The sequence below is a fragment of the Microbispora sp. CL1-1 genome (assembly GCF_012034195.1).
Lineage (GTDB): Bacteria > Actinomycetota > Actinomycetes > Streptosporangiales > Streptosporangiaceae > Microbispora.
On record NZ_JAATEK010000057.1, the window covers coordinates 1 to 44,334 of the forward strand.

Annotated in this window: 39 protein-coding genes and 2 tRNA genes; 18 read left to right on the plus strand and 23 right to left on the minus strand. The window is 70.3% G+C overall.

Annotated features, from left to right (window positions below):
- The first annotated feature begins 943 nt into the window (after positions 1 to 943).
- The 3 genes from HCK04_RS41615 (at position 944) to HCK04_RS41625 (ending at position 6,073) form a co-directional block, all read left to right on the plus strand.
- Positions 944 to 2,260 (plus strand): hypothetical protein, encoded by a 1,317-nt coding sequence (locus HCK04_RS41615; protein ID WP_205831170.1) that lies wholly within the window; start codon positions 944 to 946, stop codon positions 2,258 to 2,260.
- A 546-nt stretch (positions 2,261 to 2,806) separates the two neighbouring features.
- Positions 2,807 to 4,129, plus strand: coding sequence for a hypothetical protein (locus HCK04_RS41620; RefSeq protein ID WP_205831171.1), 1,323 nt, complete (start codon positions 2,807 to 2,809; stop codon positions 4,127 to 4,129).
- A 489-nt stretch (positions 4,130 to 4,618) separates the two neighbouring features.
- The gene (locus HCK04_RS41625) at positions 4,619 to 6,073 is read left to right on the plus strand and encodes a hypothetical protein (RefSeq protein ID WP_205831172.1); all 1,455 of its coding nucleotides are present in this window, start codon (positions 4,619 to 4,621) and stop codon (positions 6,071 to 6,073) included.
- Between the two features lie 139 nt (positions 6,074 to 6,212).
- Here HCK04_RS41625 and HCK04_RS36985 read toward each other — a convergent pair whose 3' ends face one another.
- The 3 genes from HCK04_RS36985 to HCK04_RS41630 all read right to left on the minus strand — a co-directional run bounded on the left by HCK04_RS36985 (position 6,213) and on the right by HCK04_RS41630 (position 10,579).
- On the minus strand, positions 6,213 to 8,021 hold the full coding sequence (locus HCK04_RS36985) for an ABC-F family ATP-binding cassette domain-containing protein (protein WP_142651989.1): 1,809 nt from the start codon (positions 8,019 to 8,021) through the stop codon (positions 6,213 to 6,215).
- A 12-nt stretch (positions 8,022 to 8,033) separates the two neighbouring features.
- The gene (locus HCK04_RS36990; RefSeq protein ID WP_142651990.1) at positions 8,034 to 8,960 is read right to left on the minus strand and encodes a 4-(cytidine 5'-diphospho)-2-C-methyl-D-erythritol kinase; all 927 of its coding nucleotides are present in this window, start codon (positions 8,958 to 8,960) and stop codon (positions 8,034 to 8,036) included.
- Between the two features lie 161 nt (positions 8,961 to 9,121).
- Entirely contained in the window at positions 9,122 to 10,579 is a 1,458-nt protein-coding gene (locus tag HCK04_RS41630; RefSeq protein ID WP_205831173.1) for a hypothetical protein, read from the minus strand.
- A gap of 301 nt (positions 10,580 to 10,880) precedes the next feature.
- Here HCK04_RS41630 and HCK04_RS37005 point away from each other — a divergent pair, with 301 nt between their 5' ends.
- Positions 10,881 to 11,447 (plus strand): hypothetical protein, encoded by a 567-nt coding sequence (locus HCK04_RS37005; RefSeq protein WP_142651991.1) that lies wholly within the window; start codon positions 10,881 to 10,883, stop codon positions 11,445 to 11,447.
- Positions 11,448 to 11,464: 17 nt separating this feature from the next.
- Here the strand turns inward: HCK04_RS37005 and rsmA are convergent, their stop codons facing one another.
- The 4 genes from rsmA to HCK04_RS37025 all read right to left on the minus strand — a co-directional run bounded on the left by rsmA (position 11,465) and on the right by HCK04_RS37025 (position 16,221).
- A complete protein-coding gene (gene rsmA, locus HCK04_RS37010) occupies positions 11,465 to 12,319 on the minus strand; it encodes a 16S rRNA (adenine(1518)-N(6)/adenine(1519)-N(6))-dimethyltransferase RsmA (protein WP_142651992.1) in 855 nt (284 codons plus the stop codon).
- Between the two features lie 19 nt (positions 12,320 to 12,338).
- The gene (locus tag HCK04_RS37015) at positions 12,339 to 13,196 is read right to left on the minus strand and encodes a TatD family hydrolase (RefSeq protein ID WP_142651993.1); all 858 of its coding nucleotides are present in this window, start codon (positions 13,194 to 13,196) and stop codon (positions 12,339 to 12,341) included.
- A 2-nt stretch (positions 13,197 to 13,198) separates the two neighbouring features.
- Complete coding sequence (gene metG, locus HCK04_RS37020; RefSeq protein ID WP_142651994.1) at positions 13,199 to 14,785, minus strand: methionine--tRNA ligase; 1,587 nt, start codon at positions 14,783 to 14,785, stop codon at positions 13,199 to 13,201.
- Between the two features lie 194 nt (positions 14,786 to 14,979).
- Positions 14,980 to 16,221: a glycosyltransferase gene (locus HCK04_RS37025; RefSeq protein WP_221890027.1), complete on the minus strand. Its 1,242-nt coding sequence runs from the start codon at positions 16,219 to 16,221 to the stop codon at positions 14,980 to 14,982.
- 386 nt (positions 16,222 to 16,607) lie between these two features.
- Between HCK04_RS37025 and HCK04_RS37030 the strand changes: the two genes are divergently transcribed.
- Positions 16,608 to 18,158, plus strand: a complete 1,551-nt coding sequence (locus HCK04_RS37030) for a hypothetical protein (RefSeq protein WP_205831174.1) — start codon at positions 16,608 to 16,610, stop codon at positions 18,156 to 18,158.
- Between the two features lie 205 nt (positions 18,159 to 18,363).
- Here the strand turns inward: HCK04_RS37030 and rsmI are convergent, their stop codons facing one another.
- Positions 18,364 to 19,185, minus strand: a complete 822-nt coding sequence (gene rsmI, locus HCK04_RS37035) for a 16S rRNA (cytidine(1402)-2'-O)-methyltransferase (RefSeq protein ID WP_142651995.1) — start codon at positions 19,183 to 19,185, stop codon at positions 18,364 to 18,366.
- A 207-nt stretch (positions 19,186 to 19,392) separates the two neighbouring features.
- Here rsmI and HCK04_RS37040 point away from each other — a divergent pair, with 207 nt between their 5' ends.
- Both HCK04_RS37040 and HCK04_RS37045 read left to right on the plus strand, forming a co-directional pair.
- Positions 19,393 to 20,898, plus strand: coding sequence for a phospholipid carrier-dependent glycosyltransferase (locus tag HCK04_RS37040; protein WP_205831177.1), 1,506 nt, complete (start codon positions 19,393 to 19,395; stop codon positions 20,896 to 20,898).
- Between the two features lie 116 nt (positions 20,899 to 21,014).
- Positions 21,015 to 22,523, plus strand: a complete 1,509-nt coding sequence (locus HCK04_RS37045) for a hypothetical protein (protein WP_142651997.1) — start codon at positions 21,015 to 21,017, stop codon at positions 22,521 to 22,523.
- A gap of 110 nt (positions 22,524 to 22,633) precedes the next feature.
- Here HCK04_RS37045 and HCK04_RS37050 read toward each other — a convergent pair whose 3' ends face one another.
- Complete coding sequence (locus tag HCK04_RS37050; protein ID WP_142651998.1) at positions 22,634 to 23,458, minus strand: cellulose binding domain-containing protein; 825 nt, start codon at positions 23,456 to 23,458, stop codon at positions 22,634 to 22,636.
- Positions 23,459 to 23,773: 315 nt separating this feature from the next.
- Between HCK04_RS37050 and HCK04_RS37055 the strand changes: the two genes are divergently transcribed.
- Together HCK04_RS37055 and HCK04_RS37060 are read left to right on the plus strand one after the other, a co-directional pair.
- Positions 23,774 to 24,382, plus strand: coding sequence for a WYL domain-containing protein (locus HCK04_RS37055; protein ID WP_260617539.1), 609 nt, complete (start codon positions 23,774 to 23,776; stop codon positions 24,380 to 24,382).
- Positions 24,383 to 24,386: 4 nt separating this feature from the next.
- Complete coding sequence (locus HCK04_RS37060) at positions 24,387 to 25,307, plus strand: amidohydrolase family protein (RefSeq protein WP_142652000.1); 921 nt, start codon at positions 24,387 to 24,389, stop codon at positions 25,305 to 25,307.
- A 1-nt stretch (position 25,308) separates the two neighbouring features.
- On the opposite strand, the gene HCK04_RS37065 is transcribed toward HCK04_RS37060, so the two are convergent.
- The gene (locus tag HCK04_RS37065) at positions 25,309 to 25,995 is read right to left on the minus strand and encodes a TetR/AcrR family transcriptional regulator (RefSeq protein ID WP_240972170.1); all 687 of its coding nucleotides are present in this window, start codon (positions 25,993 to 25,995) and stop codon (positions 25,309 to 25,311) included.
- Positions 25,996 to 26,040: 45 nt separating this feature from the next.
- Positions 26,041 to 27,486: a HAMP domain-containing sensor histidine kinase gene (locus HCK04_RS37070; protein WP_142652001.1), complete on the minus strand. Its 1,446-nt coding sequence runs from the start codon at positions 27,484 to 27,486 to the stop codon at positions 26,041 to 26,043.
- A 314-nt stretch (positions 27,487 to 27,800) separates the two neighbouring features.
- On the opposite strand from HCK04_RS37070, the gene HCK04_RS37075 reads away from it, so the two are divergent.
- Complete coding sequence (locus tag HCK04_RS37075; RefSeq protein WP_168066569.1) at positions 27,801 to 28,592, plus strand: patatin-like phospholipase family protein; 792 nt, start codon at positions 27,801 to 27,803, stop codon at positions 28,590 to 28,592.
- Here the strand turns inward: HCK04_RS37075 and HCK04_RS37080 are convergent.
- Positions 28,579 to 29,103, minus strand: a complete 525-nt coding sequence (locus HCK04_RS37080) for a DUF3995 domain-containing protein (protein WP_142652003.1) — start codon at positions 29,101 to 29,103, stop codon at positions 28,579 to 28,581. The genes HCK04_RS37075 and HCK04_RS37080 overlap by 14 nt on opposite strands.
- Before the next feature lie 78 nt (positions 29,104 to 29,181).
- Between HCK04_RS37080 and HCK04_RS37085 the strand changes: the two genes are divergently transcribed.
- Both HCK04_RS37085 and HCK04_RS37090 read left to right on the plus strand, forming a co-directional pair.
- Positions 29,182 to 29,652: a hypothetical protein gene (locus tag HCK04_RS37085; RefSeq protein ID WP_205831175.1), complete on the plus strand. Its 471-nt coding sequence runs from the start codon at positions 29,182 to 29,184 to the stop codon at positions 29,650 to 29,652.
- Positions 29,649 to 30,149 carry a sigma-70 family RNA polymerase sigma factor gene (locus HCK04_RS37090; protein WP_142652005.1) on the plus strand — a complete coding sequence of 167 codons (501 nt, stop codon included), beginning with the start codon at positions 29,649 to 29,651 and terminating at the stop codon, positions 30,147 to 30,149. Before HCK04_RS37085 ends, HCK04_RS37090 begins: the two co-directional genes overlap by 4 nt.
- 118 nt (positions 30,150 to 30,267) lie before the next feature.
- On the opposite strand, the gene HCK04_RS37095 is transcribed toward HCK04_RS37090, so the two are convergent.
- The 7 genes from HCK04_RS37095 to galU form a co-directional block, all read right to left on the minus strand.
- Positions 30,268 to 30,344: transfer RNA gene (locus HCK04_RS37095), tRNA-Ala, on the minus strand.
- A gap of 50 nt (positions 30,345 to 30,394) precedes the next feature.
- Complete coding sequence (locus HCK04_RS37100) at positions 30,395 to 31,093, minus strand: hypothetical protein (protein WP_142652006.1); 699 nt, start codon at positions 31,091 to 31,093, stop codon at positions 30,395 to 30,397.
- A gap of 376 nt (positions 31,094 to 31,469) precedes the next feature.
- The gene (locus tag HCK04_RS37105) at positions 31,470 to 32,111 is read right to left on the minus strand and encodes a GNAT family protein (RefSeq protein ID WP_142652007.1); all 642 of its coding nucleotides are present in this window, start codon (positions 32,109 to 32,111) and stop codon (positions 31,470 to 31,472) included.
- A 67-nt stretch (positions 32,112 to 32,178) separates the two neighbouring features.
- Positions 32,179 to 32,655: a MogA/MoaB family molybdenum cofactor biosynthesis protein gene (locus HCK04_RS37110; RefSeq protein WP_142652008.1), complete on the minus strand. Its 477-nt coding sequence runs from the start codon at positions 32,653 to 32,655 to the stop codon at positions 32,179 to 32,181.
- Between the two features lie 3 nt (positions 32,656 to 32,658).
- Complete coding sequence (gene moaC / locus HCK04_RS37115) at positions 32,659 to 33,150, minus strand: cyclic pyranopterin monophosphate synthase MoaC (RefSeq protein ID WP_142652010.1); 492 nt, start codon at positions 33,148 to 33,150, stop codon at positions 32,659 to 32,661.
- Positions 33,147 to 34,331: a gephyrin-like molybdotransferase Glp gene (gene glp, locus HCK04_RS37120; RefSeq protein WP_142652012.1), complete on the minus strand. Its 1,185-nt coding sequence runs from the start codon at positions 34,329 to 34,331 to the stop codon at positions 33,147 to 33,149. Before glp ends, moaC begins: the two co-directional genes overlap by 4 nt.
- A gap of 4 nt (positions 34,332 to 34,335) precedes the next feature.
- Positions 34,336 to 35,241: a UTP--glucose-1-phosphate uridylyltransferase GalU gene (galU, locus tag HCK04_RS37125; protein WP_142652014.1), complete on the minus strand. Its 906-nt coding sequence runs from the start codon at positions 35,239 to 35,241 to the stop codon at positions 34,336 to 34,338.
- 33 nt (positions 35,242 to 35,274) lie between these two features.
- On the opposite strand from galU, the gene HCK04_RS37130 reads away from it, so the two are divergent.
- From HCK04_RS37130 to HCK04_RS37150, 5 genes are all read left to right on the plus strand, one after another.
- Positions 35,275 to 35,841 carry a 5-formyltetrahydrofolate cyclo-ligase gene (locus tag HCK04_RS37130; protein ID WP_142652033.1) on the plus strand — a complete coding sequence of 189 codons (567 nt, stop codon included), beginning with the start codon at positions 35,275 to 35,277 and terminating at the stop codon, positions 35,839 to 35,841.
- Between the two features lie 51 nt (positions 35,842 to 35,892).
- Positions 35,893 to 37,380: a potassium/proton antiporter gene (locus tag HCK04_RS37135; RefSeq protein WP_312845792.1), complete on the plus strand. Its 1,488-nt coding sequence runs from the start codon at positions 35,893 to 35,895 to the stop codon at positions 37,378 to 37,380.
- Between the two features lie 409 nt (positions 37,381 to 37,789).
- Positions 37,790 to 38,131, plus strand: a complete 342-nt coding sequence (locus HCK04_RS37140; RefSeq protein ID WP_142652017.1) for an FmdB family zinc ribbon protein — start codon at positions 37,790 to 37,792, stop codon at positions 38,129 to 38,131.
- Positions 38,132 to 38,193: 62 nt separating this feature from the next.
- Positions 38,194 to 39,000 carry an S-methyl-5'-thioadenosine phosphorylase gene (locus HCK04_RS37145; RefSeq protein WP_142652019.1) on the plus strand — a complete coding sequence of 269 codons (807 nt, stop codon included), beginning with the start codon at positions 38,194 to 38,196 and terminating at the stop codon, positions 38,998 to 39,000.
- A gap of 214 nt (positions 39,001 to 39,214) precedes the next feature.
- Positions 39,215 to 40,006: an SAF domain-containing protein gene (locus tag HCK04_RS37150; protein ID WP_142652021.1), complete on the plus strand. Its 792-nt coding sequence runs from the start codon at positions 39,215 to 39,217 to the stop codon at positions 40,004 to 40,006.
- A gap of 232 nt (positions 40,007 to 40,238) precedes the next feature.
- On the opposite strand, the gene HCK04_RS37155 is transcribed toward HCK04_RS37150, so the two are convergent.
- Positions 40,239 to 41,357 (minus strand): M15 family metallopeptidase, encoded by a 1,119-nt coding sequence (locus HCK04_RS37155; protein WP_142652023.1) that lies wholly within the window; start codon positions 41,355 to 41,357, stop codon positions 40,239 to 40,241.
- 130 nt (positions 41,358 to 41,487) lie between these two features.
- On the minus strand, positions 41,488 to 42,069 hold the full coding sequence (locus HCK04_RS37160; protein WP_142652025.1) for a hypothetical protein: 582 nt from the start codon (positions 42,067 to 42,069) through the stop codon (positions 41,488 to 41,490).
- A gap of 160 nt (positions 42,070 to 42,229) precedes the next feature.
- Here HCK04_RS37160 and HCK04_RS37165 point away from each other — a divergent pair.
- A tRNA-Arg gene (locus HCK04_RS37165) sits at positions 42,230 to 42,302 on the plus strand.
- A gap of 285 nt (positions 42,303 to 42,587) precedes the next feature.
- On the opposite strand, the gene HCK04_RS37170 is transcribed toward HCK04_RS37165, so the two are convergent.
- Positions 42,588 to 43,055 carry a hypothetical protein gene (locus HCK04_RS37170; RefSeq protein ID WP_142652027.1) on the minus strand — a complete coding sequence of 156 codons (468 nt, stop codon included), beginning with the start codon at positions 43,053 to 43,055 and terminating at the stop codon, positions 42,588 to 42,590.
- A gap of 157 nt (positions 43,056 to 43,212) precedes the next feature.
- Positions 43,213 to 44,334, minus strand: a 1,122-nt coding sequence (locus HCK04_RS37175) for a tyrosine-type recombinase/integrase (RefSeq protein WP_277351613.1), incomplete at its 5' end; no start/stop codon positions are given.

Consider the following 44,334-nt stretch of genomic DNA (forward strand, 5'->3'; position numbering starts at 1 on the left):
GAAAGGGCCCGGCCTCCAGCCGGGCCCTTTTCCATTGCCCGAAACCGACCACACCCGCGCTTCAAGCACGGCGGTCACACCATCCATCTCACGGCCGATCCCAGAGCCGCACTCAGGGCGAATCCCAGAACCGAGCCCAACGCCGAGCCCGGGCCGATTCCCGGAGTCGAGCCCATAGCCGATCTCAAGACGGATCCCCGCGCGGATTTCACGGCCGGTCTCTGAGCCGAGCCACAGGGCCGAGCTCACAAGGCCGAGCTTAGAGCCGATCCCGCAAGTCGATCTCAGAGCCGTCCGCTCCGGCCCGTCTCCTTCTCCTCGCCCTCGCCCGCCGTCTCGCCGCAGCGGGCATCCCACGCCCCGCCGGGCCCTTCGGTGAGCGCCTGGAGCACAGACGCCGCACTCCCTGCGCTCCGAGCGCCATCCGGATCCCCTGCGCCCACGATGCTCGCGATGCTCGTGCCCGGGCCGCCGGCCGCCGGATGAACGTGTGACGGGCCGGCTCGCCGTACACGCCGCAGATCGCTCCCAGACGGACGGGAACCACTCGGAACCCCTATCCCGCCAGATCGCCCACGGACCGCCGTTTGGGCCCTTATTGGGCACCCGGAACGGGCGGCTGAGCGCATGGACACGGTCCGCCGAGGGCCCTTTTGACGTAGTACCCCCTCTCTCGGTTTCATCCGATCAGTGTGATTTACATCACATAAGCCCCCATCTGAGAGCCGACACTCGGTACGGCAACAGACGTCCGACACCACTCGTGATCAGCGCAGATGCCGCACAGACCCCTCAACCACCCCGAAGTTCGCGGGTCCGGAGGGGATGGGCGGACGCGGTGGTTCCACTTACACCACACCAACTTCTCCTATAACTTTCTGACCGTTCCTTTACTGACGTATGGGGCGCAGGAGTCGCCTCACGACAGACCAGGGAGAGAAAGTTGAAGCGCACCCTCGCACTCGGTGGTGTCGCGGCCGGCCTGCTGGCCTCCGCCGCCATCGCCGCCCCGGCTCACGCCGACTCCATCCCGAGCGTGAACCTGGCCAACACCAACCTCGCCGCTCAGCAGGTCGCCCAGTACTGGTACGCCCAGGCCAAGGCCAACCTCGTCAACGCCACGCCGTACACGGTGGAGACCACGGTCGCCGCCAAGCACGTGACGACCGGCGGGGCTTCCGCTGACACCAAGGCCGGTGTCGTCGGCTCCAGCGGCGACCAGAAGGCTTCCACCGGCACGTCGAAGAACGTGAACCTGCCGAAGACCACCGGCAAGGTGTTCTTCACCGGCGCCGACGGCAAGCCGCACTGGTGCTCCGCGACCGCCCTGCAGTCGACCTACAAGAACGTTGTGGCGACCGCGGGTCACTGCGTCTACGACACCAAGTCGAACAAGACGACGCTGGACAACTGGGTCTTCGTCCCCGGCTACTACGAGGGCAAGACCCCCTGGGGCATCTACGTCGGTAAGACCGCTTACACGCACTACGACTACAGCGTGTACGAGGACGGCGACCGCGACTACGCGTTCGTCACGGTCTACAACGGCGTCATCCCCACCGAGAACGGCACCAGCGGCGGCGGCGTCTCGAAGTTCTTCAAGAACAAGAAGGACGCCGAGGACTACAAGGCCAAGCTCGCGGCCGACAAGACCACCGGTTGGTCGAAGCTCGCGGTCGTGCCGGTCTTCGGCAAGTCCGCCGGCAAGGACAACGACCACAGCTGGAAGAACGGCGACAACCGCGGTAACGACCGTGGCCGTGGCCACGACCAGGGCCCGGGCCGCAACATCATCGGCTACAAGGTCACCGGCGTGAAGCTGTCGATCGGCCTCAAGGACGTCGGCACCCTCGGTGCCAACGTCGGTGGTCAGGGCCTGGCCTACAACCAGAAGGTCGGCACGGCCGTCTTCGAGTTCGGTTACCCGAGCGGGTCGCACCCGGACGGCAACTACGCCTTCACCGGCAAGACCCAGAAGTGGGCCTACGGCAAGACCTTCAAGGCGAGCGCTCCCTCGATGAAGGCCGAGGAGCTCGTCGGCATCAAGTCCTCCTTCACCGGTGAGGGCGCCATCGGTTCGTCCTGGCTGTACCGCTACAGCAGCGCCAAGCGGCTCGGTTACCTCAACGGTGTGACCATCGCGGTCTCGGACACCGACGGCAACGGCCGGATCGACACCAGCGTTTCCCCGTACTTCGACGGTGAGACCCTGGGCGTCTACAAGGCCGCCGCCGCCAACTGGTCGGGCAAGATCGTCTGATCTTCCCCCGGTCAATGATGTGAGAAAAGGGCCCGGCCTCCAGCCGGGTCCTTTTTCTTACGCATTTCGCCGGACCGCCGAGAAGGCGCCGGGAAGAAGACTCCGTGAAGACACCACTGAAGACACCGGGAAGACGGTGAGAAGACGCCGGGGAAAACGAACGGCGTCGGCTATTAACCGTCCCCCTCGCCCTTCCCGGGACCGCCCGGCCACCGCCGCGACGGCGGCATCCGGTTCCGGCGCCGCCAGGTCCTCTCCCTCCGTACGGCCAGGGAGGAGTCCGTCCCGTCAGTGCCCGGACGCGGCCGGCCCGTACGACCTCACGACACCCGGGAAGCCCGCTCCCGCCACGGCGAATTTCACCGGGAAAGACCCCGCAGCGCCCGCGAGCAATGGCATTCACATTGAAGATCACGATCAAGATCACGAGGTGATACCCATTGCTTCACCTCTCTTACGCCCTCAGCTACCAATCCGGTAGTTTTTGCGCATCCTTTACTGACGCATGAGGCGAAGCCGCGCCTCACGACAGACCATGGAGAGCACTTGAAGCGCACCCTCGCGTTCGGCGGCGTCGCGGCCGGCCTGCTGGCCACCGCCCTCGTCGCCTCCCCCGCGCACGCCGACCACTTCAAGCCCAAGGCCAAGCCGCTGGCCGAGACCAACTTCGCCGCCAAGCAGGTCGCCGCCTTCTGGCTGGGCGAGAAGATGGCGAACCTGGTCAACGCCACGCCGTACGGCACGGAGACCAAGGTCGCCGCCAAGCACGTCTCGACGATGCCCAAGGGAACGGCCGACACGAAGCCCGGTGTCGTCTCGTCCAGCAGCGACAAGAAGGCCACGAGCACGTCGAAGAACGTCAACCTGCCCCGCACCACGGGCAAGGTGTTCTTCATCGGCTCGGACAACAAGCCGCACTGGTGCACCGCGACCGCCCTGCAGTCGCTGCACAAGAACCTGGTGGCCACGGCCGGTCACTGTGTCTACGACACGGTGAAGGACAAGGACCTGATGGACAAGTGGGTCTTCGTCCCGGGTTACTACAACGGCAAGACGCCGTACGGCATCTACGTCGGCAAGATCGCGTACACCCACTTCGACTTCACCACCTACGGTGACGGCGACTTCGACTACGCGTTCGTCGCGGTCTACAACGGTGTCGTCCCCACGGACGGCGGCACCAGCGGCGGCAAGTACGAGTCCCGGCTCTACCGGACCAAGTGGGACGCCTACAAGGCCAAGGACCAGCTGGCGAAGGACAAGACCACGGCTTACTCGAGCCTCAAGGTCGTGCCCGTCTACACGGACCAGAAGCCGGGCGTCAAGTCGGCGAGCCCCTCCCCGTCGCCCTCGCCGTCCGCCTCGGCTTCCCCCTCGTCCACGCAGAGCAAGAAGTACCTCGTGGGCTACAAGGTCGTCGGCCTGAAGCTGACGATCGGCCTCAAGGACGTCGGCAAGCTGGGCGACAACGTCGGCGGCCAGGGCCTGGCCTACAACCAGAAGGTCGGCCAGCCGACCTTCGTGTTCGGCTACCCGAGCGGCTCTCACCCGGACGGCAACTACGCCTTCACCGGCAAGACCCTCAAGTACAGCTACGGCAAGACCTTCCCCGCCACGGCTCCGGCCCTGAAGGGTGAGGCGCTGCAGGGCATCAAGTCGTCGTTCACCGGCGAGGGCGCCTCCGGTTCCGCCTGGCTGTACAAGTACAACAACGCGACGCGGTTCGGTTACCTGAACGGCGTCACCATCGGTGTCTCCGACACCGATGGCAACGACCGCTACGACACCAGCGTTTCGCCGTACTTCGACGGTGAGACCCTGGCCGTCTACAAGGCCGCTGCCGCCACCCCCTCCTCCAACATCGTCTGATGCCTTCTTGATTGAGGCTCAGCTGAGCAAGGGCCCGGCCGCCTGCGGCCGGGCCCTTCTCCTTTTGTGCCGGTATCTCCCGCGAACGCTCTCCACGCTCCCCGCCGCCACGACGCCCTCACGACGCCTCAGACGCGTCTTCCCGCCGTCCGCGGCGACCGGGCCCTCGGCCGCCGGAGCAACGCCGCATGGGGCGGATCAGACGTGATCACCGGGCCACACGGTTCCATCTCACGAATGTGATTTACGTCACATTTGCCGCGTTTGTGATCAGCGACACAGAGCGCGCACACCCCCGCGAAATCAGCATCTCATCAGCGCAAACACAGGAACCTTTCAGGTTCGGCTCCGACCTCCATCAATGCGGGTGCGCCGCCGGGGCAGGTTTCGGCCCTACTTTCCGCCTGCCTCCTTCGATAGCTTGCTTACCGTCCCTTTACTGACGTGTGGGCCTGTTTTGTGCCCCCGACAGACCGAGGAGTACAACCCTTGAAGCGCACCCTCACTCTCGGCGGCATCGCGGTCGGCCTGCTGGCCTCCGCCGTCGTCGCCACCCCCGCGCACGCGGACTCCGTTCCGCACGACACCCTGGCCAGCAGCAACTTCGCCGCCAAGCAGGTCGCCGCCTTCTGGTTCGGCGAGCGTATGGCCAACCTCCGCAACGCCAAGCCGTACAACGTGGAGACGCGGGTCTCCGCCAAGCACGTCTCGACCGGCGGGGCCTCCGCGGACAGCAAGCCCGGCGTCGTCGGCTCCAGCGGCGACAAGAAGGCGACCAGCAGCACGAAGAACGTGAACCTGCCGAAGACCACCGGCAAGGTGTTCTTCATCGGCGCGGACAAGAAGCCGCACTGGTGCACGGCGACCGCCGTGCAGTCGCGTTACAAGAACCTGGTGGCGACCGCCGGCCATTGCGTGTACGACACCAAGAGCAACAAGGCGACCCTGGACAAGTGGGTCTTCGTGCCCGGTTACTACCAGGGCAAGACCCCGTGGGGCATCTACGTGGGCAAGACCGCGTACACCCACTACGACTTCGACGTCTACGAGGACGGCGACCGCGACTACGCGTTCGTGACCGTCTACAACGGCGTCCTGCCCACCAGCGGTTCCAGCAAGAGCTACGCCCGCACCTACGAGACCTCCCGCGAGGCCAAGCGGGCCAAGGCCAAGCTCGACCGCGACAACGCCTACTCCCACCTTCGACTGCGGCCCGTGGTCGACACCCGCCATGTGGTCAAGGAGGGCACCCGCGACTCGCAGAAGGTCTACGTCAAGCGGGACGACTGGAAGAAGCTCAACCCCGAGGGCACCCCGGCCGACGGTCCCTTCAAGGAGGGCACCGGCGTCACGGACAAGGAATACCGCTTCAAGCCGCGTGGCTGGGAAGAGGGCAAGCAGTCCCGTGACGGCAAGGCGTTCTACCTGAAGAAGGGCGACAAGTACGTCGTCCGCACCTACTGGATCAACTACGACGTCGACTACCGCCTGACCGGCCGGATCCTCTCCATCGGCCTGAAGGACGTCGGCACCCTCGGCTCCAACGTGGGCGGCCAGGGCCTGGCGTACAACCAGAAGATCGGCGCCGGCACGTTCGTGTTCGGCTACCCGAGCGGCTCGCACCCGGACGGCAACCACGCCTTCTCCGGCAACACGCTCAAGTGGTCGTACGGCAAGACCTTCAAGGCCAGCTCCCCCACCATCAACGCGCAGGAGCTCATCGGCATCAAGTCGTCGTTCACCGGCGAGGGCGCGCTCGGCTCGGCGTGGCTGTACCGCTACAGCAGCAAGAAGCGGCTCGGCTACCTCAACGGCGTGACCATCGGCGTCGCCGACCGCGACGGCAACCGGCGCTACGACACCAGCGTCTCCCCGTACTTCGACGGTGAGACGTACGGCGTGTACAAGGTCGCCGCGAACAACTGGTCGGGCAAGATCGTCTGATCGGTCACCGCTGCACGCGAAGGGGCCCGGCATCCCGCCGGGCCCCTTTCCGTTCTCCGCCTCGCCGGTGGCGGATTTCTCCGCCTCGCCGATGGGTTGATCACATCTCCGGTTGCCGAGATCGCGACCGGCCGGCGGCCTACTGCCCTTCGAGGCGCTCCGCCAACGCCATCCACTCGATCTCGGCCGCCTCCTTCTGCGCGGCGATCTCCCGCAGCTCGGCGTCGAGCCTGCCCAGGCGTTCGAAGTCGCTCGCCGCCTCGGCCATCTCGGCGTGCAGCTTCGCCTCACGCTCGCCGAACTTGTCGATCTGCCGTTCCAGCCGGTTGAGCTCCTTCTGCAGCTCCCGCAACTCCTTGGCGGACAGCCCGCCCGACGGCGCCGGCTGCTCGTCGCGGGCGGCCCGCTCGGGAGCGCCCGTGGCGGCGGCCGCCCGGGCCGACAACGCGGCGCCCGCCGCGCGGCGTTCCAGGTATTCGTCCACGCCGCCGGGCAGCATCGACAGCCTGCCGTCCCCGAGGAGCGCGACGCAGCGGTCCGCCACCCGCTCCAGGAAGTAGCGGTCGTGGCTCACCACCACCAGCGTGCCGGGCCAGCCGTCGAGGAGGTCCTCCAGCTCGGTGAGCGTCTCGATGTCGAGGTCGTTGGTCGGCTCGTCGAGCAGCAGCATGTTGGGCTCGTTCATGATGAGCCGGAGGAGCTGCAGCCGCCGCCGCTCGCCGCCCGACAGGTCGCCGACGACCTTCCACTGGGCCTCGCCCCGGAAACCGAGGCGTTCGAGCAGCTGGGAGGCCGACCACTCCTTCTTGCCCACCTGGACGTACTTGCGGATCTCCTCGACCGTCTCCAGCACCCGCCGCGTGGGGTCCAGCTCGGCGAGCTCCTGCGACAGGTGGGCGAGCCGCACGGTCTTGCCGCGCACGATGCGGCCGGAGTCGGCCTCGACCGTGCCGGACAGCAGGCGCAGCACCGACGACTTGCCCGAGCCGTTCACGCCGATCAGGCCGATCCTGTCGCCCGGGCCGAACTGGTACGTGCAGTGGTCGAGCACCAGGGGCCCCGCGCCTGGGCCGCCCGCGTGGAGCGTCACGTCCTCCAGGTCCACGACGGTCTTGCCGAGCCGCGCCGAGGCGAAGCTCAGCAGCTCGACGGTCTCCCGCGGCGGCGGCTCGTTCGCGATCAGCGCCTCGGCGGCGTTGATGCGGAACTTGGGCTTGGAAGTCCGGGCCGGCGGGCCGCGCCGCAGCCAGGCGATCTCCTTGCGCATGAGGTTCTGCCGGCGCTCCTCGGCGGCCTGCGCGATCCGCGCCCGCTCGGCCTTGGCCAGCACGTACGCCGCGTAGCCGCCCTCGTATCGCTCGACCGAGCCGTCGACGACCTCCCACGTGCGGGTGGAGACGGCGTCGAGGAACCACCGGTCGTGGGTGACGACGAGCAGCGCCGACTTGCGCTGGACGAGATGCCCGGCCAGCCAGGCGATGGCCTCGATGTCGAGGTGGTTCGTGGGCTCGTCGAGGATCAGCAGGTCGTGCTCCTCGACCAGCAGCCGCGCCAGTGCCGTACGGCGGCGCTCCCCGCCCGACAGCGCGCCCGCGGGGGCCGCGAGGTCGATGTCGGCGAGCAGGTTGGCGAGGATCTCCCTGATCGCGGCGTCGCCGGCCCACTCGTGCTCGGCCCGGCCGGCCAGGACGATGTCCTTCACGGCGGCGTCCGGGTCGAACTGGTCGCGCTGGGCGAGCGCGCCGACGCGCAGCCCGCGCGTGTGGGTGACCCGCCCGCTGTCGGGCTTCAGCGTTCCGGCGATGATCGAGATGAGCGTGGTCTTGCCGCCGCCGTTGCGGCCGACGACGCCGATCCGGTCGCCTTCCTCCAGCCCGAGAGAGACGTCGGCGAGCAGGGGCTTGGGCCCGAAGGCGTGGGAGACGGACTCCAGATTGACCAGATTCATCGCCCGTAAAGCTTATCCGGCCACGGTGGCCCCGGGGACGGGCCCGTGGGCGGTGACGACGGACCTGCAGCCGTCCACGTCCTTGAGCAGGGCGGCCAGCTCGTGCGCGTGCTCGGCCGACTCGGCCAGGAAGGCGCAGGTGGGGCCGGATCCGGAGACGATCGCGCCGAGCGCGCCGTGCGTGCGGCCGGCGGCGAGCGTGTCCGCGAGCGAGGGACGCAGCGCAAGCGCGGCGGGCTGCAGGTCGTTGGACAACGCCTGCCCGAGCGCCCTCGCGTCGCCCTCGCGCAGCGCGGCGAGCAGGGCCTCGCTCACCGCGGGCGTGGGCGCGGCCACTCCCGCCTCCTCGCGCAGCCGGTCGCACTCGCCGTACACCCGGGGCGTGGACAGGCCGCCGTCGGCGAGGGCGAAGACCCAGTGGAAGACCCCGGCGGTCTCCAGCGGGGCGAGCCGCTCGCCGCGTCCGGTGCCCACGGCGGTGTCGCCGAGCAGCGCGAACGGCACGTCGCTGCCGATGTCGGCGGCGATCTCCATCAGGTCTTCGACGGGCAGGCCGAGGCCCCACAGGTCGTTGCAGGCGACCAGCGCCGCGGCGGCGTCGGCGCTTCCGCCGGCCATGCCGCCCGCCACGGGGATCGACTTGCGGATCAGCAGATCGGCCCGGTAGGAGCGGCCCGCGCGGTCGGCCAGCGCCCTGGCGGCCCGTACGGCGAGGTTGTCGTCGCTCACCGGGACCTCTCCCGTGAGGTCGCCCTCGACCCTGACCCTGAGCGGGGCGGCGGAGGGATCCGCGTCGAGCGGCTCGGCGGCGGTGACCTCGTCGAACAGCGAGACCGCGTGGAAGACGTTCACCAGGTCGTGATAGCCGTCCTCGCGCAGCGGCCCGACCGCGAGCTGGAGATTGACCTTCGCCGGCACGCGCACCGTGATCGCGCTCATCGCCCGCCCTACCGCCTCACGTCGCCATGCCTGCACTGCCTGGACATGGGACCGAAGCTTAGCGTCACCCGCACCCCCCGAGATCCGCCGGCGGATGCGGTCCGGACAGCGGAAAGGGGCCCGGCGGGATGCCGGGCCCCTTCGCGTGCAGCGGTGACCGATCAGACGATCTTGCCGGACCAGTTCTTCGCGGCGGTCTTGTAGACGGCCAGGGTCTCACCGTCGAAGTACGGCGAAACGCTGGTGTCGATGCGCTTGTTGCCGTCGGTGTCGGAGACCGCCATGGTCACACCGTTCAGGTAACCAAGCCGCTTGGCGCTGCTGTAGCGGTAGAGCCAGGACGAGCCGATGGCGCCCTCACCGGTGAAGGAGGACTTGATGCCGATCAGCTCCTCGGCCTTCATCGACGGCGCGGCCGCCTTGAAGGTCTTGCCGTACGACCACTTGAGGGTCTTGCCGGAGAAGGCGTGGTTGCCGTCCGGGTGCGAGCCGCTCGGGTAGCCGAACACGAACGTGCCGCTGCCGATCTTCTGGTTGTACGCCAGGCCCTGGCCGCCCACGTTGGAGCCCAGGGTGCCGACGTCCTTCAGGCCGATCGACAGAGCCCGGCCGGTCAGGCGGTAGTCGACGTCGTAGTTGATCCAGTAGGTGCGGACGACGTACTTGTCGCCCTTCTTCAGGTAGAACGCCTTGCCGTCACGGGACTGCTTGCCCTCTTCCCAGCCACGCGGCTTGAAGCGGTATTCCTTGTCCGTGACGCCGGTGCCCTCCTTGAAGGGACCGTCGGCCGGGGTGCCCTCGGGGTTGAGCTTCTTCCAGTCGTCCCGCTTGACGTAGACCTTCTGCGAGTCGCGGGTGCCCTCCTTGACCACGTGGGCGGTGTCGACCACGGGCTGGATGGTCACGTGCGAGTAGGCCTTGTCGCGGTCGAGCTTGGCCTTGGCCCGCTGAGCCTCACGGAGGGTCTCGTAGGTCCGGTTGTAGCTCTTGCCCGAGGCGCTGGTGGGCAGGACGCCGTTGTAGACGGTCACGAACGCGTAGTCGCGGTCGCCGTCCTCGTAGACGTCGAAGTCGTAGTGGGTGTACGCGGTCTTGCCCACGTAGATGCCCCACGGCGTCTTGCCGTTGTAGTAACCCGGGACGAAGACCCACTTGTCCAGGGTCGCCTTGTTGCTCTTGGTGTCGTACACGCAATGGCCGGCGGTCGCCACCAGGTTCTTGTACTGGCTCTGCACGGAGGTCGCCGAGCACCAGTGCGGCTTCTTGTCCGCGCCGATGAAGAACACCTTGCCGGTGGTCTTCGGCAGGTTCACGTTCTTCGACGTGCCGGAGGAGGCCTTCTTGTCACCGCTGGAGCCGACCACGCCGGCCTTGGTGTCGGCGGAGGCGCCGCCAGTGGACACGTGCTTGGTGGGGACCGTGGTCTCCACCGCGTACGGCGTCGCGTTGACCAGGTTGGCCTTGTTCTGGCCGTACCAGAACGCGGCGACCTGCTGGGCGGCGAAGTTCGTGCTGGCCAGGGTGTCGTGCGGAACGGAGTCCGCGTGGGCGGGGGTGGCGACGGCCGCAGAGGCCAGCAGGCCGACCGCGATGCCGCCGAGGGTGAGGGTGCGCTTCAACTTACTACTCCCTGGTCTGATCGTCGGGCGCCATTGCGCCCCATCCGTCAGTAAAGGACGGCTAAAAGCTATCTGAGGATTTGCTGTCAGTGACCGCCCTAGTGGTTTTCGGTCTGAGCCACCCGTCAAGATCTCGACCGTCGCCGCCGCCCGCACCCTCTCGGCGGCCGTCACGTTTTCGCTGATCACACGGGCCGCCGTCGCCGCAATGTCACGAATTGTCACTGATCGACACATGTGCTCGGTGTGACGTAAATCACACTTCTTCGATGGAACGGATCTCCCGTCGATCACGTCCAAATTGGCCCGATCAACGGGGTCGCCGCCACCGCCAGTTCAGCTCGCCCGGCTCCGGAGCCGGGCCGGGGAAAGCACCCCCATCGACCCCCTCTTCGGCGGCCCTCGCGATACCGGCCAGCGCCATCGCCAGGAAGCGCCGCCGCAGCTCGCGCGTGCGTTCGGGGTCGGGCACGCGTACGGCGGCGCACCCCTCCAGCACAAGGCCGAAGTCGTCGGCGACCAGGTCGCGGCGCTGGACGACTCGGCCCGCGCCTGGGCGACGGTGGACGACGACGCCGAGCAGGTGCCGGTGCCGCTCCCCCAGGGCCCCATGCCTGCGTGGCTCGCGGCCGGCGCGTGTGCGCTCGACGCGGCGGTGCACGCCTGGGACATCGCCGTGGCCACCGGGCGGCCCTCGCCGCTCACCCCGGAGATGGCCGTGCCCTTGATGGAGGTCGCCACCCGGATCGTCGAACCCCTCCGGGCCTACGGCGCGTACGCTCCCGCCATCGAAACCGGCGACGATGCCCGCGACGATGCCGGCGCGGTGGCCGCGCTGCTGGCCTACCTCGGCCGCCGGCCGATCTGAACCGGTTCCAACCGGTTCTAGGTCGCCGCCGCGGCCCGCTGCTCGGCGATGCGGGCGAAGTCCTCGATCTTCAGTTGCTCTCCGCGGGCCGAGGGGTCGATCCCCGCTCCGAGCAGGGCCTTCTCGGCGGCGGCCGCCGTACCGGCCCAGGAGGCGAGCGCGGCCCGCAGCGTCTTGCGGCGCTGCGCGAACGCCGCGTCGACGGCGGCGAACACCTCCCGCCGGGTCGCCGTCGTCACCGGCGGCTCCCGCCGTACGAGCGAGACCAGGCCGGAGTCGACGTTCGGCGCGGGCCAGAAGACGTTGCGCCCGACCGGGCCGACCCGGCGCACCTCCGCATACCAGGCGGCCTTCACCGAGGGAACGCCGTAGATGCGCGACCCCGGCGTCGCGGCGAGCCGGTCGGCGACCTCCGACTGCACCATCACCAGCCCGCGCCGCAGCGACGGCAGCACCTCCAGCAGGTGCAGCACGACCGGCACTGACACGTTGTAGGGCAGGTTCGCGACCAGCGCGGTCGGCTCGGTGCCGAGCTCGACCGGCCCGACCTTGAGGGCGTCGGCGTGCACCACCTTCAGCCGGCCGGCCACCTCGGGGGCCCGCTCGGCGACCGTCAGCGGCAACTGCTCCGCCAGCACCGGGTCGATCTCCACGGCGACGACCTCGGCGACCTCCGGGAGCAGGGCGAGGGTGAGCGAGCCGAGGCCCGGCCCGACCTCGATCGCCACGTCGTGCGGCTCGACGCCGGCGAGCCGGACGATCCGGCGGACGGTGCCGCCGTCGATCACGAAGTTCTGCCCCAGCTTCTTCGTCGGCCGGATGTTCAGCTTCTCCGCGAGTGCGCGCACTTCGACCGGCCCGAGCAGACTCATGCCTCCAGTGTCTCCCGCGCTACCAGGCGCCGAAGACGGTCTCGCCGTTGGCCGTGATCCGGGCGGCGAGGTCGGCGAGGTCCATGCCCTTGACCTCGGCGAGGCAGCGGAGCGTCAGCGGGATCAGGTAGGGCGCGTTGGGCTTGCCCCGGTGCGGCGTCGGCGGCAGGTAGGGCGCGTCGGTCTCGACCAGGATCAGCTCGGGCGGCGCCACCGCCGCCGCCTCGCGCAGATATCCGGCGTTCTTGTACGTCACCGGGCCGGAGAACGACATGAAATAACCGGCGTCCACACACCGCTTGGCCATCTCGGCGTCGCCCGAGAAGCTGTGGAAGACGACCACGTCGGGCGCGCCCTGGTCGGCGAGCACGGCGAGCACGTCGTCGTGCGCGTCGCGGTCGTGGATCACCAGGGCCCTGCCGGTCCGCTTGGCGATCTCGATGTGCGCGCGGAAGCTCGCGTGCTGGTCGTCCTTCGACGCCCAGTCGCGGAAGTAGTCGAGGCCGGTCTCCCCGACCGCCCGCACGTCCGGCCGCCGCGCGAGGTCCTCGATCTCGGCGAGGACCTCGGGCGTGGCGGCGTGCGCCTCGTTGGGGTGGATGGCCACGGCCGCGTAGACGTCCCGGTGCCGACCCGCCACCTCGGCGTTCCACCGGGAGGACGGCAGGTCGTATCCGACCGTCACCAGCCGCGTCACGCCGACCGACTTCGCCTCGGCGAGGATCGACTCGACGCTCGCCCCGGCGGCCTGGGCCGCCAGCGCGACCGGGTCACCCGAGGACGCCTGCCGGTTGCCGACCATGATGTCCAGGTGGCAGTGGCTGTCGAAGACCTCACCCGGCAGCGCCTCGGGCGGCGCGGGACGCTCACGCGACATGGTCAGGCGTTCTCCAGCCTCGGGAAGAGGATCTCGCCCTTGACGACCTGCGCCCCGGCGGGCAGCTTGCCCCAGGTGGCGACATCGGCGATCCGCTGGTCGGCGAGCGCGCCGAGGTGCGGCTCCGCCCCGAGGGACGCCCACAGCTTCTCGCTGGTGGCGGGCATGACCGGGTTGAGCAGCACCGCGATCGCGCGCAGCGACTCGGCCGCCGTGTAGAGGATCGTGGCGAGCCGCGCCTGGCCCTCGGGCGAGGCGTCCTTGGCGACCTTCCACGGCGCCTGGTCGCTCAGGTAGCCGTTGACCTGCTTGACGAAGTCGAAGATCGCGCCGATGCCGCCCGCGAAGTCGAGGTTGTCGCCGATCGCGGTGTCCGCCTGGGCCACCGCCGCGGCCAGGCCGTCCGCGATCGCCTGCTCGGCCGGGCCCGCGTCCTTCGCCTCCGGCAGCACGCCGTCGAAGTACTTGCCGATCATCGCGGCGACCCGGGACGCCAGGTTGCCGAAGTCGTTGGCGAGCTCGGAGGTGTAGCGCGCGGAGAAGTCCTCCCAGGAGAACGAGCCGTCCTGGCCGAACGGGATCGCCCGCAGGAAGTAGTAGCGGTAGGCGTCCACGCCGAAGTGGCTCGTCAGGTCACGCGGCGAGATGCCGGTGAGGTTGGACTTGCTCATCTTCTCGCCGCCGACCAGGAGCCAGCCGTTGGCGAAGATCTTGCGCGGCAGCGGCAGGTTGTTGGCCATCAACATGGCCGGCCAGATCGCCGCGTGGAACCGCAGGATGTCCTTGCCGACCAGATGGACGTTCGCCGGCCAGGTGTCGTCGAACTTCGCCTGGTCGGAGCCGTAGCCGACGGCCGTGGCGTAGTTGAGCAGCGCGTCGATCCACACGTAGATGACGTGCTTGGGGTCCCAGGGAATCGGGACGCCCCAGTCGAAGGTCGAGCGCGAGATCGACAGGTCCTGCAGGCCCTGCTTCACCAGCTGCACGATCTCGTTGCGCGCCGAGGCGGGCTGGATGAAGTCGGGGTTCTGCTCGTAGTGCTCCAGCAGGCGCGGGCCGTACGCGGAGAGCCGGAAGAAGTAGTTCTCCTCCTTCAGCCACTCGACCGGGCGCTTGTGGATCGGGCACAGGTCGCCCTCCAGCAGGTCGCCGGGCGACTTGTACTCCTCGCACCCGACGCAGTAGGGGCCCTCGTATTCGCCCTTGTAGATCTCGCCCTTGTCGTACAGGTCCTGCACGAACTCCTGCACGCGGTCGGTGTGGCGCGGCTCGGTGGTGCGGATGAAGTCGTCGTTGGCGATCTGGAGGTGCTCCCAGAGCGGCTTCCAGGCGTCCTCGACGAGCTTGTCGCACCACTCCTGCGGCGAGACGCCGTTCGCCTCGGCCGTGCGCATGATCTTCTGACCGTGCTCGTCCGTGCCCGTGAGGTACCACACCTTCTCGCCGCGCTGGCGGTGCCAGCGGGTGAGCACGTCGCCCGCGACGGTCGTGTAGGCGTGGCCCAGGTGCGGGGCGTCGTTGACGTAGTAGATCGGCGTCGTCACGTAGAACGCCGACTCCCCGGATGCAGTCGTTCCTGTAGCCGCCATGTGCGAATCCTATCGGCCCCGGAGAGATGACTCCCCGGGTTGAACCGCCGTACGCCGCGCCCGGACGCGGGGCGAGCGCCACGCGCGCCGCGGAGACCTCGTCAGCGCGGGACGCGCGCCACGGAGGCCCTGTCAGCGCGGGGCGCGCGCCGCGGGTACGGTCCCGCGCGGACACCGTGCCGGCGCGGCGCGTGTCAGGCCACGGACTCGCGGTCGGCCACGGTCTCGGCCTCGCGGCTGACGGCCTCGGCGGCCTCCTCGGCCGCGGACGCCGCGATGTCGACCGGGTTCTCCCGCGTACGGCGGATGCCGAGGATGCTGATGAACAGCGACGCGAAGATCGTCTGGAAGCTCATGATGAACGCGGTCGCCGACGGCACGACGAGGCGCAGCGACTCGGCCGGGATCAGCTCGCCGAAGCCCTTGCCGCCCCAGTGGGCGAGCGAGGCCACCAGGCCCGCGAGACCGGCCACGGCCAGCGCGCCACCCGCGAGCAGGCCCTTCTCCAGCGTGACGACGTCGACCAGCCTGCGGATGCGCCGGTCCTCGGGGAGGAAGCCCTCCTCGGCCGCGTACACCTTGGTGAACAGCGCGAACAGGACGGCCTGGAAGCCGATGACCACCATCGCGGACGCGCCGACCAGCGTGTCGACGTCGAAGGCGAGCTTGCCGATGTAGACCGGGCCGAACGAGAGCACGGCCCCGGCGACCAGGCCGAGGCTCATCAGCACCAGGCCCGGGATGAAGAACAGCCAGCGCGGGCTGTACAGCATCAGGAAGCGCAGGTGGCGCCAGCCGTCCCGCCAGGAGCGCAGGTGCGGCGGGCGGGAGCGGCCGTCGGGCGACAGGGTGGTGGGCACCTCGCGGACGTCGAGCCCCTGCAGCGTGGCCTTCACCACCATCTCGGAGGCGAACTCCATGCCCCCGGTCTGGAGCCCCAGCCGCAGGATCGAGTCGCGGCGGAAGCCGCGCAGCCCGCAGTGGAAGTCGCCGATCTCGCTGGGGAAGAACAGCCGGCCGATGAACGACAGGACCGGGTTGCCCAGGTAACGGTGGAGCGGGGGCATGGCCCCCGGAGCGATGCCGCCGCGGAACCGGTTGCCCATGACCAGCTCGGCGCCGTCCCGGAGCTGCTCGACGAAGGGCATCAGGTTCGTGAAGTCGTAGGAGTCGTCGGCGTCGCCCATGATGACGTACTTGCCGCGGGCGGCACGGATGCCGCCGATCAGGGCGTTGCCGTAACCCTTCTCGTCAATATGGACAACCCGGGCGCCCGCGTCGCGGGCAAGCTGTTGGGAGCCGTCCGTACTGCCGTTGTCGGCGATGACCACCTCGCCGTCTATTCCGTTCTCGCGCATGCAGGTGAGAGCCTTGCGAACACAGATCTCAACGGTCTCGGCCTCATTGAGGCATGGCATGACAACGGTAAGTTCCACGTCGCAACTCCTCGCATATGACGGCAGGACACCAATGATGCCCGCTTCCCCGTAGCGCCCGAGTCAAGTCCGTGAAACGGCTGGCATTCTGTAACCGTGACTCCACCCACCGCTGGGGCGGCGGGCTCCCCGCGTCGCCGGCCAAGCGGCGTCGCAGAGGACGAGCCCGGCCCGGAGAATTCTCAGCGCGCCGGCCACGTCGGCGTGCAGGGTATGCCCACAGGTGACGGGCCGGAACTCCGCCCGGGTGGCGGGGCTCCCGGTGGCGCGGTTCTCCCGCGCCGCACGCCCGTGGGCGTTCCATGGAAGGCACCGGCGACATTCGAGGGGAGGAAGCGCGGACTCATCCGCCGGTTGGAGCAGGCGGTCGAATCCGCGCGACTGTGATGGTCGCGATCGCGGATCCCCCGTCGGTGGACGTCTCTCCGGCCGGGGGCTGGGGCCGTCCGCTCGCCCTGCTGCGCCGGCACAGGGTCTTCGCGGTGACGCTCGGCGTCGCCTTCGTGCTGCGGGTCATCACGATGCTGGGCTTCGGCCCGGCCATGTGGTTCAACGACTCCTACGACTACGTGTCGGTGGCGCTGCGCCCGCGTCCGCACCCGATCCGCCCGGACGGGTACAGCTTCTGGCTGCTGCTGCTCAAGCCGTTCCACAGTTTCTCGCTCGTGGTGTTGACCCAGCACCTCATGGGGCTGACGGCGGCGTTCCTTATCTATGCGCTGCTGACCAGAAGATTTGGGATGCCAGGTTGGGGGGCGACGCTGGCCGCAGTCCCCGTGATGTTCGACGCCTACCAGATCCAGCTCGAACAGCTGATCATGTCGGACACCATGTTCATCCTGCTCGTCGTGGGCGTGGTGACGCTCGTGCTGTGGCGGGAACGGATGACCTGGCGGAGCGGGGCCGTGGTCGGGCTGCTGCTCGCGCTGACGGCGCTGACCCGGAGCATCGGCCTGCCCATCCTCGCCCTGGTCGTGGGCTATCTGGTGATCAAGCGGGCGGGCTGGAAGCCGATCGTCGCCATGGTCGTCGCGTGCGCGCTGCCCGTGGTGGGCTACATGGGCTGGTTCAAGGCGGTCAACGGCCAGTTCGCGATGACCAACAGCGACGGGGTGATCCTCTACATGAGGACGTCGCTGTTCGCCGACTGCCACAAGATGGACATCGACGAGCGCCGCGAGCTTGAGCTGGCGCTGCTGTGCATCAACATCCCGCCCAAGGACCGCGGGCTGTCCGCCCAGGCGTACCTGTGGTGGGACGACCAGAACCAGCTCCACGTCTTCGGCTCGGGGATGAAGTTCACCCCCGAGATCAACGCGAACGCGAGCGCCTTCGCGAAGAAGGCGATCCTGGCGCAGCCGGGCGACTATCTGGCCGCGGTGGCCAAGGACTTCTTCCGCGCCTTCCAGTGGGGCCGTCCGCGGTTCCCCGACGCCAAGACCTTCCTGCAGTACGAGTTCGACAACGAGTACACCCGCAAGCTGCCCAAGTGGAGCTCCTACCACAGCACCACGGACAAGGACGCCGAGGCGTACGAGAACGGCCCGGCCGCGACACACGTGGTCTCACCGTGGTCGGACATCATGATCGGCTACCAGAAGGTCGTACGGCTGCCGGGCCTCGTGCTGGGCCTGGTGCTGCTGTTCGGCCTGTACGGCGTGTTGCGGCGCTGGCGCGACCTCGGCGGGCCCGAGCTGCTGCCCTGGCTGGGAGCGGTGGGGCTGATCCTGGCCCCGGCGGCGACGGCCGAGTTCGACTACCGCTATCTGCTGCCCGCCGTGCCGCTCGCCTGCCTCGCCGCCGGCATCACCGCCGCCGGCCTGCTGGGCCGCCCCTCGCCGCGGCTGTCGTCCCTGCGCCCCTGGTCCCTGCGGCCGCTGCCACTGCGCTCGTCCTCGCTGCGCCCGTGGTCGCGGCGCGGCTCCTCGCTCCGTTGACACGGCGCCCGGCCCCCTGAGCAGGGGCCGGGCGCTTCCGGTGTCAGGCGTTCCGCCGGTGGTTGCGGGCGGTTCCCGGTGTCAGCGTGCTGGCGCCTCCCCCGTCCACCCCGCCGAACAGAGCGTTCTCGCCCGAAGAACACCACGTCGGGCTTGAGCCCGCGGCGTTCGGCCGGTGGTTACGGACGGCCGGTGTTCTCGCTGGTCAGGCGTTATGGACGGCGTTGTAGAGGTCGCGCTTGGGGACGCCGGCCGACTTGGCCACCTCGGCGATGGCCTGCTTGCGCGGCACGCCCGCGCCCTCGCGCCTGGCCACCTCCTCGACCAGTTCCTCGATGACCGGCGCGGCCTCCTCGGCGGTGCGCCCGGCCACCACCAGCGTGATCTCGCCCCTGACCTCGCCCGCGGCCCATTCGGCCAGCTCGCCGAGGCCGCCGCGGCGTACCTCCTCGTAGGTCTTGGTGAGCTCCCGGCAGACGGCGGCGGGCCGCTGCGCGCCGAAGGCCTCCGCCATCGCCTCAAGGGTCGCGTGCAGGCGGTGCGGCGCCTCGAAGAACACCATCGTGCGCTCCTCGGCCGCCAGCGCCGCCAGCCGCCTGGACCGCTCCCCCGGCTTGCGCGGCGGGAACCCCTCGAAGCAGAACCGGTCGCTCGGCAGGCCGGAGACGGCGAGGGCGGTCGTCACCGCAGACGGGCCCGGCAGCGCCGTCACGGGCAGGCCCGCCTCGACCGCGAGGCGGGTGAGCCGATAGCCGGGGTCGGAGACGCCCGGCATCCCCGCGTCGGTGATCACGACGACGGTGCGGCCCTCGCGCAGCGCCTCCAGCAGCTCGGCGGCCCGCGCGCTCTCGTTGGCGTCGTAGTAGGACACCACCCGGCCACCGATGGCGATGTCCAGGTCGGCCGCGAGCCGCCGCAGCCGGCGGGTGTCCTCCGCGGCGATCACGTCGGCCGCGGCGAGCACCTCGCGCAGCCGTGGGGACGCGTCTTTGGGCTGGCCGATCGGGGCTCCGGCGAGAACGAGCACCCGTCCACCCTATGGGGACATGAAACATTCATCGACGAACGGCCAGATACTCCAATCCACGCGCGAGCCGTGTCCTCAACGGGGACTCACCAGTAATCTGTCGGCGTGGCCGTGACCGACTATTCCCACAAGGCGTTCGAGCAGCCGGAAGAGGGACCACAGGACGACGCTCCCTCGGTTTCCCTGCGCGACCGGCTCGTGCCGCCCATGCCCGGCAGCGCCATGTGGGGCTGGCTCGGCCCCATCCTGGTCGCCCTCTTCGGCGGATTCCTGCGGTTCTACCGCCTGGGCACGCCGCACGCCGTCGTCTTCGACGAGACCTACTACGCCAAGGACGCCTTCGCCACCATCAAATACGGTGTCGAACGGCAGTTCGTCGACGGCGCGGACAAGCTCCTGCTCGCCGGCAACGAGAACATCTTCAAGCACTGCGGCTCGGTGAGCGAGTGCGCCTCCTACGTGGTGCACCCGCCGGTCGGCAAGTGGCTGATCGGCGTCGGCGAGCTGATCTTCGGAGCGAACCCGCTCGGCTGGCGCTTCACCGCCGCGCTGCTCGGCACGCTGTCCATCCTGATCCTCGCCCGCACGGCCCGCAGGATGACCCGCTCGACGCTGCTCGGCTGCGCGGCCGGTCTGCTGCTGTCGCTCGACGCCCTCCACTTCGTGCTGTCGCGTACGGCGCTGCTGGACATCTTCCTGATGTTCTGGGTGCTCGCCGGGTTCGCCTGCCTCGTGGCCGACCGGGACTGGTCCCGCAGCCGGCTGGCCGAGTGGCACGAGGCGGGGTCGCCCGCGGAGGGGCCGCGGCTGGGCCTGCGGCCCTGGCGCCTGGCCGCCGGGTTGTGCCTCGGCCTGGCCATGGCCACCAAGTGGACCGGCGGCTTCTACATCGCCGCCTTCGCGATCATGACGCTGCTGTGGGACGCGGGCGCCCGGCGGGCCGTCGGCACGCCCCGGCCGTACGGCACGGTCATCCGCCGCGACCTGCCGCTCGCCACGGCGTGGATGGCGGCCGTCCCGGTCCTCACCTACATCGTGTCGTTCACGGGGTGGTTCGTCACCGACAAGGGCTACGGGCGCAACTGGGACCAGGCGACCTCCAGCGGCCCGGTCTACTTCATCATCGACTCGCTCCGCTCCTGGTTCGACTACCAGAAGCAGGTGCTCAGCTTCCACACCGGTCTGGAGTCGAGCCATCCGTACCAGTCCGAGCCGTGGCAGTGGCCGCTGCTGCTGCGCCCGGTGGCGTTCTTCTACGAGTCGCCGAAGAACTGCGGCGCCGACTCCTGCTCCTGGGCGGTGCTCGGCACCGGGACGCCGGTCATCTGGTACGCCGGTCTGATCGCGCTCATCGGCATGATCGCCTGGTATGTCGCGACCCGCGACTGGCGGGCGGGCGCGGTGCTGCTCGGCTACGCCGCCGGATGGCTGCCGTGGTTCTACTTCGCCATCGCGGACAACCGGACGATGTTCATGTTCTACGCGATGCCGATGGTGCCGTTCATGATCCTCGCACTCGTGCTGGCCTGCGGGTTGATCATCGGCAAGGAGGATCCGGCCCGGCCCAACCGGCGCGTGGTCGGCACGGCCGTGGTCGGCGCGTTCGTGCTCCTGGCCCTGGTCAACTTCGGCTGGCTCTATCCCGTGATCGGCGCCGAATCCGTCCCGTACGAATCCTGGCACGCGAGGATGCTGTTCGACTCGTGGATCTGACACCCCCGTATCGTTGGGCGCGTACTGTGCGCCCTATGGTGCACCCAGAGGGGGGGTGGTCGCGAGTGATGCCCGGTCGTCGTCAACGATGGGGTCGATACGGCAGACTGCGGGTCATGCCCGCACCTGACGTCGCCGCGCTCCTCGCCCTGCTGGAGCGCTCCGAGCCGGACGTCGCCGAGCCCGCCCGCGTCGCGGTCGAGTGGCTCGCCGGCGGCGAGGCGCTGGAGACCATCAGCCAGTTCGACGTGTGCGAGTTCCTCTGGTACACGCTGCCGATCAAGGTGCCGGGCGACCAGGCGACCATCGCCAGGGCGCTCGGCCGGTTGCTCAGGCTCGCGGGCATGGAGCGTTACGCCGCCCTGTGCGACTCCCCGGCCACCGCACGCATCCTGATGACGTACGCCAGGGAGGGCGAGGAGGCCGGGGCCGCGGCCTACCACCGTGAGCTGGAGGCCACCGGGGTGCTGCCCCCGGACGTCGCCGAGCTGTCATGGAGCTCGATCATGGGGCCGGAGGAGCTCGGGGCGCACGTCGCGTGCGCGGCCGCCCTGGAACTGGCCATCGTCACCGGCGACCCGGTGGACCGCGAGGAGCTGACCCGCCGGTGGCTCACCGCGCCCCGCCCGGAGCTGGGCGGCGACTGCTGGCTGCACCGGGTGCACGGCGAGCGGCTGAACCGCTGGGTGCTCGGGCGCGGCACCGCCCGCCGCGAGCTCGCCCAGCCCTTCGAGGTGCGGCTGCACGCCCCCATCGCGGCTCCGGACGAGCCCCACCTGGAACCGCTGCGGTGGCTGCTCGGCCTGGCCCGCACCGGGGTTCGCCTGACCGAGCGGCTCAACGTCGGGCGTGCCGTGGCCGCCGAGGCGGCCGACCGGTTCGGCTGGGGCAATCCCACCAGGCCGGGGGCCGTACGCGGCGAGGCCGACGTGCCCGCGCTCACCGAGCTGCGGCAGATCGCCGTACACGATCTCGGGGCACTGCGGCGCAGCGGCCGGAGGCTGGTGCTCACGACCACGGGCAGAAACCTGCTGGACGACCGCGCCGCCATGTGGGACGCGGCGGCGCCCACGCTGCTCGTCCCCGCGCCCGGGGAGCACGACTTCGAGGTCTCCATCCGCGAGTCGGCGCTGATGATCCTCGTGGACGGCGACGTGGTGCGCGACGGCGACCTGCGCGCCCGGATCGCCGAGGTGGTCAACGGCGAGGGCTGGCGCGCCACGGACGGCGGCCGGGTCGGCGGCGCCGACCTCACCGGCCCGCTCTCCCGGCTCCGCCACCGCCTCGACGCCCTGGGCCTCGACACGCTGGGCTTCGACACTCAGGGCGCTGGCGCTCAGGGCCCTGACGCTCCGGGCCTGAACGCTCAGGGCCCCGGCGCTTCGGGCGCCGACGCTTCGGGCCTCGTCGGCCCCGAGCCGGGGGCCGCGGCTCAGGAAGGCCAGGCGACGGCTTCGGCGCCGCGGGCGACGGGTTCTGCGCCCGAGGGCACGCGCCGCGAGCCCGTGACGCGGGTGGCGGGCGACGACGCGCCGTGGCGGCTCACGGACGCCGGGCGGCGCGCCGCGCTGGCCGCGCTGCGCGCCCAGGCCCTGCGGCCCCGCCAGTACGCCGGCCTGGGCTGAACGCACTCCACCGACCTCGGCCGACCCGGCCTTCCGCCGTCCGAAGCGGTGCCGCGTACGCCGCCAATGGCGGGCACCGGGCGCGGACGGCGGCAGGCCCCGGGGAGGCTTCAGGCGCAGACGGAGCCGTTGAGCCTGAACTGCGCCGGGGTCGGGTTGACTCCCGTGTGAGTGCCGTTGAAGCCGATGGTGATCGAGGCGCCGGCAGTGAGGTCCTTGCCCCAGGCCGGGGCCTCCGCCGTCACCTGTGTGCCGGTCTGGGACCACGTGGCCACCCATCCCGAGGTCACCTGCTGGCCGGTGTCCGGGAAGGTGAACGTGAGCCGCCAGTCCCTGACGGGCTGGGTGCCCGTGTTGGTGATCGAGATGTTCACGGTCATCCCGCTGGACCAGGGGTACGCCTGGTAGGTCACCCGGCAGGCGCCCTGGGCCGGGACCGACGGCGAGGTCGTGACGATGACGTCGTTGTGGACCCGCACCGTCACGCTCTCGGACGCGGGCCCCACCGCGCCCTTCGTGTCCACGGCCACGACGTGCAGCTCGTGGTCCTCGTAGGGGACGCCGTAGGGCGGCCACGGCAGGGCGAAGGTGCCCTCGGTGGCCGCGGGCTGGAAGGTCGCCACGTTGGTTGTGCCCTCCCTGACGTAGTAGCAGGCGATGCCGTCCTCGTCGGTGGCGGGCGCCCAGCGCAGGGTGACCGAGTTCAGGAACACATGGACGACCTCGGGCGTCCCCGGGGCGCTCGGCGGCGTGTTCTGCGGCGCCGCCGAAGAGGCCGGGCCGGTGTTGCAGGGCATCGCCGACGCGGCCGCCAGCAGCGGCGTCGTCACCGTCGCGGCTCCCGCCCCGGTCTCTGCCGCCAGCGGCGCGAACAGCGCGGCGGCCGCCAGGAGCACCGCCGTGAGCCAGGCGCTGATCTCCTTCTTCGATCTCATCGTCCGCATCCCTCGTGTCGATCGGCGGTCCCGGTGACGGCGATCGTCCACAGCGGAGGGCGGGCCGGTCAACGTACGCCGGAGCGGCAGGCCGTACGCGCCTGGTGGGCGGGGCACGGCGCTGCAACTTTCATCCGCGGCCTTCGAGGACCTCCAGGTAGTGGGCGTTGCGCATGATCCCGAGGATGTTGCCGAACGGGTCGGCGACCGAGGCCGTGACGAACCCGGGCCGCGCTCCGTGGGCGACTCGTGCTGTTTCGCGCCCATCGACAGCAACCTGTCCGGCCGTCCCGGCTGCGCCACCGGATCGAGGCCGTGCGCGCCGCGACGGTCGCGGTGCCGGGGCACGGCCCCACGGTGGACCCCGAGACGCTGATCTCGATCGCCGCGGCCGTCCGCGACCACGAGACCCTGCGGTTCGACTACCTCGGCCACCGAGGCGGCGAGGGACGCCGTACGGCCGAGCCGCACCGGCTCGTCTTCACCGGCCGGCGCTGGTATCTGCCGGCCTGGGACGTCGACCGCGACGACTGGCGGACCTTCCGCGCCGACCGGATGCGGCTCCGCGTCCCGAACGGCCCCCGCTTCACCCCGCGCGAACCGCCCGAGGACGGCGCCGCCGCCCACGTCGTACGCGGAGCGGGCTCGGCCGCCTGGAGGCACCGGGCCGTCGTACGGCTGCACGCGCCCGCCGATGTTGTGGGCGCGCGGCTCACCGCCGCGGCCGGGCTGCCGCGCGCCGACGGCGCGGACGCCTGCGTGCTGGAGACCGGCGGCGACTCGCTCCACAACCTGACCGCCTTCCTCACCGGGCTCGACGTGCCCTGCACCGTGCTCGACCCGCCCGAGCTGCGCGATCATCTGCGCGCGCCGGCCGGACGCTACCTCGACGCGGCGGGCGGACGGCGAGCGGATAACGTGTGAGGTCATGCCGGACGAGACATCCGCCGCAGGCGACGACATCCGACGCGTGACCGCGTTCTGGCGGGAGCTGGGCCTGCCGGGCCTGATCGACGTCCACACCCACTTCATGCCGGAACGCGTCCTGACCAAGGTGTGGGCCTACTTCGACTCCGCCGGGCCGCTGGTCGGCCGGCCCTGGCCGATCGCCTATCGGCTGGCCGAGGACGACCGCGTCGAGCGGCTCAGGGCCTTCGGCGTGCGGGCGTTCACCTCCATGCTCTATCCCCACAAGCCGGGCATGGCGGAGTGGCTGAACGACTGGGCCGCCGGTTTCGCCGCCCGGGTGCCCGGTTGCCTGCACACGGCCACGTTCTTCCCCGAGCCCGGCGCCGGGCGATACGTCGCGCAGGCCATCGAGCGGGGCGCCCGGGTGTTCAAGGCGCATCTCCAGGTCGGCGCGTACGACCCGAACGACCCGCTGCTCGACGACGTCTGGGGGCTGCTGGAGGACCACGGCATCCCGGTCGTCACGCACTGCGGGTCGGGCCCGGCCCCCGGGCCGTACACCGGGCCGGAACCGATCGCGGCCCTGCTCTCCCGGCATCCCAGGCTGCCGCTCGTGATCGCCCACATGGGCACGCCCGAGTATGCCGAGTTCCTCGATCTGGCCCTGCGGCATCCGGCGGTCTTCCTGGACACGACGATGGCCTTCACCGGCTTCACCGAGGAGACCGCGCCGTTCCCCAGGGAGGCCGTCCCGCTGCTGCTGGAGCTGCAGGACCGCGTCCTGCTCGGCACCGACTTCCCCAACATCCCCTATCCGTACGGCGAGGCGCTGACGGCCCTGGCCGACCTGGACCTGGGAGACGAGTGGCTCCGCGCGGTCTGTCACGACAACGCCGCCAAGATCTTCGGCCTCGGTCAGGCCGAGGACATGACCTCATAGGTCATGCCGCGCTCCCGGGGGTCTTGAGCGTGCCGTGCAGCAGGATGTCCACGAGCTCCTCCGGGGACGCCTCCACGCCGCCGGAAGCGGCCTGAGGACGGACGAAGAGCATTCCCATGAAGACGGAGGCGATCTTCTCGGGCTCCAGGCGGAGCGCCGCCCGGTCGGGTTCGATCAGCTCGACCATCGCCTCGTGGATCGCCCTCATCGAGGCCTCCCTGCCTCGCGAGGCGCCGCCGCCTCCGGGCCTGCCTTCCTGGGCCCGCCCGCCGCTTTGCGGGGCCTGCCCGACGCTTTCCTCGCCCTGCCGTCCGCGGCGTTCGAGGCGGTGGCCGGTGCCGTGGAGGGCGCCGATCACGGCTCCCATGCGTTCCAGGTGGGCGCGCAGCGCCTCGACCGCCTGCGCCAGCCGGTCGGCGAGCGGGTCGTCCAGGGAGATCGAGGCCAGCTCGCGCAGCACGTGACCGGGGTCCGTCGCCTCGGTCACGCACGCGTCGAGCAGCTCGTCCTTGTCGGCGAAGACCCGGAAGACGGTGCCCTCGCCGATTCCGGCGGCCCGGGCGATCTGGCTCGTGGTGACGGCGGCGCCGCGCTCGGCGACCAGCGGAAGCGCGGCGGCGACGATCATCGCCCTGCGCTGCTCGGTGCTCATGGCCGGCGCACGCCGGCGGGGAGTGGTGTCCGTCATGCCCTCAATGTACGGAGTGAGCACTCACTCCGTCAAACGCGATGTTCAGCACGGCTCACTGGGGTCGTTCTCACCGGGGACGCCGTCGCCGGCCCGGGCCGCCATCGTCGGGTCGCAAACGGCCGGGAGGCGCAGGACGAAGCGGGCGCCGACCGGGCTGTCCTCGATTTTCAGGCTGCCCCCGTGGGCCTCCGCGATCTGGCGGGCGATCGGCAGCCCCAGCCCCGCGCCTCCGGCGTTCCTGCTGCGTGCCGTGTCCAGCCGGGTGAACCGGTCGAACACGATCTCGCGCTTGTCCTGATCGATGCCCGGCCCGTCGTCGCCGACCTCCAGCACCGCGGTGCCGCGCCCCTCGCCGGCCTCGTGCCGTACGGACACGGAGACCTTCGACCTGGCATGCCGTTCGGCGTTGTCGAAGAGGCTGGTCAGCAACCGGGCGAGGCGCATCCTGTCGCCGGCCACGATGGCGCCGGGCTTGAGTGCGCATTCGTACCGCTTGGTCTTCTGCGCGCGTCCCCGCAACTCCGCGGCCACGAGCACGGCCAGATCGATCCTGGCCTGTTCGCCGTAGACACCGTGCTCCAGCCGCTCGATGGTCAGCAGGTCGTGCACGATCGCCTCCAGCCGCTCGAGACTGGGCAGGATGGCCTCGCCCAGCTGGGAGACGCTGGTCTCCTCCGGCGCGAGGAGACCGTCCTCCACCTCGGCGCGCATGGCCGCTATCGGCGTACGCAGATCATGGGAGGCGTTGGAGACGAACTGGCGCTGATGTTGCAGCGCGCTCTGCACCTGCTGTAACGCGCCGTCGAGCCGGCTCAGCGTATGGTTGACGCTCTCGGCCATCGCCCGGATCTCGTCTCGCGCGGGCGGCATCGGCACCCGGCGGCTGGGACAGGTCTCGTTGATCTCATCCAGTTCCGTGCGGATGGCGTCGACCGGCCTGAGCGATGCCCGCACGTCCCGGTAACCCAGATAGGTGATGGCCGCGGCCAGCGCCGCCGCGCTCAGTCCCACCAGCGAGGCCAGCCAGGGATCGACCCACGGCGGCACCTGCGGGGCCGCGCTGTAGACCAGCCATCTCTCGCCGCTGCGGTGCGCCCACTGGGCCACGACGACGTTGCATCCGGGGGCCGCGAAGTCATCGCCGCACACGACACGACTGATGCTGTTCCTGGTGTCCGGCGGAATGAAGTTCGCCATTCTCGGCTTGCCACGCATATTCGCGGTCGCGGCGACCACCCGGCCGGACGGGTCGACCACCTGGAGATCGCGGCTCTTGTAGACGTCGAGCGGGTAGGTCATCTGCCCCCGCTCGATCTGGACGGCCACGCGGCCGCCCGCCGCCGAGATCTCCCTCTCGACGTCGTCACTGACGTAATGATGGATGCCCGTCATTATGGACAGGGCCAGCAGCGCGCACAGGAAAGTCGCCATCACCCCGGTGAACAGAGTGATGCGAAACGTGATGGAGAAACGGTCGTGCAGGCGCATCCTCCCCCCTCCCGGCCAGTGGACCATATGCGGCGGAAAGAACCGGAAAAGAAATGCCTGTCCTATATCGGTAGGCCGCCAGGGCCCCTCCACGTCTCCGGCGGAACACCAAGATTTCCCCGTCTCTCGTCCGCGTGTCCCCCTGTGCGGGCTCCCACGGCAGCTCGGACGGCGATAAAAGCGTCTCCAGCGTCGCACCCTGCATGGCCGGGTAGCGATTCGCCCCTCCTGATCGGGTGTGTCATCCCGGGAGCGCGCAGGCCCACAAAATCGAGTACGACATACTCAGTTTCCCTCATCTCAACCATGTCGCAGTGATTCGACAGCAGGGATTCGGCAAGCGGGGAGGGGCCCCTGGGCGGGAGAGCGCTGGTTCTCGGCGGCGGGCCGACCGGGATCGCCTGGGAGGCGGGTGTCTCGCCGGCCGGGCCGAGCAGGGCATCGACGTACGCGACGCCAGCCTCATCGCGGGCACCTCCGCCGATGCCGTGGTGGGAGCTCAGATCGCCGCGGGCCTCCACCCCGAGAAGCCGCTGGAGGCACAACTCGTGTACGGCGAACGCCTCGCGAAACCGACCGCCATGGGAGTAATAGGCCTGATTTGGTCGCTGAAGAGGTCAAAGAGCCCCCAGGAGTTCGGCGTACGAATGGGGCGTATTGCGCGAACTGCGGTCACGCCGCCCGAAGAGGAGCACATCGCGGAGATCGGGCGCCGGCTCGGAGACGTCCGCGGCTGGCCGAAAAACGCGCTTTCTGATCCCCGCCGTCGACGCCGGCTCGGGAGAACCGGCCGTCTTCGACGCGGAAAGCGGGTCGATCTGGTGCACGCGGTCGCGGCAGGTACCGGGCCAGGCATCCGGCCACCGGTGTCGATCAGCGGGCGCGCGTACATCGACGACCCGTCGCGCCGCGCACCCGCGGCCATGGCCGGCAAGGCCGTGGGCATCCGCATGGCCGCCGAGGCCGCCCACGTGTGGAACGACCCTCCGTACTGGAACACGACCGGGCAGGAGATGAGCCATCCAGGACGTGGCAGAGGCAGCGGAGAGGCACGGCAGATGGATCACCTGCCGGACCTTCGTCGTGGTGAAGCTATAGGGATGTGAACCCCCTGGTGCCGGCCGGCTCCGGACGCGGACGGCCGAAGACCAGCGCGGGCATCAGCCGGCCGCCGAACACCGTAGTAGCCGGATCGCCGGCCTGGACCGCGACGACCGCCGCCGGCATCACCAGGCAGGCGGGGGTGTAGAGGAACAGGTTGAGCCAGTAGAACGGCATGCCGGTGTCGGCGCCGATGCCGAACGCCCACACCAGGCCCGCCGCCCCGCGCAGCAGCACCCCGCAGCCCACCGCGAGGGTGACCAGCGAGGCGAGCCTGCCGCCTCGTCCGCGTGAGCGGGCCACCACCGCGGCGGCGCCCGTGGTCAGCGCGGCGACCAGCGGGATCAGCACGGGCGGGGTGAAGGGCACCTCCATGTTCAGCACGGCGAGAGACAGGGCCCTGACGTCGTGGGCGGGCCAGGTGCGGCCCGTCGTCCAGTAGAGGTGTGCCGCCGCGTCGGTGAGCAGAACTCCGGCGACCAGGTTCGCGAGGCGCTTGCGCGTTCGAGTGTTCACACCCTGGAGGAGGGGCCGCCCGCCGAGGAGGTTCCATGGAACCTTCCGGGCCTTCGCCTCCTCTGAAAGGACATGACCATGTCCTCGTCCTGGCCTGTCGCCGAGCTCGACCCGGTGCGACGGCTGCGCGTGCTCGCCTCCGCGATCGCGGGCGCGTACGTCAGCGAGCGCACGATCCCGGCCCCCTTCGACGTGGTGTGGGGCATCGCGAGCGATCTGGAGAGGAGCTTCGGCACCTTCGAGCCCGACATGAGGGGCCTGACCATCGACGCGGACCTGGGCGGGGGCCGGCTCGTGGCACGGGCCCGCAGCAGGTATGGCATGCGCGCCCGTTTCGACGTGGATCTTCAGCCCGGCTGGTGCTGGATGCAGAGCCGCTTCCTGCTCATCGGCCTGGCGGCCACCGCCGTGCCCGGTGGCACCCTGGTCGCCCAGACCGGCGGCGTCCGCGTCCCCGGGCGCGCGGCGCTGATCCCCATCGGCGTACGCGCCGCGGGCGAGCGCGCCCTGGCCGCCCTCGCTCTCCAGGCCGGGCAGACCGCCCGATGACCGCGCACGACACCGCCGCCCTGGTGGTGGCCGCCCAGCGCGGCGACACCGTGGCGATGAACGACCTGCTCAAGGAGCTCACGCCCTACCTCGGCCGGATCTGCGGCCCGATCGCGCTGGACGCCGGGGCCGACGCCGCCCAGGAGGCGCTGATCGCGGTCTTCCGCAACCTGCGCACGCTGAAGGAACCCGCCGCCCTGTACGGCTGGGCACGGGCGATCGCCGTACGGGAAGCGGTGCGGATCGCCAAGCGGGAGGGCCGCACGGTGGCCGCCGAGCTGACCGAGCTGCCCTCCCCGGTCGACGTCGAACGCGCCGCCGACATCAGGGACGTGCTGGGGCATCTGTCCCCCGAACACCGCGCGGTGCTCGTGCTGCGCGACCTGGAAGGGCTGGAGGAGAGCGCGGCGGCCCGGTTGCTCGACGTGCCGGCCGGCACGGTCAAGTCGCGCCTGCACCGGGCCCGCGAGAGCTTCAGGCGGGCCTGGCAGTCATGACCCAGGTTCGGACCACATGTGCGCTGGCTGCGGCGGGAACAAGGCGGTGGCCGTACCTCCCGGCGGCCCGGGGCAGCGAAAAGGCCCGCCAGGTGGATCACCTGACGGGCCTTCGTCGTGGTGGAGCTATGGGGATTTGAACCCCAGACCCCTTCGATGCGAACGAAGTGCGCTACCGGACTGCGCTATAGCCCCAACGACCTCGACTAGATTAGCAAACTCTGCGGGGTGTTCGCGCCACCAAATCAGTCCCCGGCCGCGCGGCGCCCGTCGGCGTACTGGTCGAAGACCTGCACACGCCTGCGCGCCTCGAACTTGATGATCTCCGCCTCGCGGGCCGCCTCGGCCAGGGCGCGGCGGCGCTCCCGCCGGCGGCGCAGGTGCTCGGCCCGCATCCGGGCGGCCCTCTCCCGCTGCTCCCTGTCCGCGCGTACGGCCACGCGCAGCACGGCGAGGTAGCCGAGCAGGAGCACGCCCGAGGGTGCGACCGCCCACCAGGGCATCACGCGTACGGCCGCGGTGACCACGGAGGCCAGCACGAGCAGGATGCTCCACAGGAGCCGCCGCCTGCGCCGGGCGAGGATCCGGGCGCGGCGGTGAGCGGCGACACGGCGGGCCCGCGCATGCCGCTCCGCCGCGACCTGGTCGGCCGTGACGGTCTCGTTGCCCGGGGCCGCGTCGGAAGCGGCGACGGCCGGCGGGGTGACGACCGTGTCGGCGTCGCCTCCGTCCGCATCCCCGTCGGAATCGTCGGCGTCATCGGCGTCGTCCGAGGCCTCCGGCGCCTCGGCGCAGTCGGCGGCGGGCCGCTCGGACAGCGTGTTCGCCACGGCCTGCTCCTCGAACAGCTCGTCGTCGGTGTGCCGGTCCCGGCGCAGCCACATGGGCAGCAGGACGCTGAGCCACATGACGACGATGGCCAGGTAGAGCAGGGCACTACCCATGCGGCCACCTCCGGACCGCCGTACGGGCGTGCCGGAGGGCATGGTGAACACATCCGTGGCCCTGGGTCGGCGGAGAGGTGTTCACGTCACGCACCGTAGGACTGTGTGTCACTGAATGACGAGCATTCAGTCCGGTGTGTCGCGAGATCGTCAAAGCTCTTCATGTAATTCGATCCCGTGCGAACGCGCGATTTCCACAGGCCAGCGCGTGCGGGCCGCTACCGGTGGGCCAGCGGCGGCCGGGGCGGGAGGGACGGGATCCGCTTGCTCATGGCGATGCCTCCGGTGACACGGTTTCTGTCGAGTGCCACCGAGCATCACAGCGCCCGCTAGTGATCGGCTTGTCCTTCGATTGCAGCCGGCCGTACGCCGGCTCCTAACCGGGGCTGGACTCGCTGCGGCGGGCGGCCGAGTTCATGGTGCGGCGCCACTGGACGAGCAGTCCGCGGGGCACGTCCTCCACGGTCAGCGCGTAGCAGATGTGGTCGCGCCAGGCGCCGTCGATGTGCAGCTGACGCCGGCGGATGCCCTCCTCGCGGAACCCGAGCTTCTCCACGACCCTGCGGCTGGCCTGGTTCTCCGGCCGGATGTTGGCCTCGAGGCGGTGTAAACCGGTCGTGAAGAAGCAGTGGTCCACCGCCATGGCGAGGGCGGTCGGGATGATGCCCCGCCCGGCGAGCGCGCCGTCGACCCAGTAGCCCACCTGAGCGGAGCGGGCCGATCCCCACACGATCGCGCCCACGGTGAGCTGCCCGGCGAACCGCCCCTCGTACGTGACCACCCAGGGCATGGCCATGCCCTGGCGGGCCTCGCGGCGCAGCGTGCCGACCATCGAGACGTACGGCCCGAGACCGGTGCGGAACAGCGGGGTCTCGGGGTTGCTCGGCTCCCACGGGCGGAGCCATTCGGCGTTGCGCAGCCGGGTGTCGCGCCAGTCACGGACGTCACGCAGGCGCAGCGGCCGCAGCCCGACGGGCCCCTCGGCCATGGTTGCCGGCCAGCCGCGAAGTCGATCCATTCGTCAATCATCCACCGGAACACGGTCAACGCGCCACGCGGGACGCGCCGCGGTCTCGGCCGGCTGCTCAGCGGGCATGATCGCCGCCGTGGATCTGGTCGACGACGTGGGCCAGGATCGGGGTCAGCACGGCCATGCCGTCCCGTACGCCGCCGGAGGACCCGGGCAGGTTGACCACCAGAGTCGTGCCCGCCTGCCCGGCGAGACCCCGGGACAGGATCGACGCCGGCACCTTCTCCCGGTTGACCTGACGGATGGCCTCGGCGATGCCGGGAATCTCCCGGTCGAGCACCCGGCGGGTCATCTCCGGGGTGAGATCGAGGGGCGTCACCCCGGTGCCGCCCGTGGTGACGATCACGTCGTAGCCCGCGGCGACGCCCTCGCGCAGCGCGGCCTCGACGGCGTCGCCGTCCGGGATCACGCGGGGCCCGTCCACCTGGTCGCAGCCCGCCTCCTTGAGCAGGCCGGCCAGCAGCGGCCCGGACCTGTCCTCGTAGACGCCCGCGGACGCCCTGTTGGACACCGTCACCACCAACGCGCGCACGCCTTACTCCTGTCCGGGCCGGGTCCAGTGGCCCGTCTTGCCGCCCGTCTTCTCCTCGACCCGGACGTCGCTGATCACGGCCGCCGGGTCCACCGCCTTGACCATGTCCACCAGTGCGAGCGCCGCGACGGTGACGGCCGTGAGCGCCTCCATCTCGACGCCCGTCCTGTCGGCCGTACGGACCCGGGCGGTGATCTCCACCCCCTCGTCCACGACGGCGAGGTCGACCTTCACGCCGGTCAGGGCGATCGGGTGGCACAGCGGCACGAGGTCGGGAGTGCGCTTGGCGCCCATGATCCCGGCGATCCGCGCCACGCCGAGCGCGTCGCCCTTGGGCACGTCACCCGCGCGGAGCACGGCCACCGCCTCGGGCGACAGCAGCACGCGCCCGGTCGCGACGGAGGTGCGCGCGCTCACGTCCTTCTCGGAGACGTCCACCATCCGGGCGGCGCCCGACTCGTCCACGTGAGTCAGCTTCGCAGTGCCGTCATTCACAGGGGTATCACCTCCACCTCGGCGCCCTCGGGCAGCGAGGTCTCGTCCTCCGGCACCACGATCAGCGCGTTCGCCCCGGCCAGCGCCGCGAGCTGGTGCGAGCCCTGCCCGGTCACCGGTGCGACGCTCTCGCCCGTCAGCACGGCCCGCAGGTACGACCGCTTGCCCGCCGGGGACCGCACCGGCCCGGTGAGGGCCGCGCGCGCGGTCGCGGGCGGCCCGGCCGGAAGGCCCTGCATCGCCCGCAGGGCCGGCTTGACGAAGAGCACGAACGACACGAACGACGAGACCGGGTTGCCGGGCAGCGTGAAGATCGGCACGCGGTCGGGCCCCACGACGCCGAAGCCCTGCGGCATGCCCGGCTGCATGGCGACCTTCTCGAAGGTCACCGTGCCCAGCGGCGACAGGGCCTCCTTGACCGGCTCGTACGCCCCCATGGAGACGCCGCCGCTGGTGATCACGGCGTCGGCCCGCACGAGCTGGGCGTCCAGCGTGTCCATGAACTCCTTGGGGTCGTCGGTCACCGAACCGGCCCGGAACCCCTGCGCCCCCGCCTCGCGTACGGCGGCGGCGAGCATGAAGCTGTTGGACTCCCAGATGCGGCCCGCGCCCAGCGGGGTGCCGGGCTCGCTGAGCTCGGCACCCGTGGACAGCACGACCACCCTCGGCCGGGGCCGCACCAGCACCCGGCGGCGGCCCACCCCGGCGAGTATCCCGATCTGGGCGGGCCCGATCCTGACGCCCTCGCGGAGCACCACGTCGCCCGCCCGCACGTCCTCGCCCGCCCGCCTGATCGCGTTGCCAGGCGGGGCCGGCCTGTCGATCCGTACGCGGGCGGTGCCGCCGTCGGTCCACTCCACCGGAACGACGGCGTCGGCGCCGGTGGGCACGGGCGCCCCGGTCATGATGCGGGTGACCAGGCCGGGGCCGAGGGCGTTCAGCCCGCCGTCCCCCGCCGCGACGTCCCCGATCACGGGCAGCGTGACGGGCGCGGCGGCCACGTCCTCGGCCCGTACGGCATAGCCGTCCATGGCCGAGTTGTCGAACGGCGGCAGCGGGACGGGCGAGGCGACGTCCTCGGCCAGCACGGCGCCGAGGGCGGCCTCGATCTCGACCTCCAGCGGTGCGAGCGGTCGCACCACCGCGAGGATGTCGGCGAGATGGCGGTCGACGGGTTTCATCGGCTCACTGTCCGGACTTGTCCAGGAACTCCCGCAGCCACGGCAGGAACTCGGGGGCGAGGTCGTCCCGGTTCGCGGCGAACTGCACCACGGTCTGCAGATACTCCAGCTTGTTGCCGGTGTCGTAACGACGGCCGCGGAACAACACGCCGTGCACCGGACCGCCCTCCTCCGGGCCCATCGATGCAAGGGTGCGCAGGGCGTCGGTGAGCTGGATCTCGCCGCCGCGTCCCGGCGGGGTGCGCTCCAGCACGTCGAACACGGCGGGGTCGATCACATAACGGCCGATGACGGCCCAGTTGGAGGGCGCCTCGTCGGCCGGGGGCTTCTCCACGAGGTCCGTGACGCGGACGACGTCGTCCTCGTCGGTCGGTTCGATGGCGGCGGCGCCGTACAGGGAGATCTGCTCGCGCGGCACCTCCATCAGCGCGATGACGCTGCCGCCGTAGGTCGCGCGCGCCTCGATCATGCGCTTGAGCAGCGGGTCGCGGGGGTCGATGATGTCGTCGCCGAGCAGACAGGCGAACGGCTCGTGGCCGACGTGCTGCTTGGCGCACAGGACGGCGTGGCCGAGACCCTTCGGCTCGCCCTGCCGCACGTAGTGCATGGTGGCGAGGTCGACGGGCTCCTTGACCTGGTTGAGCCGCTCTTCGTCGCCCTTCGCGCGAAGAGCGTCCTCAAGCTCGTACGCTACGTCGAAGTGGTCCTCGATCGAACGCTTGTTGCGGCCGGTCACCATGAGGACGTCCAGCAGTCCGGCGGAGACGGCCTCCTCCACCACGTATTGGATGGCCGGCTTGTCGACGATGGGCAGCATCTCCTTGGGGGTCGCCTTCGTGGCGGGAAGGAAGCGGGTGCCGAGACCCGCGGCGGGCACGACGGCTTTGGTCACGGGATCGAAGTCAGCCATGAGTAGACACTAACGGAGCAGTCTTTGGACAAGATGAACCTGCGTCGGCGTATATTGCGCGGCCGCTCGGAGCTCGATCCCGGGACGTTGCGCGAGTCGTCGGCGGCCATCAGGGAGTTACTCCTCGACCAGCCGTGGGTGCAGATGGCGGGCCTGGTGGCCTGCTACTGGTCGACGGGCACCGAGCCGGCCACGCAGGGACTGATCCTGGCCCTGTGGAAGCACGGCGCCACGGTGATGCTGCCGGTGCAGCGCCCGGACGGCGACCTCGACTGGGCGGTGTACGACGGGCCCGACTCCCTGGTCCCCGGTCCGTACGGAATCATGGAGCCGGTGGACGTCCGGCGCGGCGTCGACGCGATCCGCACCGCCGCGCTGGTGATCGCGCCGGCCCTCGCCGTCGACCGGGTGACCGGCGTACGGCTCGGCCGCGGCGGCGGGTTCTACGACCGGGCGCTCGCCCGCGTCGGGCCGAATGTGCCAACGGTGGCGCTCCTGCACGAGGGCGAGTTGCTGGAGGGGGTTCCCGCCGAGCCGCATGACCAGCGCGTCCGCTTTGCTGCTCTTCCCAGCGGAATCGCCCGCTTGGTACAGATATGACAAGATTGACATAAGAGACGGCGAAGGGAGCGGATCGGTCTGAACGTCTGGCTGCTCCTGTCCGCCGTCGTCGTCATCGCGGCCATCGCGTCCGTACGGATCGCGCATCGCACCGGCCTTCCCTCGCTGCTCCTCTATCTCGGCCTCGGGCTGCTGCTCGGCGAGGGCGGCCCCATCGGCATCAACTTCGACAACGCCCAGATGGCCCAGCAACTCGGCCTGGTCGCGCTCGCCGTGATCCTCGCCGAGGGTGGTCTCACCACCAACTGGAAACACGTACGCGACGCCGTCCCGACGGCGCTCGTGCTCGCCACGGTCGGAATCGCGGTCAGCGTCGTCGTGCTCGCGGCGGGCGTCGCCGTCCTGCTCGGCATGGAATGGCGCATGGCGCTGCTGCTGGGCGCGTTCCTGGCGTCGACCGACGCGGCGGCCGTGTTCTCCGTGCTGAGACGGCTGCCGCTGCCGCCCCGGCTCGCCGGGATCCTGGAGGCCGAGTCGGGCTTCAACGACGCCCCGACCGTCATCCTCGTGATCATGCTGAGCGCGGGCTCGTCGTTCGAGCTCTCGCTGCCGCACATCCTGCTGGACACCACCGTCGAGCTCGTCATCGGCGCGGCCGTCGGTCTCGCCGTGGGCCCGGCGGGGGTGTACGCGCTGCGCCGGGTCGCGCTGCCCGCCTCCGGCCTCTACCCGATCGCGGTGCTGGCGCTGGCGTTCATCACCTACAGCGGGGCGACCCTGCTGCACGGCAGCGGGTTCCTCGCGGTCTACCTGACCACGCTGGTCCTGGGCAACGCCAGGCTCCCCCACCGCGCCGCCACGCGCGGCTTCGCGGAGGGCGCCGCCTGGCTCGCCCAGATCGGGCTGTTCGTCATGCTCGGCATGCTCGCGGACCCGGGCGAACTGCCGGGCGTGCTCGTCCCAGCCGTGGTGTCGGGCCTGCTGCTGGTCCTGGTCGCCCGGCCGGCGTCCGTGGTGGTGTCCGCGGCGATCGCCCGGCTCCTGCGCCTCGGTGCGCTGTCGTGGCGCGAGCAGGTGTTCCTGTCGTGGGCCGGGCTGCGCGGTGCGGTGCCCATCGTGCTGGCCGCGATCCCCTGGGCCGCCGGGCTGCCGGGGGCGAAGGGCCTGTTCAACGACGTGTTCATCATCGTCATCGTGTTCACGATCCTCCAGGGGCCCACGCTGCCGTACCTCGCCAGGCTGCTCGGCCTGGCGGCGGAGGGCGAGGCCCGCGACCTCGACGTGGAGGCCGCGCCACTGGAAGAGCTGAACGCCGAGCTGCTGCAGGTCCGCATCCCGCCCGGCTCGCTCATGCACGGTGTGGAGATCTTCGAGCTCCGGCTGCCCGCGAACGCCATGGTCACCCTCGTCGTACGGAACGGGCAGTCGTTCGTGCCCACGCCGACGACGCGGCTGCTGGCGGGCGACCAGCTCCTCGTGGTCACCACGGCCGCCCAGCGGGAGACGGTCGAACGCCGCCTGCGCGCCGTCAGCCGCCGCGGCAAGCTGGCCGGCTGGTACGGCGAACGCGGCGGCTGACCGTCGTAGGGGCTGCTTTCGCGTGGCGGTCCGGGCTGAGTTTGCGCTGCGGCGGTCCGGGCGGTGGTTTGTGACGCGGTCCGGGCCGCGGTTTGCACTGCGGCGGTCCGGGCTGCGGCGGTCCGGGCTGCGGCGGTTTGGGCGGCGGTTCAGGGCTCGGTTCGGGCTGCGGACGGATCGCGGACGGATCGCGGGCGGACCGCTCGTGGATCGCGGGCGAGGCTCGGCGGGAACCCGCTGGGATCTCGGCGGGAGCCCGGCGAGATCTCGGCGGGGATCTTGGCGGGGATCCTGGCGCGCGCGAATGGGACGGCGCGGGGCAATAAACCGGGCTGGAGTGGCGTTTGGGCTTGTTGACTGCTTACCATTAGCAATCGACCCGGTCGAGTGCCAGTCTCAGGAGGAGCGAGTGCCTACCTACCAGTACGCCTGTACCGCTTGCGGTGAGCAGCTGGAGGCCGTCCAGAAGTTCTCTGACGACCCGCTCACGGAGTGCCCAGCCTGCCAGGGCAAGCTGCGCAAGGTCTTCTCCGCGGTTGGCATCGTGTTCAAGGGCTCCGGGTTCTATCGGACCGACAGCCGTTCTTCGAGCTCGTCCACGACCACGGCCACCACGACGACGACGTCCTCGAAGTCGTCCGGCGACTCCGGCAAGAAGGAGCCCGCGACCTCCACGAGCTCGTCTTCGTCCTCGTCGTCGAGCGCCTCCTCGTCGAGCACGTCGTCGTCCGGTTCGACCGCCGCCGCCTGAGGTTATCCACAGGGGCCGACGGCACGCGCCGGACGTGCTGCGCCGTTCGCTAGTGTCGGCCCATGGTCAATCGCGCAGACATCGGGGTCATCGGCGGCTCGGGGTTCTACTCCCTGCTTGAGGACGCCGAAGAGATCGACATCACGACGCCGTACGGCCCGCCGAGTGACACGATCACCGTGGGCCGCATCGGCGACCGAACCGTCGCGTTCGTCCCCCGGCACGGCCGCGGCCACACCTTCCCTCCCCACCGCATCCCTTATCGGGCGAACATGTGGGCCCTTCGCTCCCTCGGCGTACGCCAGGTGCTCGCGCCCAGCGCGGTCGGGTCCCTGCGCCCGGAGATCGGCCCGGGCGCCCTCGTGATCCCCGACCAGCTCGTGGACCGCACGCAGGGCCGCGAGCAGACCTACTACGACGCGGGCGGGGCGGTCCACGTGTCGTTCTCCGACCCCTACTGCCCCTCCGGCCGGGCGGCCGCCGTGGCCACTGCCCGCGAGACGGGCTGGGACACGGTCGACGGCGGCACTCTGGTCGTGGTCCAGGGGCCCCGGTTCTCCACCCGGGCCGAGTCGAAGTGGTTCGCGGGGGCGGGCTGGTCGATCATCGGCATGACCGGGCACCCCGAGGCCGTGCTCGCCCGCGAACTCGCCCTCTGCTACACGACCCTCGCCCTCGTGACCGACCACGACGCCGGTGTGGAGGCCGGTGAGGGGGTCACCCACGAGGAAGTGCTGGCCTTCTTCGCCGCCAACGTGGAGCGGATGCGCACGCTTGTCGCGCAGGTCGTCGAGGCCCTTCCGGAGGAGCGCATCTGCCCCTGCGGCAACGCCCTCGACGGGATCAAGCTGCCGATCGAGCTCCCCTGACGCCGATGCGTGCCATGCCGTACGGCCCTGTCCGGCCGCGCGATCGGCGGCGGAACCGGCGGCGGAACCGGCGGCGCGCCACCGCCGCCGGGGCATCGCCTGGACAGGCGATCCATGGGGGCCATCGGCGTGAAGCGTCCACGATGCAACCGGCCCTCGCGAGGAGGCTTGCAAGGAGGCTCGCAAGGAGGCGAGAGGCGAAACCGAGATGGTCATGCGTGATCTGAAGCGGCTGAGGACGCGCCGTCGCCGTCCGATCGCCGCCGTCCTCGCCGGTCTGGCGGTGGCCTGCGTGCTGCTGGCCGTCCGCACCCCTGACGGGGTGGAGGTCCTCGCCGCCGCCCGCGATCTCCCCGGAGGCCGTCTGGCAGCCGCCGACGTCGTGGTCGTACGGCTCCCGCCCGATGCGGTGCCCGCCGGGGCGTACGCGCCGGGCACCCCGGTCTCGGGCCGCGTGCTCGCCGGTCCATTGCGTCGAGGCGAGCTCCTCACCGACGCCCGGCTGCTCGGCTCGGCCCTGTTCCGCCAGACCCTGGCCGGGCAGGCGTACGGCGGCCAAGCCGGCGGCGGCTCGGGCGGCGGCGACCCGGCCGACGGTGGTTCAGCCAGTGGCAGCGCGGCCGACAGTGATTCGGCGGACGTCGGCTCAGCCGGCGGCGGCCCGGCCGCGGCACCAGGGGCGCCGGACCCGCAAGCCGATGCGTCGGCTGCGCGAGCGGGAACGCCAGCCATCGAACCGGGTCTGGTCGCGACGCCGGTCAGGATGGCCGATCCCGACGCCGCCCGCCTGCTGTCGCCGGGAGACGTGATCGACGTCCTGGCGGCCTTCGAGGACGGGCCTTTCCAGGCCAGGACCGTCGCCCGGGAGGTGCGGGTGATCGCCCGGCCACCCGGCCGTACGGACGGCGGCGCGCTGCTGGTGCTGGCCACGACCCCGGCGCAGGCGGCCCAGCTCGCCCAAGCCCAGGCACAGGGCAGGCTGTCGATGACCATCCACCCGCACTGACGGACTGTGCCCAGGCTGTGGAGGGGCTTTGCCCGGGCGGCGGAGCGCGCCCGGGGTTTGTCAGAACGGCAGCGGGGCCGATCAGGCGGTGGTCACCTGCGGCGTGCAGGGGGCGTCCGTCGTCGCCGCCCCGGCCTGCCGTCAGGCCCGCTGGTCACGCGTGACCTGCCGAAACGTCTCCTCGGACCCGGCGTAACGCCCGGCGCCGAGGTTGCTCGGCCGAGGGCGATCGTCAGAGTTTCGCGCCAAGTTGGGGATCGTACTCCCAGTGCCAGGGCTCGAAGGGGCTGTGATACGACCAGTCGGGGTGTATCCAGCCATACCGCTTGCTGTTGGCCTCCAGCCAGTTGAACTGGACAGACCGGAAGTTCTGCACCCCGCCGCACAAGTCGACCGCGAGCCCCAGCCCGTGGTTGCTCTTGCCCGGAGTGGCGGCGAAACCGGGCCGCCGATAGTAGATGGACTGCTGCTCGCTCAGACTGCGATAGCTGTCCGAGATGCACATCGAGGTGCCGAAGCGCTTCTTGTAAGCGATGTTGAGATCGGCGAAGGCGATCGCCGCGTCCGCCCGCAGTTCCTCCCCGGCCTGCGGCAGGGGGCACAGGATGGTCTGGGGCAGCAGGCCGTTCGGGTACTGCTCCGCCTGGCCGATCCTGGTCGGGTCGCAGCCGCCCGCCCCCTTGCTGCTGATCTTCACACCAAGTTTGATCAGCGCCTTGGTCAGCGACCGCACCAGCGAGCTGGAGCGTTTGCGCAACGCGGCGACCTGCGCGCTCAGCTGCGCCTCCTGCAGGAGGCTGGCCGCCCGGAGCTCCTGCGCCTCCTCTGCGAGCCGCTGCTGCCGTTCCAAGAGCTTCACCGCGTCGCCGAGCACGTTGTTCCGTCCGGCGACGATGTGGTCGAGGTCGGCGATCCTCCGGAGCGTCTCCGTGCCGTTCCCCGCCCTGAAGAACGGGCTGAGCCCGTCGAGCGAGGGGTCCTGATACATCGACGAGGCGAGGTCCGACAGCGGCTTGCGCATCTTGTTGAGCTCCGCCGTGGCCTGCTGGAGACTCTCCAACTTGGCCGCCAGCGCCTTCTCGACGGTGCCGAACTTCTTCTGCCGCGCCACCAGTGCCCGGTTCGCGTCCTCGATCGACTTGTACGCCTTCTGAGCCTCCCGCCGCAGCTCGGTCAGCGTGGTGGGCTCCTTGTCGAGCGTCATTACGCTTTCCCCCGCGGACGCCGTACGGACCTTCGCGGTCGTGGTGTCGGCCAAGGCCGGCGCGGCCGTGCCGTACGGTGCGGAGACGGTCAGCGAAGTCATCGCCGTGACGACCGCGATCAGCCTGGCTGATCGAGGAGATGACACGATCGATTCCCCCGTTTGCGAACTCTTGACCTGGGTCAGGGACGCACGTTACTACAGCGCCCTGTGTGCCCGAGCCCCGGTTCGCATAAGTGCTATCGACCGGACACGTCGCATTTGCGCGTTTCCCAGCTCATCGCCCGCCTTCGGGCTGGCTCTCATGCTCCCGGCAGAGCTCCCACAGCCACGTGTCCCGCCACTCCGGCTCGCACGTGAACGTCTCCTCCTCGTGAGGCTCCGGCTCCTCCGTCGGCCGGCTCGCCTTCGGCGTCGTGGCCGTGTGGATGATCCGTTGGACGGGCCGGGCGATCGGAAGGATCCGTACGACCCCCTCGTAGAGACGCGCGGGACCGGGCGGCGCGGGCACCGGGGTCGGATTCAGCAGGGGTCTCGTCCCCGCCATCGTGATCACGTGGATCCTCTGAGCTTCTCGGCCGTCCACCGTTGGTGGCATGGCGGGCCGCGCAGCAGGCGTTCCGGCGGGGGCCCGATCTCCCCCGGTCTCGGCAGTGGTCTCGGCGCGCTTCTGGTCCGCCGCCCGAGCCGGTGCCGCGCGTACGGCCGCGCTGCCCGATAACTGAGCCCGCGCCCGCTCCCCATAGCCGGTGAAGTCGGCCATGAGCATGCCCGAGGCAAGGATCGCCGGCGCGAGCAGCGCCGCGACGAGCAGCACCGATCGCAGCCTGCGCGCGGATCCACGTCGCGTTAGGGTCACGGCCAGCGACGGTAATCCCCCTCCCCTGACCGGCGTACGACCACTTGCCATCGCTTTACCGCAGGTCAGCCCGCCGATGACCGGCGCACCACGAAACGACACCCCTGGGGAGGCGCGAGCGGGCCCAACCTTTCGCTAGGCTTACTGGTGCACATCATGCGCCTCCGTAGCTCAGGGGATAGAGCACCGCTCTCCTAAAGCGGGTGCCGCAGGTTCGAATCCTGCCGGGGGCACTCTTTGATCAGCCGAAACGGCCCCCACCTGGGGCTTCTCCGAATCCATCTCGTGATCTTGCGCAGTGAGATGCAGCCGTAGGCAGCTGCATGTCAGTGATCGCGAAATATACGCGAAATGATCTTACAGGTGTTTCCCCAGGTCAGGCCGCACATGCGAAGAGGCACGCTGCGCCCCGCCAGTTGGGCCACCTCGGCTGCCGGAACGCCCGCGTTCAACCACAGCGAGACGGTCGGCTGTCACGGTCGCATGGGACCGGGGTACGCGCAGGGTGGTCCGCGCCCTCATCGAGGGTCGTAGCGCCAGAAACGCAGCTTGAACAGCTCTACGCGAAAGATGTCAGGCGGAAAGTCCGGATCGACGTCGTTCTCTAGCGTCTTCGCGTGCACTTCGACCGACCATTCGACATCAGCGCATCCCAGGTCGAACGTCTTATGGTTGTCACCCCCGAGGTACTCGCGCGCCTGGACCTTGCCTGATGGCACGCGCACCCGGCCGCTCCACGAGCGCTCCCAGGAGGGATCGACAGCCGGGGGCGGACCGCTCCACAATTCGAACCGCACGTAGACGCTGCTTTCCCTGTCCGCGCTGCAAAGGAAGAACTTGTCGTCAGTCTCGATCCACCAGTAGTCCTCCCGCGCTTCTGTCGTCGACGACACGGTCAGATCGTCACCGCTGTCGCCGTCTACGATGTCGAAGCCCCCGTAGAGATCCTTGATCTCTTCTACGAAACTCGTCAGGCATTCAGCCACGCCGCACCTCATCTCACGCTCGGAGCCCGCATCAGGGATCAAAGCAGGCAGGTACGACAACCCAGCAGAGCGATCAACGACCGCTGGCACTAACCCCCACGTCCCGCGAAAGCGAAGGGCCCCGGGTAGCCCGAGGCCCTTCCAAGGTAACCCTGTCTCAGTCGTCCAGAGCGGCTGTGATCTTGTTGTTCGCCTGGAGTGCCTGGCCTTCCACGCACTTGGCGTAGACGCGTTGGAGAACCTCCACACTGTGCCCGGCACGCTGGGCGACCTCGGTTGCCGGAACGCCGATATTGAGCCAGAGCGAGACGGCCGCGTGCCGAAGGTCGTACGGCCGAGCAGCCAGCGGCGAGGCCGCCTGCTCCGGCCCGAAACCGATCGCCCGCGCCTCCTGCCAGATCCGAGAGATCGCCGAGGCGGTGTAGGGGCGGCCCTTGGCGGTGCGGAACAGCCGGCCATCGTCGGCCACGCCGTACCGCTTGATGTGCTCTCTGAGGATCGCCACCAGGACCGGCGGGATCGGGATCGGGCGGGTTTCCCGCTCGGCCCGATGCTTAAGGCCACGCTCGTCGTGTGCCTCCCCCGAGTCGGTATAGCGCTTGTTCGCCTGTGGGCGAGTCTTCTCCAGCGTCAGCATGCCCCAGCCCTCATCGGGCAACTGGCAGTTCTCCCGCCGGAGGCCCGCGGCCTCCTCCGGGCGCAGCGCGGCGTAGTACATGCACGCGTATAGAGCCATCATGCGCGGCCCGCGCGAGCGGCCGACGTAGCTCACCGCGGCGAGCAGCGCCCCCGCCTGACGAGGGTTGACCACCGTCCGAGGGTCGACGGCTTCCGTCGACTTGGGCGGAGTCCACTTGATCTCGCGCAGCGGGTTGGAGGGCAAGACCTTCTCTTCAACGGCGAGCTCCAGGAGGTGATTGAGGACCTCTCGCTTACGCAGGACGGTGTTCGCCGCCGCCTTCTTACCGGCGAAGGTCACGGAGATTGCATCGAGGCCACGCCGGAGAACGCCGGCCTCTTGCAGGTCGGCCAGCGGAAGCGACGCGGTTTCCAGCCAGCGCAGGACCGCCGCCCGGTTTCTGGGCAGCTCCGCGCGCCGGTCTGCCGGGAGCAGGGCGTGATCTCGCAGCACCTCACGCAGTTCCGCATCGTCAGGCTTACCCGGCAGGTCCTTGACGAAGGCAGGGACGAGAGCCATCAGGGCGTACGTGTCGGTCTCCCGAGTACGCGCCGCCGATGCCTTCCAGCGTCGCGCCACGTACTCCTGAGCGAAGCTCAA

Coding starts and splice junctions, on each gene's coding strand:
- HCK04_RS36985 (WP_142651989.1), bottom strand. CDS start 8,021: ATGAATCTGGTCAATCTGGAGTCCGTCTCCCACGCCTTCGGGCCCAAG.
- HCK04_RS36990 (WP_142651990.1), bottom strand. CDS start 8,960: ATGAGCGCGATCACGGTGCGCGTGCCGGCGAAGGTCAATCTCCAGCTC.
- rsmA (WP_142651992.1), bottom strand. CDS start 12,319: ATGAGTCTGCTCGGGCCGGTCGAAGTGCGCGCACTCGCGGAGAAGCTG.
- HCK04_RS37015 (WP_142651993.1), bottom strand. CDS start 13,196: ATGTCGCGTGAGCGTCCCGCGCCGCCCGAGGCGCTGCCGGGTGAGGTC.
- metG (WP_142651994.1), bottom strand. CDS start 14,785: ATGGCGGCTACAGGAACGACTGCATCCGGGGAGTCGGCGTTCTACGTG.
- HCK04_RS37030 (WP_205831174.1), top strand. CDS start 16,608: ATGGTCGCGATCGCGGATCCCCCGTCGGTGGACGTCTCTCCGGCCGGG.
- HCK04_RS37040 (WP_205831177.1), top strand. CDS start 19,393: ATGCCCGGCAGCGCCATGTGGGGCTGGCTCGGCCCCATCCTGGTCGCC.
- HCK04_RS37045 (WP_142651997.1), top strand. CDS start 21,015: ATGCCCGCACCTGACGTCGCCGCGCTCCTCGCCCTGCTGGAGCGCTCC.
- HCK04_RS37050 (WP_142651998.1), bottom strand. CDS start 23,458: ATGAGATCGAAGAAGGAGATCAGCGCCTGGCTCACGGCGGTGCTCCTG.
- HCK04_RS37060 (WP_142652000.1), top strand. CDS start 24,387: ATGCCGGACGAGACATCCGCCGCAGGCGACGACATCCGACGCGTGACC.
- HCK04_RS37065 (WP_240972170.1), bottom strand. CDS start 25,995: ATGACGGACACCACTCCCCGCCGGCGTGCGCCGGCCATGAGCACCGAG.
- HCK04_RS37070 (WP_142652001.1), bottom strand. CDS start 27,486: ATGCGCCTGCACGACCGTTTCTCCATCACGTTTCGCATCACTCTGTTC.
- HCK04_RS37085 (WP_205831175.1), top strand. CDS start 29,182: ATGTCCTCGTCCTGGCCTGTCGCCGAGCTCGACCCGGTGCGACGGCTG.
- HCK04_RS37090 (WP_142652005.1), top strand. CDS start 29,649: ATGACCGCGCACGACACCGCCGCCCTGGTGGTGGCCGCCCAGCGCGGC.
- HCK04_RS37100 (WP_142652006.1), bottom strand. CDS start 31,093: ATGGGTAGTGCCCTGCTCTACCTGGCCATCGTCGTCATGTGGCTCAGC.
- HCK04_RS37105 (WP_142652007.1), bottom strand. CDS start 32,111: ATGGATCGACTTCGCGGCTGGCCGGCAACCATGGCCGAGGGGCCCGTC.
- glp (WP_142652012.1), bottom strand. CDS start 34,331: ATGAAACCCGTCGACCGCCATCTCGCCGACATCCTCGCGGTGGTGCGA.
- galU (WP_142652014.1), bottom strand. CDS start 35,241: ATGGCTGACTTCGATCCCGTGACCAAAGCCGTCGTGCCCGCCGCGGGT.
- HCK04_RS37130 (WP_142652033.1), top strand. CDS start 35,275: ATGAACCTGCGTCGGCGTATATTGCGCGGCCGCTCGGAGCTCGATCCC.
- HCK04_RS37145 (WP_142652019.1), top strand. CDS start 38,194: ATGGTCAATCGCGCAGACATCGGGGTCATCGGCGGCTCGGGGTTCTAC.
- HCK04_RS37150 (WP_142652021.1), top strand. CDS start 39,215: ATGCGTGATCTGAAGCGGCTGAGGACGCGCCGTCGCCGTCCGATCGCC.